The organism is Kitasatospora humi, from assembly GCF_020907985.1.
Classification (GTDB): Bacteria; Actinomycetota; Actinomycetes; order Streptomycetales; family Streptomycetaceae; genus Kitasatospora; species Kitasatospora humi.
Genome location: NZ_JAJJPA010000011.1, coordinates 1 through 57,671, shown reverse-complemented (window position 1 = coordinate 57,671; position 57,671 = coordinate 1). Strand labels below are relative to the sequence as shown.

Annotated in this window: 38 protein-coding genes (1 of these 38 running past the window's edge); 15 read left to right on the top strand and 23 right to left on the bottom strand. The window is 73.3% G+C overall.

Translation table 11 applies throughout. The annotated features are described in order from the left end of the window. A protein-coding gene (locus tag LN042_RS13715) for a glycine C-acetyltransferase (RefSeq protein WP_230051455.1) crosses the window boundary here: on the bottom strand, positions 1-586 show its beginning. Its footprint begins 608 nt before the window's first position; 586 of the gene's 1,194 nt are visible here — the first part of the coding sequence; the start codon lies at positions 584-586; its stop codon lies off the left edge, out of view. A gap of 57 nt (positions 587-643) precedes the next feature. Then, a complete protein-coding gene (gene tdh / locus LN042_RS13710) occupies positions 644-1,675 on the bottom strand; it encodes an L-threonine 3-dehydrogenase (protein ID WP_230051454.1) in 1,032 nt (343 codons plus the stop codon). A gap of 392 nt (positions 1,676-2,067) precedes the next feature. Between tdh and LN042_RS13705 the strand changes: the two genes are divergently transcribed. Continuing rightward, a complete protein-coding gene (locus LN042_RS13705) occupies positions 2,068-2,679 on the top strand; it encodes a hypothetical protein (protein ID WP_230051453.1) in 612 nt (203 codons plus the stop codon). 225 nt (positions 2,680-2,904) lie between these two features. Then, the gene (locus LN042_RS13700; protein WP_230051452.1) at positions 2,905-3,558 is read left to right on the top strand and encodes a GNAT family N-acetyltransferase; all 654 of its coding nucleotides are present in this window, start codon (positions 2,905-2,907) and stop codon (positions 3,556-3,558) included. Between the two features lie 172 nt (positions 3,559-3,730). Here LN042_RS13700 and LN042_RS13695 read toward each other — a convergent pair whose 3' ends face one another. Beyond that, the gene (locus tag LN042_RS13695) at positions 3,731-4,504 is read right to left on the bottom strand and encodes an enoyl-CoA hydratase/isomerase family protein (RefSeq protein ID WP_230051451.1); all 774 of its coding nucleotides are present in this window, start codon (positions 4,502-4,504) and stop codon (positions 3,731-3,733) included. A 160-nt stretch (positions 4,505-4,664) separates the two neighbouring features. Next, on the bottom strand, positions 4,665-5,843 hold the full coding sequence (locus LN042_RS13690; RefSeq protein WP_230051450.1) for an 8-amino-7-oxononanoate synthase: 1,179 nt from the start codon (positions 5,841-5,843) through the stop codon (positions 4,665-4,667). Between the two features lie 108 nt (positions 5,844-5,951). On the opposite strand from LN042_RS13690, the gene LN042_RS13685 reads away from it, so the two are divergent. Next, complete coding sequence (locus tag LN042_RS13685; protein ID WP_249801016.1) at positions 5,952-8,453, top strand: DEAD/DEAH box helicase; 2,502 nt, start codon at positions 5,952-5,954, stop codon at positions 8,451-8,453. A 108-nt stretch (positions 8,454-8,561) separates the two neighbouring features. On the opposite strand, the gene LN042_RS13680 is transcribed toward LN042_RS13685, so the two are convergent. Then, positions 8,562-9,326, bottom strand: coding sequence for a hypothetical protein (locus tag LN042_RS13680; RefSeq protein ID WP_230051448.1), 765 nt, complete (start codon positions 9,324-9,326; stop codon positions 8,562-8,564). 182 nt (positions 9,327-9,508) lie between these two features. Here LN042_RS13680 and bioB point away from each other — a divergent pair, with 182 nt between their 5' ends. Genes bioB through bioD form a run of 3 tightly spaced genes read left to right on the top strand, consistent with a single transcriptional unit; the run spans position 9,509 to position 12,800 of the window. Continuing rightward, complete coding sequence (gene bioB, locus LN042_RS13675; RefSeq protein WP_230051447.1) at positions 9,509-10,753, top strand: biotin synthase BioB; 1,245 nt, start codon at positions 9,509-9,511, stop codon at positions 10,751-10,753. Beyond that, positions 10,753-12,057 carry an adenosylmethionine--8-amino-7-oxononanoate transaminase gene (locus LN042_RS13670; protein ID WP_230051446.1) on the top strand — a complete coding sequence of 435 codons (1,305 nt, stop codon included), beginning with the start codon at positions 10,753-10,755 and terminating at the stop codon, positions 12,055-12,057. The genes bioB and LN042_RS13670 overlap by 1 nt, the downstream gene beginning before the upstream one ends. A 5-nt stretch (positions 12,058-12,062) precedes the next feature. Beyond that, the gene (bioD, locus tag LN042_RS13665; protein WP_230051445.1) at positions 12,063-12,800 is read left to right on the top strand and encodes a dethiobiotin synthase; all 738 of its coding nucleotides are present in this window, start codon (positions 12,063-12,065) and stop codon (positions 12,798-12,800) included. Positions 12,801-13,057: 257 nt separating this feature from the next. On the opposite strand, the gene LN042_RS13660 is transcribed toward bioD, so the two are convergent. Continuing rightward, positions 13,058-13,765, bottom strand: a complete 708-nt coding sequence (locus LN042_RS13660) for a class I SAM-dependent methyltransferase (RefSeq protein WP_230051444.1) — start codon at positions 13,763-13,765, stop codon at positions 13,058-13,060. Between the two features lie 297 nt (positions 13,766-14,062). On the opposite strand from LN042_RS13660, the gene LN042_RS13655 reads away from it, so the two are divergent. Continuing rightward, entirely contained in the window at positions 14,063-15,241 is a 1,179-nt protein-coding gene (locus LN042_RS13655; RefSeq protein ID WP_230051443.1) for an ROK family protein, read from the top strand. Between the two features lie 79 nt (positions 15,242-15,320). Here the strand turns inward: LN042_RS13655 and LN042_RS13650 are convergent, their stop codons facing one another. After that, on the bottom strand, positions 15,321-16,127 hold the full coding sequence (locus LN042_RS13650) for a GntR family transcriptional regulator (RefSeq protein WP_230051442.1): 807 nt from the start codon (positions 16,125-16,127) through the stop codon (positions 15,321-15,323). Positions 16,128-16,417: 290 nt separating this feature from the next. Here LN042_RS13650 and LN042_RS13645 point away from each other — a divergent pair, with 290 nt between their 5' ends. The 4 genes from LN042_RS13645 to LN042_RS13630 all read left to right on the top strand — a co-directional run bounded on the left by LN042_RS13645 (position 16,418) and on the right by LN042_RS13630 (position 19,404). Beyond that, a complete protein-coding gene (locus LN042_RS13645; protein WP_230051441.1) occupies positions 16,418-17,221 on the top strand; it encodes an exodeoxyribonuclease III in 804 nt (267 codons plus the stop codon). 468 nt (positions 17,222-17,689) lie between these two features. Beyond that, positions 17,690-18,226: a hypothetical protein gene (locus tag LN042_RS13640; protein ID WP_230051440.1), complete on the top strand. Its 537-nt coding sequence runs from the start codon at positions 17,690-17,692 to the stop codon at positions 18,224-18,226. Between the two features lie 468 nt (positions 18,227-18,694). Further along, positions 18,695-19,099, top strand: a complete 405-nt coding sequence (locus LN042_RS13635; protein WP_230051439.1) for a hypothetical protein — start codon at positions 18,695-18,697, stop codon at positions 19,097-19,099. Between the two features lie 131 nt (positions 19,100-19,230). Continuing rightward, on the top strand, positions 19,231-19,404 hold the full coding sequence (locus LN042_RS13630; protein WP_230051438.1) for a hypothetical protein: 174 nt from the start codon (positions 19,231-19,233) through the stop codon (positions 19,402-19,404). 46 nt (positions 19,405-19,450) lie between these two features. On the opposite strand, the gene LN042_RS13625 is transcribed toward LN042_RS13630, so the two are convergent. Further along, positions 19,451-22,516, bottom strand: a complete 3,066-nt coding sequence (locus tag LN042_RS13625) for an AfsR/SARP family transcriptional regulator (protein WP_230051437.1) — start codon at positions 22,514-22,516, stop codon at positions 19,451-19,453. A 405-nt stretch (positions 22,517-22,921) separates the two neighbouring features. On the opposite strand from LN042_RS13625, the gene LN042_RS13620 reads away from it, so the two are divergent. Then, positions 22,922-24,334 carry a helix-turn-helix domain-containing protein gene (locus LN042_RS13620; RefSeq protein WP_230051436.1) on the top strand — a complete coding sequence of 471 codons (1,413 nt, stop codon included), beginning with the start codon at positions 22,922-22,924 and terminating at the stop codon, positions 24,332-24,334. Between the two features lie 222 nt (positions 24,335-24,556). Here LN042_RS13620 and LN042_RS13610 read toward each other — a convergent pair whose 3' ends face one another. The 15 genes from LN042_RS13610 to LN042_RS13545 form a co-directional block, all read right to left on the bottom strand. Further along, on the bottom strand, positions 24,557-25,918 hold the full coding sequence (locus LN042_RS13610; RefSeq protein WP_230051435.1) for an MFS transporter: 1,362 nt from the start codon (positions 25,916-25,918) through the stop codon (positions 24,557-24,559). Continuing rightward, a complete protein-coding gene (locus LN042_RS13605; RefSeq protein ID WP_230051434.1) occupies positions 25,915-27,546 on the bottom strand; it encodes an amino acid adenylation domain-containing protein in 1,632 nt (543 codons plus the stop codon). Before LN042_RS13605 ends, LN042_RS13610 begins: the two co-directional genes overlap by 4 nt. Then, entirely contained in the window at positions 27,539-28,279 is a 741-nt protein-coding gene (locus LN042_RS13600; protein WP_230051433.1) for a thioesterase II family protein, read from the bottom strand. Before LN042_RS13600 ends, LN042_RS13605 begins: the two co-directional genes overlap by 8 nt. After that, entirely contained in the window at positions 28,276-29,733 is a 1,458-nt protein-coding gene (locus tag LN042_RS13595; protein WP_230051432.1) for a condensation domain-containing protein, read from the bottom strand. Before LN042_RS13595 ends, LN042_RS13600 begins: the two co-directional genes overlap by 4 nt. A gap of 18 nt (positions 29,734-29,751) precedes the next feature. Further along, on the bottom strand, positions 29,752-31,815 hold the full coding sequence (locus tag LN042_RS13590; RefSeq protein WP_230051431.1) for a cytochrome P450: 2,064 nt from the start codon (positions 31,813-31,815) through the stop codon (positions 29,752-29,754). 5 nt (positions 31,816-31,820) lie between these two features. Beyond that, the gene (locus LN042_RS13585; protein ID WP_230051430.1) at positions 31,821-33,308 is read right to left on the bottom strand and encodes a condensation domain-containing protein; all 1,488 of its coding nucleotides are present in this window, start codon (positions 33,306-33,308) and stop codon (positions 31,821-31,823) included. Further along, positions 33,305-35,158, bottom strand: a complete 1,854-nt coding sequence (locus LN042_RS13580) for a non-ribosomal peptide synthetase (RefSeq protein ID WP_230051429.1) — start codon at positions 35,156-35,158, stop codon at positions 33,305-33,307. The genes LN042_RS13585 and LN042_RS13580 overlap by 4 nt, the downstream gene beginning before the upstream one ends. After that, complete coding sequence (locus LN042_RS13575) at positions 35,155-35,373, bottom strand: MbtH family protein (protein WP_230051428.1); 219 nt, start codon at positions 35,371-35,373, stop codon at positions 35,155-35,157. Before LN042_RS13575 ends, LN042_RS13580 begins: the two co-directional genes overlap by 4 nt. Positions 35,374-35,442: 69 nt before the next feature. Beyond that, the gene (locus LN042_RS13570) at positions 35,443-39,990 is read right to left on the bottom strand and encodes a non-ribosomal peptide synthetase (RefSeq protein WP_230051427.1); all 4,548 of its coding nucleotides are present in this window, start codon (positions 39,988-39,990) and stop codon (positions 35,443-35,445) included. Between the two features lie 26 nt (positions 39,991-40,016). Then, complete coding sequence (locus LN042_RS13565) at positions 40,017-44,957, bottom strand: non-ribosomal peptide synthetase (protein ID WP_230051426.1); 4,941 nt, start codon at positions 44,955-44,957, stop codon at positions 40,017-40,019. A 210-nt stretch (positions 44,958-45,167) separates the two neighbouring features. Further along, on the bottom strand, positions 45,168-45,299 hold the full coding sequence (locus LN042_RS37260) for a hypothetical protein (protein ID WP_283843716.1): 132 nt from the start codon (positions 45,297-45,299) through the stop codon (positions 45,168-45,170). Between the two features lie 402 nt (positions 45,300-45,701). Continuing rightward, positions 45,702-46,220, bottom strand: a complete 519-nt coding sequence (locus tag LN042_RS13560) for a flavin reductase family protein (RefSeq protein WP_230051425.1) — start codon at positions 46,218-46,220, stop codon at positions 45,702-45,704. 518 nt (positions 46,221-46,738) lie between these two features. Beyond that, complete coding sequence (locus LN042_RS13555) at positions 46,739-49,186, bottom strand: SpoIIE family protein phosphatase (RefSeq protein WP_230051424.1); 2,448 nt, start codon at positions 49,184-49,186, stop codon at positions 46,739-46,741. A 76-nt stretch (positions 49,187-49,262) separates the two neighbouring features. Next, positions 49,263-53,528 (bottom strand): HAMP domain-containing protein, encoded by a 4,266-nt coding sequence (locus LN042_RS13550; RefSeq protein ID WP_230051423.1) that lies wholly within the window; start codon positions 53,526-53,528, stop codon positions 49,263-49,265. A 351-nt stretch (positions 53,529-53,879) separates the two neighbouring features. Continuing rightward, positions 53,880-54,761, bottom strand: coding sequence for an RNA polymerase sigma factor SigF (locus tag LN042_RS13545; RefSeq protein ID WP_230051422.1), 882 nt, complete (start codon positions 54,759-54,761; stop codon positions 53,880-53,882). A gap of 249 nt (positions 54,762-55,010) precedes the next feature. Between LN042_RS13545 and LN042_RS13540 the strand changes: the two genes are divergently transcribed. The 3 genes from LN042_RS13540 (at position 55,011) to LN042_RS13530 (ending at position 57,076) form a co-directional block, all read left to right on the top strand. Continuing rightward, positions 55,011-55,388 carry an STAS domain-containing protein gene (locus LN042_RS13540; protein ID WP_230051421.1) on the top strand — a complete coding sequence of 126 codons (378 nt, stop codon included), beginning with the start codon at positions 55,011-55,013 and terminating at the stop codon, positions 55,386-55,388. Positions 55,389-55,479: 91 nt separating this feature from the next. Further along, a complete protein-coding gene (locus LN042_RS13535) occupies positions 55,480-55,995 on the top strand; it encodes an ATP-binding protein (protein ID WP_230051420.1) in 516 nt (171 codons plus the stop codon). Positions 55,996-56,776: 781 nt separating this feature from the next. After that, positions 56,777-57,076: a WhiB family transcriptional regulator gene (locus LN042_RS13530; RefSeq protein WP_230051419.1), complete on the top strand. Its 300-nt coding sequence runs from the start codon at positions 56,777-56,779 to the stop codon at positions 57,074-57,076. The last annotated feature ends 595 nt before the right edge of the window (positions 57,077-57,671 follow it).

Genomic DNA, 57,671 nt, shown 5'->3' with positions numbered 1-57,671 from the left:
CGGCCAGCGGCGCCAGGTAGCCGTCCATCGAGAAGACACCGTCGGTGACGATCAGGCGGCGGCGGGCGTCCTGGGTCTCCTTGAGGCACTGTTCCAGCTCCGCCAGGTCGCGGTTGGCGTAGCGCTTGCGCTTGGCCTTGCTGAGCCGGATGCCGTCGATGATGCTGGCGTGGTTGAGCGCGTCGGAGATCACCGCGTCGCGCTCGTCCAGCAGGGTCTCGAAGACACCGCCGTTGGCGTCGAAGCAGGACGAGTAGAGGATGGTGTCCTCCTGGCCGAGGAAGGCCGACAGCCGCCGCTCCAGCTCCTTGTGCACGTCCTGGGTGCCGCAGATGAAGCGGACCGACGCCATGCCGTAGCCCCAGCGGTCCAACGCCTCCTTGGCGGCCGCGATCACGTCCGGGTGGTCGGCCAGGCCCAGGTAGTTGTTGGCGCAGAAGTTCAGCACCTCGCCGGGGCGGCCGCCGGAGGTGACGGTGACCTCGGCGCTCTGCGGGGTGCCGATCACGCGCTCGGGCTTGAACAGTCCGGCCTCGGTGATCTCGTCGAGGGTGACCTGGATGTCGTCGCGCACAGAGTTGAACACAGCTCTCCTAAAGCGGTACCTGGAGCGGCAGTTGGGGCAGCAGTCGGGGCAGGCGGGTCAGACGTTCGACCAGTCGAGGATGATCTTGCCGCAGTGGCCACCGGCCGCCTCGTCGAACGCGGCCTCGAACTCCCCGGCCGGGTAGCGGCCGGTGATCACCGGGGACAGGTCGAGGCCGCCCTCCAGCAGCACCGACATCGCGTACCAGGTCTCGAACATCTCGCGGCCGTAGATGCCCTTGATGGTGATCATCGAGGTGACCACCTTGGCCCAATCGATCGCGAACTCCTCGGCAGGCAGGCCGAGCATCGCGATCTTGCCGCCGTGCGTGAGGTTGTCGATCATCGAGCGCAGCGCCTCGGGGCGGCCGGACATCTCCAGGCCGACGTCGAACCCCTCGCGCAGGCCGAGCTTCTGCTGGCCCTCTTCGATGGAGTGCTCGGAGACGTCCAGGGCCAGCGAGACGCCGACCTTGCGGGCCAGGTCCAGGCGGTACTGGCTGACGTCGGTGATCATGACGTGCCGGGCACCGGCGTGCTTGGCGACCGCCGCCGCCATGATGCCGATCGGGCCGGCGCCGGTGACCAGCACGTCCTCGCCGACCAGCGGGAAGGAGAGCGCGGTGTGCACGGCGTTGCCGAACGGGTCGAAGATCGCGGCCACGTCCAGGTCGACCGGCACCCGGTGCACCCAGACGTTGGAGGCCGGCAGCGAGACGTACTCGGCGAACGCACCGTCCCGGTTGACGCCCAGACCGACGGTGTTGCGGCACAGGTGGCGGCGGCCGGCCAAGCAGTTGCGGCACTTGCCGCAGACCAGGTGACCCTCGCCGCTGACCAGGTCGCCCACGGTGACCTCGGCGACCGCCGAGCCGGTCCGGACGACCTCACCGACGAACTCGTGGCCGATCGTCATCGGCGTTCTGATGGTCTGCTGCGCCCAGCCGTCCCACTTGCGGATGTGCAGGTCGGTCCCGCAGATGCCGGTCCGCAGCACCTTGATCAGCACCTCATCGGGGCCGATCGTCGGCTCGGGGACCTCGGTCAGCCACAGTCCGGGCTCGGCGTGCTTCTTGACGAGTGCCTTCACAGCTGCGGCTCCTGACTGGGCGGCGGAACGGGAGAGGGTCAGGGGCCCGGTCGCGGCGCCATTCCGCGCCGGGCCCGACAGCAATCTGCCTGGTGGGAGGGGGTGCGGTCCATCGAGGAATTCTTAACGGCCGCCACAGCTCGGCTTCACGATGGTGCCCGAGCGGCTCCGGCCGACCATGGCGCCATACCGGTCCTCACCCGCACGGGCGACATTTGACGACTACGGCGAGTCGCCCCTGGAGCACGCTCCGTGCTTGGTTCGCCGGCATTCCACGCCCTGCCCCGAGCACCGCCGACTGGCGGAAGATCCCGATCGCTCCGCATGCGCACCGCGCTGGCCCGATGCCCTACTGGAGTCACGTTTCCCCCACCAGATTGGAGAAAACACTCATGCACCAGCGGATCAAGTGGGCACTGGTTCTGGCCGCCGCCGCAGGCATCGCCTCCGTGCCTACCGTCGCCTCAGCCCAGTCGTTCTCCGGCGGCAACCACGGCACCGTGATCGTCGGTGACGACAACCAGGTCGCCGGCCACGACATCATCAACGCGGGCTGCGACGTCAACCTCGGCACCTTCGACGGTTTCCTCGACGAGGGCCGAGGCCGGGACCGCGACCGGGACCGCGACCGGGACCGTGACCGGGACCGGGACCGTGACCGGTGCGGCCGGCACGAGCACGAGCGCGAGCGCGAGCACAGCCGGGACGAGGACAAGTGCGACCGGCACCACGGCCGCCACCACGGCCACCACGGTCACCACGGCCACCACCACGGCCAGGAGGGCCAGGAGGACGAGAACGGGCGCACCGAGGACTTCGGCCGGGGCGACCGCGACCGTGACCGTGACCGCGACCGTGACCGTGACCGCGGCGGCAACGCGGGCACCGTCATCGTCGGTGACCGCAACCAGGTCGCCGGCAACGACATCATCAACGCCGGCCGCGACGCCAACCTCGGCTCCTTCGGCATGGGCTCGATGTTCGAGCACCTGTTCAACATGTGATGAGCCGTTTCACCATGTGATGAGCCGTTGACACGGTGAGACGCCGCCCGGCGCCTCCGTCCGCCTGATGGGCGGGTGGAGGCGCCGGCCGCGTTCGCGGGGGCCGGTCCCTGACGACCACCGGGCGCAGGGGAGCGCGCCGGGCACGCCGGCAGCGCACCGGAAGGGGGGCGACGCACCGGGCTCGCCGACAGCCCACCGGGACGGGCCCATAGGGTGCCGATCATGACCGAACGGACCCTGGCCCTGATCCTGGATGCCGCCGCACGCGGCGAGTTCCCACCCTCCGACGGCGGCATCACCGTGGTGCCGCAGCCCGGCGAACGGGAGACCGGCGTGCTGGCGCTGTGCGCGCACGCCGTGGTGTTCACCGACGAGGACCCGGCATGGGTCCGCAAGGCCATCGAGGGTGCGTCGGACGACCGGCTGGCCGCGCCGCTGTCGCCGCACTTCCTGGTGGCGCTCGCGGAGCGGACCGGACGGCGGATCGGCAACACGGACCTGCTGACCGTGGCTCGGCGACTGCCCGGCGAGCCCCCGTTGCCGCTGGTGGAGATCGCGGACCGGGAGCACCCCCGGGTGGTTCGGGCGCTGCGGTTCCGCGATGGAGTGCGGGCCTGGGAGGCGCCGGGCAGTGGGCTGCTGGTGCTCGGGCGCGGGGTGGCCGGGAGGTGGGAGGCGGCCATCGAGGTGGACCCGGCTGCGCAGGGGCGCGGGATCGGGCGGGCGCTGGCGGTGAGTGCGCGGCACCTGGTGCCGGCGGGCGACGTGGTGTGGGCGCAGCAGGCACCGGGCAACGCGAAGAGCGTCCGGGCGTTCCAGGCGGCGGGGTACCAGCCGGTGGGCGCCGAGGTGCTGCTCACGGCGGGCGGATCCTGACGCGCGCTTGGCGGGCCGGCCGTCGGCCGACAGCCGCCAAGCGCGTCACCGTCCGGTGGGTGCCAAGGCGAAGCTCGTCACCGGCCGGTGGGTGTCAAGGCGAAGCGCGTCACCGGCCGGGCGCGCCAAAGGCCTGGCGTGGAAGGCGAGTTCGGGCGCTCGGGCTCGGCCCTCAGGCGAACTTGGCCTTGCCCGGGCCGTCCTCGACGAAGCTGCGCATGCCGGTGGTCCGGTCCTCGGTGGCGAACAGGCCCGCGAAGTGCGCCTTCTCGATGGCGAGGCCGGTGTCCAGGTCGCTCTCCAGGCCGCGGTCGATCGACTCCTTGGCGGCGCGCAGCGCCCAGGCCGGGCCGGCGGCCAGCTTGCCGGCCCAGTCCAGCGCCGCCTTGTAGACCTCCTCGGCCGGGACCACCTGGTCGACCAGGCCGATCCGCAGCGCCTCCTCGGCGTCCACCATGCGGCCGGTGAAGATCAGCTCCTTGGCCTTGCTCGGGCCGACCAGGCGGGGCAGGCGCTGGGTGCCGCCGGCGCCGGGGATCAGGCCGAGCAGGATCTCCGGCTGGCCCAACTTGGCGTTGTCCCCGGCGATCCGGATGTCGGCGCACAGCGCCAGCTCGCAGCCGCCGCCCAGGGCGTAGCCGGTGATGGCCGCGACCACCGGCTTCGGGATCCGGGCCACCGCGGTGAAGGCGTCCTGGAGCGCGCCACCGCGGGCCACCATGTCGGTGTACGACATGGCCTGCATCTCCTTGATGTCGGCGCCGGCGGCGAAGACCCGCTCGCCTCCGTAGATCACCACGGCGCGGACGTCAGCGCGGGCGGCTGCCTCGCCGGCGACCTCGCGCAGCTGGTCCTGCATCGCGATGTCCAGTGCGTTCATCTTGGGGCGGTCCAGCCGGATGGTGCCGACACCGTCGGTGACCTCCAGGGTGACGAACCGGGTCATGAGGGTCCTCCAGGGTGGTTAACGTTGGTGAACCCAGACAGTAGCGGCTGACAGCGCGGCGCAGTACTGCGCGTCGGCGGCGCCGACGGCAATGGCGCCGGGCCGGGCGCGGCCCGCCGATGACCGTCCGGGCCGCGCCGGACCCGGCCCCTGTGATGCGTCAGCCCCGAGGCGCCGTGCGGACCAGCGTGGTCACCGCATCCGAGATCTGGGCGTCCGTCAGGTCCGCGCGGGCGGTCAGCCGCAGCCGGGAGTAGCCGTCCGGCACGGACGGCGGACGGAAACAGCCCACCGCCAGCCCGGCCGCGCGGCAGTCGGCGGCCCAGGCGACCGCCTGCTCGGGGCCGGGTGCGCGCACCGAGACCACCGCCGCGTCCGGGGTGCTGGCCCGCAGCCCGGCCGCCGTGAGCCGTTCGGACAGCAGGACGGCCACCTCACGGGCCCGGGCGGCCCGCTCCGGCTCGGACCGCAGCAGGCGCAGCGCCCCCAGTGCCGCGCCCACCGAGGCCGGCGCCAGCCCGGTGTCGAAGATGAAGGTGCGGGCGCTCTCCACCAGGTGCCCGATCACCCGCCGCGGGCCCAGCACCACCCCGCCCTGGGCGCCCAGCGACTTGGAGAGGGTGGCGGTGGCGACGGTGTCCGGCTCGCCCGCCAGCCCCGCGCCGCAGAGCGCGCCGCGCCCGCCGGGACCGAGCACGCCCAGCCCGTGCGCGTCGTCCACCAGCAGCGCCGCTCCCCCGCTGCGGGCCGCCGCCGACAGCCCGGCCAGCGGCGCCGCGTTCCCGTCCACCGAGAAGACGGTGTCGCTGACCACCAGCGCCCGCGGCTCGACCCGCCCGGCCAGCGCCTCGGTCACGGCGGCGGGGTCGGCGTGCGGCGCCCGGTGCACCTGGGCCCGGGCCAGCCGGCACCCGTCGATCAGCGAGGCGTGGTTGTAGGCGTCCGAGACGATCAGCGTGTCCGGATCGGTGAGCGCGGTCAGCGCGGCCAGGTTGGCCGCATAGCCGGAGGAGAACACCAGGGCCGCCTCCACGCCGCAGAAGTCGGCCAGCTCGACCTCCAGCTCGGTGTGCAGTGCGGTGGTGCCGGTGACCAGCCGGGAGCCGGTGGCGCCGCCGCCCCAGCGCCGTGCCGCAGCGGCGGCGGCCTCGGTCACCGCCGGGTGGTGGGTGAGACCGAGGTAGTCGTTGGAGGCCAGGTCCAGCACCGGGTCGTCGGCCGGGCGGCTGCGCAGGACGCGGGTGAGGCCGGCGCGGGCTCGCAGTTCGGCCGCCTGGTCCAGCCAGTCGAAGACGGCGGCCGGGGCCTGCGGGCGGGCGGTGGTGGTCGGCTCGATCATGGTCCGCACCCTGGCACGCCCGGCGGCCCGCGGGCAACGTGCTCCCGGGCACACTCCGGGCCCGTGGTGGGCGAACGGTAGGGTGGGCCGGTGACCCTCCTTGATCTGATGCCCAGGCCCGCCGACCCAGACGCGCTGTACACCACCTTCGCCGGATGGGCCGAGGAGCGGGGCATCACCCTCTATCCGGCTCAGGAGGAGGCGCTGATCGAGCTGTTCACCGGCGCCAACGTGATCCTCGCGACGCCGACCGGCTCGGGCAAGTCGCTGGTCGCCGCGGGCGCGCACTTCGCCGCGCTGGCCGAGGGCAAGCGCACCTTCTACACCGCGCCGATCAAGGCCCTGGTCTCGGAGAAGTTCTTCGACCTCTGCAAGATCTTCGGCACCGAGCAGGTCGGCATGATGACCGGCGACGCCAGCGTCAACCCGACCGCGCCGATCATCTGCTGCACCGCCGAGGTGCTGGCCAACATCGCGCTGCGGGACGGCGAGCGGGCCGACATCGGCCAGGTCGTGATGGACGAGTTCCACTTCTACGCCGAGCCGGACCGCGGCTGGGCCTGGCAGATCCCGCTGCTGGAGCTGCCGCAGGCGCAGTTCCTGCTGATGTCGGCGACGCTGGGCGACGTGCGCCGGTTCGAGGCCGACCTGACCCGGCGCACCGGCCGCGCCACCACCGTGGTCCGCTCCGCCACCCGCCCGGTGCCGCTGTTCTACGAGTACCGCCGCACCACCCTGCACGACACCCTGGAAGAGCTCCTGAAGACCAATCAGGCCCCGGTCTACGTGGTGCACTTCACGCAGAAGGAGGCGGTGGAGCGCGCCCAGTCGCTGATGAGCATCAACATGTGCTCCAAGGCGGAGAAGGACGCCATCGCCGACCTGATCGGCAACTTCCGGTTCACCACCAAGTTCGGCCGCAACCTCTCCCGTTACGTCCGGCACGGCATCGGCGTGCACCACGCGGGCATGCTGCCCAAGTACCGCCGCCTGGTCGAACGCCTCGCCCAGGCAGGCTTGTTGAAGGTGATCTGCGGCACCGACACGCTCGGCGTGGGGGTCAACGTGCCGATCCGCACCGTGCTGTTCACCGCCCTCTCCAAGTACGACGGGGTGCGGGTGCGGGTGCTGCGGGCCCGGGAGTTCCACCAGATCGCCGGCCGCGCCGGGCGAGCCGGCTTCGACACCGTGGGCCAGGTGGTCGCCCAGGCGCCCGAGCACGTGGTGGAGAACGAGAAGGCGCTCGCCAAGGCCGGTGACGATCCCAAGAAGAAGCGCAAGGTGGTGCGCAAGAAGGCGCCGGAGGGCTTCGTCGGCTGGACCGAGGAGACCTTCGAGCGGCTGATCGCCGCCGAACCGGAGCCGCTGGTCTCCCGGTTCAAGGTCACCCACGCGATGCTGCTCGCGGTGATCGGTCGGCCCGGCAACGCCTTCGAGGCGATGCGCAAGCTGCTCACCGACAACCACGAGGACCGCGCGGCCCAGCGCCGTCACATCCGCTCGGCGATCGCCATCTACCGCTCCCTGCTGGCCGGCGGGGTGGTGGAGCGGCTGCCCGAGCCGGACGCGGAGGGCCGGATCGTCCGGCTCACCGTCGACCTGCAGGAGAACTTCGCGCTCAACCAGCCGCTCTCCACCTTCGCGCTGGCCGCCTTCGAGCTGCTCGACCAGGAGTCCCCCGGCTATGCGTTGGACGTGGTCTCGGTGGTCGAGGCGACCCTCGACGACCCGCGCCAGATCCTGGCCGCCCAGCAGAACAAGGCGCGCGGCGAGGCGATCGGCCAGATGAAGGCCGATGGCATCGAGTACGAGGAGCGGATGGAGCGGCTCCAGGAGATCACCTGGCCCAAGCCGCTGGAGGAGCTGCTGGAGCACGCCTACGAGGTCTACCGGCGCGCCCACCCGTGGATCGGCGACCACCAGTTGCAGCCCAAGTCGGTGGTGCGCGACCTCTACGAGCGCGCCATGACCTTCACCGACTACGTCGGCCACTACGACCTGGCCCGCACCGAGGGCATCGTGCTGCGCTACCTGGCCGGTGCCTACAAGGCGTTGGAGCAGACGGTGCCGGAGGAGCTGAAGACCGAGGCGCTCAAGGACGTGATCGCCTGGCTGGGCGAGCTGGTCCGCCAGGTCGACTCCAGCCTGCTGGACGAGTGGGAGCAGCTCGCCAACCCCACCGAACCCGCCGAGGAAGAGACCGAGTTGGAGGCCAAGCCGCAGCCGGTCACGGCCAACGCCCGGGCCTTCCGCGTCCTGGTGCGCAACGAGATGTTCCGCCGGGTCGAGCTGGCCGCCCTCGAACACTACGACGAGCTGGGCGAGTTGGACGGCGAGGACGGCTGGGACGCGGACCGCTGGGCGGACGCGATGGACGCCTACTACGAGGAGCACGACGACCTGGGCACCGGTCCGGACGCCCGCGGCCCGAAGATGCTCCTGATCGAGGAGGACGACGACGCCGGTCTGTGGCGGGTCCGGCAGATCTTCGACGATCCGGCCGGCGACCACGACTGGGGCATCAGCGCCGAGGTCGACCTCTTCGGCTCGGACGCCGAGGGCCGGGCCGTGCTGCGGGTGATGGCAGTGGACCGGCTCGGCGGGTTCTGACGGACGAGTCCCCCTGGTCGGCCGTCAACTGACGGTCGTCCCGGGGGACTTCAGGACCGCTCCGCCGTGCCGCCGCACGAACTCGGGAGCCGGGCGAAGCGCCCGGCTTCACGACCAGACGAAGGCCGTCCCGGCGGTGTAGGAGCAGACCCGGGTGGCCTCGTCCAGGTCCTGGTTGTCCTGCGGGGTTGCCGGGGTGTGGCCGTCGGCGAACCGCGAGCTGGTCAACGTGACGTAGTGCCGCACCGCCTGCACCTTCGGTGCCGGGTCGCCCTTGGCGGCGGCGCCGGGGGCCGGGCTCGGGGTGGCCGCGACGGTGGCGTCCGGCAGTACGAAGCGCGCCACGGCGCCCTGCCCGGTGAGCAGTTCGGCGGCCTTGGCGGCGGCGCCGTCGTTGGCGAACCGCAGCACGGTGACGCTGGTGAGCACCTTGCCGTCCGACCGGCTGATGCTGACGGCCATGTAACCCTGGCAGCCGGCGTCCTTGAGCAGCTTCTTCGCCGCGTCCTCGAGGATCTCGGCGCAGTCGCCGCTCTGCCGGGCTCCGGACCGCTTGCCCTTGTAGGTGTTGACCTCGACCGGCTTGCCCTGCGGGAAGTACCGGTTGACGTCGAACGGGTTGGGGTCGGTCGCCGAGGTCGGCGCCGGACTGCCCACCACCACCGAGACGTCCTGGCTGGTGCTGCCGAGCCCGGGCAGCAAGTCGCCCGGATGCGGACGGGAGACCACCCAGCCGCCGGCGCCCAGCACGGCGATCGCGCCGCACCACGCGACGACACGCCGCTTGGACCCACCGCGCGCACCGTTCCTGACGGCGCCCGGGGTGGCGGGTGCGCGGTCGGATATGGAGCTCTGATCCCCCTGCGTGGTCATGGGGTGATTGTATGCAACACGATCGAGGCGCAGGTCACAGGGCTGGCGGCAGACCGACCGGCCAAGGGCTCGTGAGCGAACCATCCCTCAAATTCGCTATGTGACAACTCGCACACCGTCAGGGCGATCTTCTGGTCGGTTCGCTATGGCGCCGCGCGCCGTCGGCCAGGCAGGATCAGCGCATGGATCTGCTCGACACCCTCGTTGCCAAAGGCCTCAACCGCGAACTCCCCACACGGGAGGAGGCCCTCGCGGTGCTGGCCACCGCGGACGACGACCTGCTGGACGTCGTCGCCGCCGCCGGCAAGGTTCGCCGCAAGTGGTTCGGCCGCCGGGTCAAACTCAACTACCTGGTCAACCTGAAGAGCGGACTCTGCCCCGAGGACTGCAACTACTGCTCCCAGCGGCTCGGGTCCAAGGCCGAGATCCTCAAGTACACCTGGCTGAAGCCCGAGGAGGCCGCTCAGGCGGCGACCGCGGGCGTGGCCGGCGGCGCCAAGCGGGTCTGCCTGGTGGCCAGCGGGCGCGGGCCCACGGACCGTGACATCGACCGCGTCACCGACACCATCGCGGCGATCAAGGACGCCGACCCGGGCGTGGAGATCTGCGCCTGCCTCGGCCTGCTCTCCGACAACCAGGCCGAGCGGCTGGCCGCCGCCGGCGTCGACGCCTACAACCACAACCTGAACACCTCCGAGGCCACCTACGGCGACATCACCACCACCCACACCTACGCGGACCGGGTGGACACCGTGCAGAAGGCGCACGGCGCCGGCCTGTCGGCCTGCTCCGGCCTGATCGCCGGCATGGGCGAGACCGCCGAGGACCTGGTGGACGTGGTGTTCGCGCTGCGCGAGCTCGGTTCCGACTCGGTGCCGGTGAACTTCCTGATCCCGTTCGAGGGCACCCCCCTGGCCAAGGAGTGGAACCTCACCCCGCAGCACTGCCTGCGGATCCTGGCGATGGTCCGGTTCGTCCACCCGGACACCGAGGTGCGGATCGCCGGCGGCCGCGAGGTGCACCTGCGCAGCCTGCAGCCGCTGGGCCTGCACATCGCCAACTCGATCTTCCTGGGCGACTACCTGACCAGCGAGGGCCAGGCTGGCCAGGCGGACCTGGACATGATCAAGGACGCCGGCTTCGAGGTCGAGGGCCAGGGCGAGGCGACCATGCCGCGGCACCGCTCGGAGTACGCCGAGCAGTTCGCCGGCGGCTGCGGTACCTCCGGCGGCTGCGGGTCCCCCGCCGACACCTCCGGGGCGGCCCCGGCGGACGGCTGCGGTGGGCACGCGGGTGGCGCTTGCGGCCCGTGCGGTGAGCCCGCGCAGGCCACCGCGCAGGCCTCGCCCGACGCCGACGACCTGCGTGAGGACCTGGTCCGGGTCCGCCGCCGGGGCGCCGGCACCGAGCTGGCCCCGAACGCCTGATGTCCGAACCGACCAACGTCTCGGAACTGGTCGCGCTCGACCGGGCGCACGTCTGGCACCCGTACGGGCCGATGCCCGGCACGGTGCCCTCCCACCTGGTCGAGTCGGCCGCCGGCGTGCGCCTGCGGCTGGCCGAACCACTGGGCGGCAACCGCGAATTGATCGACGGGATGTCGTCCTGGTGGGCGGCCCTGCACGGCTACAACCACCCGGTGCTGAACCAGGCGGTCCAGGACCAGCTGGGCCGGATGAGCCATGTGATGTTCGGCGGCCTCACCCATGAGCCCGCCGTGCGGCTGGCCGCCAAGCTGGTGGAGTTGACGCCCGATCCGCTCCAGCACGTCTTCCTGGCCGACTCCGGCTCGGTCGCGGTCGAGGTCGCGATGAAGATGTGCCTGCAGTACTGGCAGTCGGTGGGCCGTCCCGCCAAGCAGCGTCTGCTCACCTGGCGCGGCGGCTACCACGGCGACACCTTCCACCCGATGTCGGTCTGCGACCCGGTCGGCGGCATGCACCAGCTGTGGGGCGGGGTGCTGCCCCGTCAGCTGTTCGTCGGCGAGCCACCGGCCGGCTTCGAGGCCGAGGTCGACCCGGCCTACGCCGCCGAGCTTTCCGACGTCATCGAGCGCAACGCCGACGAACTGGCGGCGGTGATCGTGGAACCCGTGGTGCAGGGCGCGGGCGGGATGCGGTTCCACTCCCCCGGCTACCTGCGGCTGCTGCGCGAGCTCTGCGACCGGCACGGCGTGCTGCTGGTCTTCGACGAGATCGCCACCGGCTTCGGCCGGTCAGGGGCGCTGTTCGCGGCCGACCATGCGCAGGTGTCACCCGATGTGATGTGCCTGGGCAAGGCGCTCACCGGCGGCTACCTGACCATGGCGGCCACGCTGTGCACCGCCGAGGTGGCGGACGGGATCAGCCGGGGCTCGGTGCCGGTGCTGGCGCACGGGCCGACCTTCATGGGCAACCCGCTGGCCGCCGCGGTCGCCAACGCCTCGATCGGGCTGCTGCTCGAACAGGACTGGCGGACCGAGGTCAGCCGGATCGAGACCGGGCTGCGGGCCGCGCTTGACCCGCTGGCCGGGGCTCCCGGGGTCGCGGACGTCCGGGTGCTCGGCGCGATCGGCGTGGTGCAGCTGGACCACCCCGTCGACGTGGTGGCCGCCACCGAGGCGGCGGCCCGCGAAGGGGTGTGGCTGCGCCCGTTCCGCGACCTGGTCTACACCATGCCGCCGTACGTGACCGACGACGAGGACCTGGCCCGGATCGGCGCGGGCGTCGCGGCGGCGGCGCTGAAGGGATGAGCACGATGAACGCAGTGAACGGCCCGGGGCAGTTGCTCTTCGTCAGCGGCGTCGGCACCGAGGTCGGCAAGACCGCCGTGACGGCCGCGATCGCGGCCCTCGCGGTGCGGGCCGGCCGCTCGGTGGCGGTGCTCAAGCCCGGCCAGACCGGCATGGCGCCGGGCGAGGCCGGCGACTGCGCGGAGGTGGCACGGCTGGCCGGATCCACGGTGACGTTGCGCGAGTTGGCACGCTACCCGGAGCCGCTGGCTCCCGACACCGCTGCCCGGCGCTCCGGGCTGCCGACTCTGACTTTGGATCAGGTGACTGCGGAAATCAAGGAGTTGACGGTCAGCCACGACCTCGTGCTGGTCGAAGGGGCGGGCGGTTTGCTGGTCCGGTACAACGAGGACGGGCTGACCCTGGCGGACATGGCGCAGGCCGCCGGTGGCGAGGTGCTCACCGTGGTGACCGCGGGCCTGGGCAGCCTCAACAGCACCGGCCTCAACGCCGAAGCGCTGCGAGCCCGCGGCCTGCGCACCCCCGGCATCGTGATCGGCAGCTGGCCGGCCGAGCCCGACCTCGCGATGCGGTGCAACCTCGCCGACCTGCCCAAGGACGCCGGCGCACCGCTGCTGGGGGCGCTGCCCGCCGGAGCCGTCGCGACCGCCGAGGGCTTCGCCGACCGCGCGGCCGCGGCGCTGGCGCCCGCGCTGGGCGGCCACTGGGACGCGGCGGCGTTCGCCCGGGCCTTCCCGGCCTGACCGCCCGGCTGAGCGCACGGCCTGGACGTCCAGCCTGACCGTTCGTCCGGGCCTTCCCGGCGGCCGTCCCGCCGCTGTCCTCCCGGCCGGGTCCGCAGCCGGCCACCGGCTCGGGCCGTCCGCCGGGCCCCTGGGCCTGGGCCTGGGCCTGGTCGACCCGCAGGCTCTGGGCCTGGGTCCACCCGCGGGCTCTCGGCCCGGGCGGACCCACAGGCCCCCGGCCTGGGCCCACCGGCAGGCCCGGGCTTGCGCCCGGCTCAGTCGCCCGACGGGCACGCCGAGTCGAGCCGCCACACGGTGGTGGCCTTGTGCTCGGCGTCCTCCAAGTCGGCCACCACCGGCACCCGGTAGCTCGCCAGGCTGGTGAACCGCTCACGCGGCAGGTACGCCCGGCCCGGGTCGCCGACGATCACCTGCGCCCCCCGGGCCTGCGCCCGCTCCAGGAAGGGCAGGAAGCGCGCGGCCATGGCCCGCTCGTAGAACACGTCGCCCGCCAGGACCACCTGAGCCGTCCCGCCGTCGCCGTCCAGGATGTCCTCGGCCACCGGCTCGATCTCGACCCGGTTCGCCCCGGCGTTGACCTCCATCGCCACCACGGCGTAGGGGTCGATGTCCACGGCCCGCACCGCCGCCGCGCCGCCGAGCGCGGCCGCGATGGCGACCAGCCCCGAGCCCGCCGCCAGGTCGAGCACCCGTCGCCCGGCCACCAGCTCCGGATGGTCCAGCACGTACCGGGCCACCGCCACGCCACCGGCCCACGGGAACGCCCAGAACGGCGGCGGCAGGCCGATCTCACCGCGGGCCTGCTCCAGCGCCTCCCAGAGCGCGATGACGTCGTCCGCCATGTGGAGGCTGATCTCGGGCACGAAGGGAACGGGGGCGAGGCTGGTCCGCTGCGACAGGAAGGCGGCCGCGTCCGGCGCCAGGGTTCCGCTCGGTTCGAGCACGGGGATGTCGTTCGGCATGCGCCGCAGCATAAGGCCCCGGGACGCCGTGCCGTTTCCACCGACCGGGTCAGCCCCACGCATGCGCCGTGAGCCCGCCAACAGACCACCGCCAACCACCGGACGTTTGGTCAACTTTCGGTCTCGAACGGGCCATGAGCTGCGCGAATTCTCGCGGGCTCGGCGGGGCGAGGGCTAGGATCCGGCTGACGCCCACCGAGATGCGGCACCTCGCGCGCGGCACCGGCGAAGCGTCCGCTCGCGGTGCACCGATGGCACCGCGCACTCTCGTCACCGCGCGCCAGGGACGCCGCGCGCATGCGGAAAGGCAGCGACTTGGCGGATCGACTCGTCGGAGGAGACTCCTCGCTGCTGCGGCGGATCAACGCCGCGGTCACCCTGCGGGCGCTGCGCGACGGGCAGGCCGTCACCCTCACCCGACTGGTCGGCGACACCGGCCTGTCCCGGCCGACCGTCGAGGGCGTGATCGAGGGGCTGATGGAGTCCGGTCTGGTCGCCGAGGTCGAGCAGAGCCAGGACGTCGGCCGCCAGCGGGGACGACCGGCCCGCTGGTTCCGGTTCCGGGCCGAGGCCGGGCACAGTCTCGGCATCGAGATCGGCGCGCGCACGATCCGCGTGGTGCTGGCCGACCTGGCCGGTGCGCAGATCGGCAGCCACGCCCGCGCGGTCGCCGAGACCGCGGACGCCGAGGAACGGCTCGGCGCGGCGCGCGGCGCGGTGGCCGAGCTGCTGCGCAAGGCCGGGGTCTCCCGGGACAGCCTCTGGGCGGTCGGCGTGGGCACGCCGGGGATCATCGACCGGGACGGCGCGGTCCGGCTCGGCACCGCGATGCCCGGCTGGACCGGCCTGGACCTGGGTGCCAGGTTGCGCCGCTCGTTCCGCTGCCCGGTGCTGATCGAGAACGACGCCAACCTGGCCGCGATCGCCGAGCACTGGCGGGGCGCGGCGGTCGGCATGGGCGATGTGGTGTTCGTGCTGGCCGGGCTGAGCCCCGGCGCCGGCTCACTGATCAACGGCCGGCTGCACCGCGGTTTCGGCGGCGCGGCGGGCGAGATCGGCGCGCTGCACCTACTGGGCCAGCAGGCCACCCCGGAGCGCCTGCTCTCCACCACCGGCGAACCGCTGGACCCGCTGGACGAGGCGGCGGTGGCCCGGGTGCTCACGCTGGCCCGCGAGGGCGACGAGGTGGCCCGGGTGGCGATGGACCGGTTCCTGCGCCGACTGGTGCACGATGTCGCGGCGCTGGTGCTGGCGATCGATCCGCAGTTGGTGGTGATCGGCGGCTGGGCGGCCGGCCTGGACGACGTGCTGGAGCCGCTGCGCGAACGACTCGCGCGCTACTGCCTGCGGGCGCCCGAGGTGGCGCTCTCCGCGCTGGGCGAGGACGTGGTGGCGCTGGGCGCGCTGCGGCTGGCCCTGGACCAGGTGGAGGAGCAGCTGTTCGCCGTGGACCAGCCGGTTTCCACACGGAGTTGACACACCGTCAGCGGCCGCCCACGCACGCCACGGGCGGACGGGGAGCCGATCGCGCCGCCCCTACTGCTCTGACATGCCGTCAGCTGGCGCTGCGGACCGTCGCCTGGACTGGGGTGACCTCGACCAGACCGGTCTCGCCGAACGTGAGGCGGCAGGTGTCGGCACGGTAGGTGGAGACCGCCAGGGCGGCCAGCCGGCCGGCGGCGGCGTACTGCGTGGTGACCACCAGCACCGGGGTGCCCGGGGGCCGCTGCAGCAGCACGGCCTCGTCGGCCTCGGCCACACCGAGTTCGACCGCGCGGGACTCGCCGTCCACCGCCAGCCGCTCCAGGCGCCGCAGCACCGCGCGCCCCTGCTCCTCGCCCTCGGTTCCGCCGTCAGCCGCCGTGCCGTCCGCCGTGCCGGAGAGGCGGATCTCGGGGAGGGCGGGCAGCGCGGACTCCGGAACGTGCAGTGCCTCGGTGGCCACGATCTGGCCCTGGACCGTCCGGATCCGGCGCACGGTGTGCACGGTCTCGCCGACCGGCACACCAAGCGCCCCGGCCAACTGCTCGCCGGCCGGGGCAACGGCGCAGCCCACGGTCTGCCAAACCTGCTCCCGGTTGCCGCCGGGCCAGCCCTCGTCACGGCGGCTGACCGGCACACCGACCCGGGGGGCGGCGACCAGGGTGCCGATGCCGCGGCGGCGGACCAGTCGGCCCTCCAGCTCCAGCTGGTCGAGGGCCTGCCGCAGGGTGGCCCGGGCCACGCCGAACCGGGCGGCCAACTCACGCTCGTTCGGGATCACCTCGCCGGTGCCGAATTCCGAGGTGATGGCGCGCAGCAGCACCGTGCGCAGGTACCAGTACTTCGGCTCCGGTACCGCCGCCAGCTGAGCTGTCCCCACCGTGTCCTCCACCCTGGCCGGCCCGGGTCCCTGTGGTACGGCCGCGTCCGGCATCCCGAAGGTCCGGCTGGCTCCGGCCGCCGAGGCACCTGCTGCGGGGCAAGTTCCTCCTGGTGACAGGCCGGTGCTTTATCCGTCCTTCTTTATTAAAGGTCTTTGCAGTAAAGGACCCTAGGTTGTTCGCGAGGAGATGGTCAAGACCAATGCCGAGGCTTCGGCGGCCGCGCGGCAGACATTCATCGGGCCTTCACGATGACCGGCCGGCCGAATCCGGGAGGTAGGCTGCGCGGGTGACTGTGGTGACGACTGCGAATGTGAACGGGATCCGGGCCGCGGCGAAGAAGGGCTTCGTCGAGTGGCTCGCGGCGACCTCGGCGGACGTGGTCTGCCTGCAGGAGGTGCGCGCGGAGATCGCACAGCTGCCGCCCGAGGTGCGGGACGCCGAGGGTTGGCACACCGTCTGGGCGCCGGCCGCCGCCAAGGGCCGCGCCGGCGTGGCCGTACTCTCCCGTACCGCCCCGCAGCGCACTCGAATCGGCTTCGGCTCAACGGAGTTCGATGGCTCCGGCCGCTACGCGGAGATCGACCTGCCCGGCCTGACCATCGCCAGCCTCTACCTCCCCTCGGGCGAGGTGGGCACCGAGCGGCAGACCGAGAAGGAACGCTTCATGGCCGAATTCCTGCTCTACCTCGGCGAGTTGCGCACCCGCGCGGCCGCCGAGGGCCGCGAGGTGCTGGTCTGCGGCGACTGGAACATCGCCCACCAGCAGGCCGACCTGAAGAACTGGAAGGCGAACCAGAAGGCCTCCGGTTTCCTCCCCGAGGAACGCGCCTGGCTCACCCGCGTCATCGACGAGGCCGGCTACGTCGACGTGGTCCGCCGCCACCACCCCGACCAGGACGGCCCCTACAGCTGGTGGTCGTACCGCGGCCGGGCCTTCGACAACGACTCCGGCTGGCGGATCGACATGATCCTCACAACGGAGGGCATCGCACGCCGCGCCACGAAGGCGTACGTGGAGCGGGCCGCCTCCCACGCCGAGCGCTGGTCGGACCACGCGCCGGTCACGGTGCACTTCGATCACCAGGCCTGAACCCGCGCAGTGGGCCCGGGCCCTGCCGGCCCATGTTGTTGAGCACCGCACGGGCCGCCGGATCGACGTTCGTCCCCGGTGGGTCGCGGCGATGGCGGGACGGCCAGTGCCCGAGCCGATCACCGGGCCCCACTGGCACCATCGGACCTGGCTGCGTTGTTCGAACCGGTCAGGTTGCGGTGCGACAGCGGCGGGAGCGCCGGTTGGTGGCCAGGGCCGTGGCGGCGCCGGCCAGCGATGCGAGGGCTGTGGTGCGGGCGCCGGTGGTGCCGGGGGGCGAGGTGGGCGATGGTGACGGCGGCGACGCCGATGGCGGTGCCCAGGCTGGCGGGGCGCGGCCGGGCCGGCCGCGCGTGCACCGCCGCCGACACATGGGGTAGGAAGGCAGCATCGGACGAGTGGCGGGCGGGGGCAGGCATGACGGGGTCGGAGAATTCGGGAAGCTCGGGCGTCGGCGAGGTGGGGGACGTGCCCTATCAGAAGGCCACAGTCGGCCGGGCGGGCGCACACGAAGTGGCGCAGCTCGCCGGCCGGCTCGGCTTCGGGCCCGCACGCGGCAGCCGCGCCCTGGGCGGCGACGGCCTTGGCTGCCTGGCCCTGGGGGTGGCGATCGTGCTGCTGGCTCCGGGCGTCGGCCTGACTGCGGGCCCGTACGGGCCCGCAGTCACTGCGTTGGGGGCGATTTTCCTCGCCGCGGCCGTGTCACTGGTCCCTCTGGCGCTGGCCCTCCGGAGAAGGCGTGCCGACCGGACCCCGCGGCTGCACCTCTTCGAGGGAGGCATGATCCTCACCCGGTCCGGCGAGGTCACCGCCCACCGTTGGAGCGATGTCCGCCTCGTCGAGTACACCTACACGTCCGTAGCGGGCGGCCAGGGCTCCACCCGGCGCGCCACAGGCACTCGGCTGGAGCACGTCGACGGTCGGACGCTCTGCTCGCTGGGCAGCGGCCGTCTGTCGGATGAGGTCACCCGGATCGCGGTCGAGGGCGGAGCGCGGACCCCGTAACGCCAGGTATCGCCTGGTGGCGTCAGGATCGAAGACCAGTTCGTCCGTGACGTCGAAGCCTTCCCAGACCGGGCCCCCGCGTTCTCACCACCTGCATCAACGAAGCCGGCGGCTGACGTGGGTACGCGACGCTCAGTCCCCCGGGGATCAGGGCCTCCGCACCAACTTGCGGTACTCGCGCTTTGCTTGGTCCGCCTCGTCGCGGAATTCCCAGCCGCTGTCGCCGACCGCGTTGAACAGGTCGACTGCGGTCGCCGGGTGCGAGGCAGCGGAGCGCCGCGCGGGCGCCGGGGAACACCCGGCGGTCACGGGGTGGGTGTCCCGCGCGTGCTACTGGACTGCTCCGGACCGTGAAGCCCTGGCGGAGGGCGTGCGGGGGTTCGGGGCCGGTGGGAACGGTTGGGGAGGGAATCGGGACCGGGCAGTGGGACCGTCAGACTGACCGGTTCCCTGCCGTAGGAGGCTCCCGTGACACGTCCATCCGACCCGCCCGGTGCGGCCCAGCTGCGCGCCGTGCTCCAGGAGCTGACCGTCTTGGAGGACTGGGCCGAGCGGGTCCGGGACGGGGGCGGTGGGGGCGGTGGGAGTGGTGGGGTCGGTGACACGGGCGGGTGCGGCGCATCCGAGGAGCTGGTGGGGCCGGTCCTGCGGGTCGAGACGATGACCCGCAACGGGATGCACCGGATGGTGGCGGTCAGGCCCGCGGCCGATCACGACGAGGCGCAGCTCGCGGCGGTGCGCTCGGTGGTCAGGGCACTGCTCGACCTGACCGGCCATCAGGAAGGGTTCGCCTGGACCGAGGTGGTGCTCACCGCGCGCGGTCCGCGGATCACGGCGGGCGGACTGGGGCTCTCCGCCGCACCGCCGGGGTAGCGGGTGCTCGGGCGGTACCACGGCGGGAACCGTACGGGAAGTGTGGCGGCCACCATCGGTGGAGTCAGGAGCGGGCACCGCTCGAACTCCACGTGGGACGTCAAGCCGAACACCACTCAAGGGACGTGATCATGGGACGCAGGCTGGCCGGACTGGTCGGGATCGTCATCGCTTCATTGACCCTGGCCCTGGGAACGGGCGCTGGCACTGGCGCGGGGGCAGCGCACCCGCACCAGCCGACCGGGTACCGGGTGCTGGCCGAGGACAAGGGTCCGACGGGCGCCACTCCCGGCGCGCTGGGATGACCCCGACACCCTGGCCACCCCGGCCCCGGCCCCAGCCCCGGCCGTCTCAGTCGCGCCGACGATCCGCCGGCACTCCCAGTACCGTGAACAGCTGTTCGGCCACCGCGCGGTGGCCTGCCGCGCCGGCATCCCCCAGGGCCTCGGCCGCCTGGGCCAGGCCGGCCAGCGCGTAGGCCTCCTCGGTGCGGTAGGCGATCGCCGCGGCGCGCCGGTGCGCCCGGGTGTGCAGGGCCAGCGCCGCGGCGTGCTCGCCGCGGCGGTGCAGCAGCCGGCCGGCCGTGTTCTCCACCTTGGCCCTGCGCAGCGGTGAGGAGCTCCACTCCACCAGCGCCAGCGTCCGCGCCAGGTGGTCGGCGGCCTGATCGGGCTGCCCGAGCCGCTGCGCGGCGTCGGCCGACAGGACCAGCGCCAGCGCGACCTGGCCGGGCTCCTTGGTCTCGTCGCACAACTCCCGTGCCTGGCCGAGGTACTGCTCGGCCTCGGCGTACGAACCCAGGCCCAGCAGGGCCGCGGCCAGGTCGGTCAGCGCCGCCAGTTCGTTCTCGTGCCGACCCAGTCGCCGGCCCAGCTCGACCGCGCGCCGGGCCGCCTCGGCCGCCTCGTCGTAGCGGCCCCACTGCTCGTACAGGGCACTGAGCAGGGTCAGGCTCTCCGCCTCGTCGCGCACCGAGCCCAACTCCTGTTGGTGGGCGATCGCCCGGGTCAGGTGGGCGAGTGCCTCGGGGAAGCGGCCCAGCAAGCTCTTGTACAGGCCCATGGTGCTCTCGCTGTGCGCCTCGGTCTGCCGGTCGCCGAGCCGGGCGGCGACGTCGCGGGCCTCCTGTGCGAGCTTGACGCCCTCCGCGAAGTGGCCCAGCTTCCAGCAGCCGACGCCGAGATTGGCCAGGCTCACCCCGAGCAGGGCCAGGTCACCGAGCCGACGCGCGGCGGCGACCGAGATCCGGCCCAGCGCCTGGAACTCGTCCAGCTGGCCGCGCGCGTGCAGCTGGAACATCACGTTGCGGGCCAGGCACACGGCGTGCCGGTCGTGGCCGTGCCGTTCGGCCAGCGCGACGGCCGAGCGCAGCGCGGTGTGCTCCCGGCTGAACCAGGCCTGGGCCCGGGTGCCGTCCGGGAGGGCCGGTAACTCGGCCGTGGCCTGCGGCATCCCGGCCAGGCTTCGGCGCCGCCCGGGGAACAGTTGCTCGCAGGCCGCCTCGGTGGCCGCCAGGTAGTAGTCGAGCAGCCGCTCGACCGCGGCGGCATCGGCCGCCTCGGTCGGCCCGCCGCGCAGGCTCTGGGCGAAGCTGCGCACCAGGTCGTGGAAGGTGTAGAGGCCGATCTCCGGCTGCTGGAGCAGATGCACGTCGAGGAGCAGTTCCAGCACCGACTCGGCCGCCCGTGCCCGGCTGCCCAGCAGCGCGGCGGCCGAGTAGACGTCGAGCTCCCCGCCGGGGTGCAGGGCGAGCAGCCGGAACGCCGAGCGGCTCTGCTCGTCCAGGATCTGGTAGGACAGGCGCAGCGTCGCGGCCACGCTGCGTTCGCCGGAGCTGAGTTCGTCCAACCGCCGGGTTTCGTCGCGCAGCCGGTCGGCCAGGTAACGCAGGGTCCAGCGCGGGCGGTTGCGCAGCCGGGCGGTGGCGATCCGCAGGGCGAGCGGGAGGTGGCCGCAGAGGCGGGCCAGTTCGGCGGCCGCCTCGGGCTCGCCGGCGATCCGGGTCGCGCCGAGGATCTCCGTGACCAGGCTCGCGCTCTCCTCGGGCGCCAGTACGTCGATCGAGATCCACTGGGCGCAGTCCAGGTCCACCAGGCGGGCCCGGCTGGTGACCAGGACCAGGCAGCCGGGCGAGGTGGGCAACAGTGGGCGCACCGCGGCGGCGTCGGCGGCGTTGTCGAGCAGGAGCAGCAGCCGCCGGCCGACCAGGGTGGCCCGCCACAGCGCGGTGCGGCCGGCCACGTCGTCCGGGATGCGGTCAGCGGGCAGGCCGAGTGCCCGCAGCAGGGTGTGCAGCGCGGTGCCGGCACCGACCGGCGGTTCGCCGGGGGCGTGGCCGCGCAGGTCGATGTGGAGCTGGCCGTCCGGGTAGGCGGCGGCCAGCCGGTGCGCGGCCCGCACCGCCAGCGAGGTCTTGCCGCTGCCGCCCATGCCGTCGATGGCCACGATGACGGTCCGCTGCCCGCCCTCCCGCTGTGCGCAGGCGAGCAGTTCGGCGAGCTCGCGGTCGCGTCCGGTGAAGTCGGCGAGGTCGTACGGCAGGGTGCTGGGCGCCCCGGCTCCTGGCACCAGTACCTGATCGGAGGCCGTAGCAGGCAATCTTGACGAAGGGTCAGAAATGGATGTAGCTGACGGTATGTCAGCCGACGGCCGGGGCGGTGCGGGTTCGTCCCGCAGGATGCCCTGATGGATCCGGGCCAGGCCCGGGCCGGGATCGACGCCGAGCTCCTCGACCAGCAACCTGCGGACCCGGCCGTACTCCTCCAGTGCCTCAGCCTGCCGGCCCGAGCGGTAGAGCGCGAGCATCAGCTGGCCGCACAGGGTCTCGCGCAGCGGGTGTTGGTGGACGAGCTGGCGCAGGTCGGCCACCAGCTCGGCGCTCTCGCCCAGGCCCAACCGCAGCTCGAAGAGCTGCTCGACGGCGGCCAGCCGGCGCTCCTCCAGCACGGTGGCCGCGGCCTGGATCACCGGGCCGCCCGTGCCCGAGAGGATCGGGCCGCGCCACAGTGCGAGGGCGCCGCGCAACGCTTCGACGGCCGCCTCGGGCCGCCCCGCCCCGGCGGCCTGCCGGGCGGTGCGGATCAGAGTGCCGAACTCGGTCAGGTCCAACTGCGCGTCAGTGATCGCCGCCCGGTAGCCGGGGCCGTCGGTCACCAGGATCCGGAGGCCGTCCGGCATGCTCCGGCGCAGCTCCGCGACGGCCTTGCGCACCTGGTGGGACGCGGTGGCGGGCGGGTCCTCGGACCAGACCGCGGCCACCAGCCGGGCGACCGGCAGCACCTTGCCGGACTCCAGCAGCAGGGTGACCAGCACCCGTTCCCGGACCGTCCCACCGAGCCGGAGCCGGTGGCCGTCTTGCCAGCCCTCAAGCGGGCCAAGGACGTTGAAGCGTAGCCCGCTCCGCGCGCCGGCAGGCATCGTTCCCCCCTACCCCTCTCCCCGTAGAGTTCGCCGCGATGGAACGTCGCCACGGCCGAACATCGGATCACGGACAGAACCAGCCCCCTCGGATCATAAGCCGAGCACTGATCTTGCGGTACTGCGCAGCCTCGCCGAAGGTTTCCGGAAGGGCCCGGTGATGCCGGGGGATGCTGGAGGGAAGCCGACGGGAAGCCGCCCCCGGACAGCGGTACCGCGCGGGGAAAGGATCGGGAAGCGCCGCCGGAATGCTGCCTGCCATCGGACGCCCCGCCCGGACCGGCCCAGGACCTCACCGTCCAGCGGCCACCGGCCCGCGGCGGGGCACGGCGGCTGATCGGGCCGGCGCCGGGTACCTGGTCGGGCCCGGGGTGCGGCCACCCTCGGATAGCGGAGGATCATCTGATGAACGTTCAGGCTCCCTCGGCCGGACTCGGCACCCTGCTGCGCAGCGCACGCCTGCGGGCCGGCCTCACGCAGCAGCAGCTGGCCGGTCTTTCGACGATCAGTGTCCGGGCCATCCGGGATCTCGAACAGGGCCGGGTCCAACACCCGCGCAAGGACACCATCAGGCTGCTGGCCGACACCATGAGGCTCAGCGGCACCCGCCGGGCCACCCTCCAACTCGCGGTCGAGAACGCCTCGGTGGCCGGCACCCTGGGCGACCTCTACGGTGTCGAGTTGGCCCCGCCGCCGGCCCCGCTGCGACCGCTGACCGGGCGTGTGGCGGAGCTGCGGGCGCTGACCGGCCTGCTCGGCGCGGAGCACGAGCGGCTGCTCACCGTGGTGGGCCTGCCCGGTGTCGGCAAGTCACGGCTGGCGCAGGAGGCGGCGCTGTGCTTTCACGCCCGGGCCAAGGCACCGGTGCTGTGGGTGGCCATGGACCGCGGCGCCGAGGAGCCGTCGGGGATGCCGCAGCGACCGCAGTCGGCCCTGGTCGGCTGGGTCAGGTCGCTGCTCGCCCAGGGCGGGAACGGCGGAGCCATGGACGAACTGGCGGGCCTGGTCCGGGACAAGCCGACGCTGCTGGTGCTCGACGGCTATGACGCGGCCCCGGGCGGCCTCGGCCCCGGGCTGCTGGCGCTGCTGCACTCCTGCGAGCGGCTGAAGGTGCTGATCACCAGCCGCCGGCCGGAACGGACGCTGGACGGACGGCTGATGCCGCTGGCCCCCCTGCCGCTGCCGGGCGGGCCGTGCCACCCCGTTCGGCGGCCGGCGGCGCCGGCCGCCGAACAGGCCGGGTCCGCCGTGGAACTGATGCTGTCGTACGTCAGCCACCTGCGCCCCGACCTGCTGCCGACCGAGTCGGTGGTCACCACCGTGGCCCGGATCTGCCACGCGCTGGACGGGCTGCCGCAGGCATTGGAGGCGGCCGGGTCCTGGCTCCTGCTGTACTCCCCGGAACAGTTGCTGGAGATCGTCCGCAGCACGCCGCTGGCGCTGATCGACGGCGCCGCCCCTCCGCTGCCCGGCGACAGCCCCCAGTTGAGCGGGCTGCTGGCCGACACCGTGCGCGAGCTGGGCCCGCGGCTGGCGGCGCTGCTCCGCGCGGTGGCACCGCTGACCGGTCCCTGGACGGTGGAGGCCGCCGCCCGGGCGCTCGGCATCCCGCCCGCGGTGGCGGCCAGGGACGTCCACGCGCTGGTGCTGCACGGCCTGTTGCGCCAGCTGCCGGCCGCAGCGGGCGGGCCCGCCCGGTTCGGCGTGCTCAACCTGGTCCGGCGGCTGAGCCTGGCGCAGCCGCCGGCACCCTGCGCGCCGGCAACACCACCGGGCGCGGCCGGGCAGGCACCGGTGCCGGCCGCCGCGGTCGCCTGACCGGGTTGCACCGCCCGGCCGACTCACACCGACCGGCCGCAGCTCCAGCGTGCAGCCGCGGAGCACGGCCCGGCGGTGCGGCGCGAACGCCTCAGGGTGATACGTGATCTCGTCGCCGTCCAGCGCCGCGAGCACCGTGTCGAGACGGTAGAAGCGGGGGTCCACCAGTGCCAGGCCGATCACCGGCCGGCCGGACGCCTGCTCGACCTCGTGTTCGGTGCGTCACGGGGGCGCGGTCGACCAGCTGGGACACGGAGTTCCTTCCGCGGCGGAGGATTGCTGGGAAGTGACGGCGGGTTCGTGCTCGGGCCGGTGGCGCAGCGGCGAGCAGCCGAGGAGCAGGGCGGGCAGCAGTGCGGCGGTCACCACGCACCACAGGGCGCCGCGCGGCCCGAGCAGCGAGCCGAGCACGCCCCCGGTGAGGGCGCCCAGGGGGATCGCGCCGAACATCAGGAAGCGGGTGGTCGCCGAGATCCGGCCGAGCAGCGGCCGAGGGGTGGCCCGCTGGCGGAAGCTGCCGACCACCACGTTGAAGACGATCAGTCCGGCGATCGGGACGGCGCTGCCGAGCACGAAGAACACGGTGGCCGCGCCGGTGCCGGTGAGCGGCAGAAGCAGGCCGAACGGAGCGGTCGCGCCCAGGCTGAGCCGGATGGTGCGCGGCTCGCCGAGCCGGCGGGTCAGCGGGGCCGCGGCGAACGCGCCGGCCAGGCCGCCGGCTCCGGTCGCGGCCATCAGCAACCCCACGGCCACGGGCGGCAGCTGGACGGTGCGGACCAGAAAGACCACCACGACGGCCTCCCAGGCGGTCAGGGTGAGGTTCGCAAGCGCGGCCACCACGGTGAACAACCGCAGCAGGCGGTGCCGCCGGACGAAGCGCAGGCCCTCCCCGATCTCCCGCCGGATCGACCCGGCCCTCGGCTCCGGGGGCCCGTCCGGCTCGCGGCCGGTCACCGGGGCGGGTTCCCCGACGGGTTCCCGGGCGAGCAGCAGGCACAGGGTCGAGGCGGCGAAGGTCCCGGCGTTCACCAGCAGCCCGACCGCCGCGCCGCACACCTGCGCGAGCACCCCGGCCAGGCTGGGACCCGCGATCTGCGCCGAGGAGTCGCTGCCCTGCAACCGGCTGTTGGCGGCGACCAGGTCGTCCGGGGCGACGATGAGCGCCACGTACACCGGGTACGCGGTGCTGAAGAACACGTTCGCCAGGCCGAGCACCGCGGCGGCGGCCATCACCTGAGCCACCGTCAGCACGTGCGCCGCGGCCGCGAGGGGAACGCTCAGCAGGCTGACGGCCGAGACCACGTTGCACGAGATCATCAGCCGTCGCGGGCTGTGCCGGTCGACCCAGGCACCGGCGGGCAGGCCGACCAGCAGCCAGGGCACCCACTGGGCAGCGATGATCAGCCCGATCCGGAAGGAGTCCGCGTGCAGCGTGACGGTGGCCAGCAGGGGGAGGGTGACCCCGGTGACCGCGGTGCCGACCTTGCCGGCGCTCTCGCCGCACCAGAGCAGCCGGAACGCGCGGTTCGTCCGCAGACCGGAGCCGGCCGCGGCCCCCGGCGACTCCCGCAGGGCCTTGGTCATCGGGGACCGACCAGCTCGGGCCCGCCGTGCAGACCGCGCAGCAGCGCGGGTCGGTCGATCTTGCCGTTGGGGTTCAGCGGCAGCCGGTCGAGGTGCACGAAGCGGCGCGGCACCATGTGGCCGGGTATCCGCTGCCGCAGCCAGGCCTTGGTGTCGGCGCGGGGCAGCGGCTCGCCGGAGTGGCAGGCCACCAGTTCGGTGCCGCCCGCTCCGGGAACGGCGACCACCACCGCCTCGACCACGCCGGGGTAGCGCCGCAGGGCCGTCTCGATCTCGCCCAGCTCGACCCGGTGGCCACGGATCTTGACCTGGTTGTCCATCCGCCCGAGGTGCACCAGCGTGCCGTGCTCCCAGCGCACCCGGTCACCCGTGCGGTAGTAGTGCTCCGGGGTCAGCGCGCTCTCGTCGCGGTGGACCTCGACCGTGTCGTCGGCCGGCCGCAGGAACCGTCCCTGGTCGTTGGCCGGGTCGAGGTAGCCGTCGAACCGCTGGACCCCGCGGACGCACAGCTCGCCCTCGGCCGCCTCGCGTCCCCGCTCGTCCAGGACCGCGGATTCGAGGTGGTCATGGACCAGGCCGATCGGGACCGAGTCGGTGGAGGTCCGCGGCCATCGCGCCCGGTCGGCGGGGAGCTGGTACGCCGTGCAGGCGACGGTCAGCTCGGTCGGCCCGTAGACGTTGGTGATGGCGCTGTTCGGCGCGACCGCGCGCCACGCCTCGACGTGCCGGTAGGTCAGCTGTTCGCCGCCGAACACGCTGTGGCGCAGCGAGGTCGCCAGTCCGGTCGGCAGGTGGCCGAGCGCCGCGCTGACCGAGATGAGCGAGGGGACCGACAGCCAGTGGGTGAGGCCGCGCTCGACCACCCAGGCCACCGGGTTGAGCAGCTCACCGCGCTGCGGGACGACCAGGGTGGCGCCCCCGCCCCAGGTGACGAACAGGTCCCACACCGACGGGTCGAAGGTGAGGTCGAAGATCTGCGTGGTCCGGGCGCCAGGGACGACCTCGAAGCGGTCGATCTGGTGCGCGATGAACGGGGAGACGTTGCGGTGCCGGATCGGCACGCCCTTGGGCCGGCCGGTCGAGCCGGAGGTGAACAGCACGTACGCGAGGTCGTCCGCGCGCGTCCGGTACGGCGGCAAGGGGACGACGGGCTCGGCGCCGGCCGGTTCCGCGGTGAGCTCCCGGTCGGTGAGCGCGACCCCGGTGGGCCGGGGCCCGCCGTCCGGGGCCGGGTGGCGCTCGGGCGCGTCACTGACTAGGACGTCCACCCGGGCCAGCGAACAGACCGCCTGGTTCCGGGCCTCGGGATGGTCGGGGTTGAGCGGGGTCACCGCGGCTCCCAGGCGCTGCGCCGCGAGGTACCCGGCGTAGGCGACCAGGCTGCGGGAAGCGCGCAGGGCGACCCGTTCGGGCCGGGTGCCGTGGGCGGCCAGGATCCGCCCGGCCAGCCGGTCGGCGTGACGGCTCAGCTCCTGGTAGCTGTAGCGGGCGTCCCCGATCTCCAGCGCCGCGGCGTCCGGACGGGCCGCCACGGAACGGGCGAACCACTCGTACAGGGTCTCGGGGGGCCGCGGCGGCAGCCGGTCGGACGACGGGAACCGGAACGACGATGACGGCCGGTCAGTCATGGAGCACCTCGGCTCGGGGCGTGGCCAGTCGCCTCAGCTGAGCGGCCACGGGTTCGACATCGGTGAACAGGAAGTCATGGCCGCCCTCGAACGTCGCGAACGCCGTGGGCGCGGTGGTGTACTCGAGCCAGTCGTCGAGTGCCGTTCCGCTCGGCGCGGAGGGGTCGGCGACCGAGTTCCAGACCCGCAGCGGGGTCGCGATCGGCCTCACCGGCCGGGACCGGTAGGCGTCGACGGCCCAGTAGTCGGCACGCCAGGAGTCGACCAGGAAGCGCAGCAACTCGGGCTCGCCGGCCAGCTCCTGGGGCAGCCCACCGCCGGTGACCCGGCGCAGCACCGCCGCGTCGTCGAGCTGATCGTCGGCGATGGGCGGGAGGCGGTGCGGCGGAAGCTGGCCGGCCACCACCAGCTCGCGCACCACGCCGGGGAGCGAATCCTGCAGGCTGCGCACGAGTTCGAGGGCGATGTACGCGCCCAGGCTGTGCCCGACGACCACCAACGAGTCCGGGCGGGGGCCGTCGACCAGCTGCCGCGCCAGCTCCGCGGCCCAGCCGGGGATCGCGTCCGCGGCGCCGGCAGTGCCGGCGCCGCCGGGCCGCCGGAGCGCGACGGCGGTCGGCACCTCGGTGAGGGCCGTGATCAGCGGCCTGACCGTACGGGCGGTGCCGCCGACGCCGGGAACCAGCACGATGGCGCTCCCCAGGGGCGGCAGGGGCGGATGCAGTCGGATCACCGGTCGTCTCCCCCCAGCACGGCGGCCGTCTCCTCCAGCACCTCGCGGTAGGCAGCGGCCAGCGCCTCGGCGCCGGCCCCGGCGGGCGCTCCCCGGTCGCAGGTGAGGACGGTGACCAGCCGCGCGCCGTCGACCACGGCGTGGACCTCGACCGGGTGGGACAGGAAGTTGTCCGGGTACCGGTCCGAGACGATCGCCTCGGTGGCGTCGGTGAACAGGTCCTCCGGCCGCTCGGTGAACCGGCCCAGGTAGTTGACCAGCACGGTGGGCACCACCGCGGAGGCGGCGCCGGCCCAGGCGTCGCCGAGCTGCCGGCCCGCCGCGGTGATCAGCGCGCGGGACTCCAGGCGGTCAGGAGTGAGCAGGACGGTCCGCAGGCGGGTGAACCAGCCGGTCGTCCGGCTGATGTCCATCCCGGCGGGGGCGGTGTCCCGGCCGTGCTGCTCGACCTCGACGCCGACCTGCTCCGGTCCGCGGACCCGGGCGACGGCGCGGGCGACCGCGGCGACCAGCAGCGCGTCCATTCCCACGCCCAGCTCGGACCGGACCCGGCCCAGCAGGGTTGCGGTCACCCGCTCGGACGCGCGCACGGTGACCGAGGCCGCGTCCGCGACCCTCGCGCTCCGGGCCACCGGCGAGGCGGGCGTCGCGCCGGGCCCGGTGGCGAGGTGTCGGGCCCACAGGCCGTACGGGCTGGTCGGCGCCGGGAGGTCGACCGGCTGCCCGAGTCGCAGCCGCCGGTAGCTCCTGGTGAGGTCGGCGCGCAGGATCCGCCAGGAAGCGCCGTCCACCGCCAGGTGGTGCGCGGTGACGAACAACCGCCGGCCGGCGTCGCCGAGTTCGAAGAGCGCGGCTCGCGCAAGCGGTCCGTCCACGGGATCGACCGAGCGCTGCAGGCGGGTGGTGTGCGCCAGCAGCTCCCGCTCCCGATCGGCGGTGGGGCGGCCGGACAGGTCCAGGTGTTCGAGCCTGACGCCGGTCTGCGCGGAGTAGCGCAGCCGGGGCTCGCCCGGGGCGCCGGCCAGGCGCAGCCGGAAGGAGTCGTGGTGGTCCAGGACGGCGGTCAGGGCCGCCTCCAGAAATGCGCCGTCCAGGCCGTCCGCGTGCCACAGCACGGACTGGGTGACGTGGCGCGGGTGCGGCTGCCCGAAGCACAGCCGGTGCTGGGCGGCGGTCAGCGGGAACTCCTCCGGCGCGGCATCAGCGGGCCGCGCGAGTGGGGCGCGGGTGATCCGGGCCGCGAGTTCGGCCACCGTCTGGTGCTCGATCAGGTCGAGCGGAGTGAACTCCAGCCCCTCCTCACGGGCCAGCGCGACCGTCTCGATGACCAGCATCGAGTCGCCGCCGAGTTCGAAGAAGTTGTCCGACCTGGTGACGGGCACCACGTCCAGGACCTCCGACCAGACCGCGGCCAACCGTTCCTCGACGGCGCCTGCGTCCAGGGTCACAGCCATGTCATCCCTCCCGAGGACTCACCGGCCGACGAGCCGCACCGGCAGCTCGTCCAGACCGAAGTTGATGATCGACTTGTTGTGCCGTGGCGTCCCGGTCAGTTCCACCGCTCGCACCCGCTCCCGCAGGGCCGAGAAGATCGCCGAGAGCTCCGCCCTGGCCAGCGCGGCACCCAGGCAGAAGTGCGCGCCCCAGCCCAGGCCCAGGTGGCGGTTGGGCGACCGGTCCAGCAGCAGTTCCTCGGGGCGGTCGAACCGGGCCGGATCGTGGTTGGCGGCCCAGGTCCACACCACGACCTTCTCCTCCGCCCGGATCGCGGCCGGCCCGAGCGTGACGTCCCGGGACGCGGTGCGGAGCACGTGCAGGCCCGAGGAGGTCCAGCGCAGCAGTTCGTCGATGGCGCCGGCCATCTCCACCTCGCCCCGCCACAGCGCGTCGAACTGACGGGGGTTGCGCAGCAGCGCGAGCATCCCCATCGCGGCGGTGTGGCGGACCGTCTGCACGCCGCCGACCAGGATGTTGTCGAGGTTCAGCACGACCTCCTCCAGCGGGAGCAGCGTGCCGTCCACCCGGTGGGTGGCCATCACGCTGACCAGGTCGTCGGCCGGCCGCGCGCGGTGCTTGATGGTGTGGGTGAACAGGTAGCGGATGAGCTCCTGGTGCCCGGTGCGGCGGGACTGCGCCGTGGTGCCGAGGAAGGCGTCGTCGCACAGCGCGACCACCGTGGCCCGGTCGGCGGCCGGGATGTCGAGCAGGTCGCACATCACCGAGAGCGGCACCGGGGCGATCACGTCGACGAAGTTGACCTCGCCCCGCGCCAGTCCGGACCGGACGGCCTCCTGCGCGAGTCGCGCCAGCCTCGGGGCGTACCCGGCGGTGTTGCGGGCGCCGAAGAACGGCGTCAGCGGGTTGCGGATGGTCCGGTGGTGCGGGGGGTCGCACAGCGCCATCATCTTTCCGGAGCCCGCCGGCACCGAGCCGTCCGGGCTGGTGCCGAGCAGCGAGCCGCCGGTCGAGCTGAAGGCCCTCGCGTCGCCCAGCACCTGGGCGGCGAGCTGGTAGGAGAGCACCGACCAGACCGGCCCGTCGCCCGCGACCGTGGTGCGGTGCACCGGGGCGGCGGCGCGCAGCGCGTCGATGCGCGCCGCGACGTCCGGGCCCTCCCAGAAGGTGGTGTCGGACAGGTCGACGTCCCGGTCCGCCGCGATGGCAGCGGGCCGGCGGGCGGGCGCGCTCGGCCGCACCGGCTGGGCCGCATCGACGGGCTGCAACGGCTGACCGGCGCCGGCGACGACGGTTCGCAGCGGCTCGACCGGTTGGACGGCGGCGGCCGCGACGGCGCGCAGCAGCTCGGCCGGGCCCGGATCGGTGGGGACCGCGAGCAGGTGCCCGCCCTCGACCACCGTGGTGTCCAGGCCATGTTCGGCGACCTCCGCCCAAGCCGCCAGGTCCTGGCCGGCCACCATTGGATCGCCGGCGCCGACGACCGCGTGCAGCCGCGTGCCGGACAGCGGGCCGGGACGGTACCGGTAGGTGCGGCACAACGCGAGGTCCGCGCCGGTGGTGGCCAGCGCCAGTGCCTCGAACTCGGCGTTCTCCGCGACGACTCGGTCGAATCCGGTGGCCGCCAGCAGCCCTGCCGCGTCGAGCTGCTCCGGCAGCTCGCGCACCCAGTGCTGGGGCGCGTGCGCGGAGGCGGGGACCAGGAAGCGGGGGCGGTGACCCGGCGGAAGGGCGCGGGCCGCCTCGAAGCCGAGCAGTGCGCCGAAGCTCTGCCCGTAGAGCCCGAAGGTGACGCCCGGGTGGGTGTGCGGCAGCAGTGCCCTGACCACCCGGTCCACCAACGCGTCGAAGTCCGTGGGCATCGGCTCGCGCAGCCGGGCGCCACGACCCGGCAGGCGCAGTGCCCACACCTCGGTCTCGGGCGCCAGGGCGCGGGCCAGTGGCGCGAACGCTGAAGCGTCGCCACCGGCGTGCGGGAAGCAGAAGAGCCTGACGCGCGCCGCGGGTTGCGGGGCCGGCAGCAGGAACCAGTCGTCCACCACCTGGGGCCGGCCCGGCCGGCGCTCCACCGTCGTCGTCATTCAGATCAGTCCTCGTGAGCCGTGGTCAGGGGCCGGCCGCCGTCGAGCAGCGGGCCCACCGGGGTGTCCGGGTGGTCGCAGAGCGCGGCCAGCAGGTCGAGGTAGTCGTCGCGGAACTGTTCGGCGGTGCTGTCCCGGTAGCGCCGGGTGTCATAGGTGAGGCAGCCCTCGATCGCCTCGGGCCCGTGCCGGCGCAGGCTGAGTTCGAGGTCGCAGCGGGCACCGTCGTCGTGCAGGATGCGGCACTCCTCGACGGCCAGGCCGTACCAGTCGTCGGCCTCGCCGCCCACCGTGGCGTCGTCAACCAGTTGGAACGCCACCTGGGCGAGTGGGGGGCGACCCGCGCTGCGGCGGATGCCGAGGATCTTGACGATCCGGTCGAACGGCAGCAGGTCGTGGTCGAGTGCGCCCGCGACACCGGCATGCGCGGCCTGGACGGTCTCGGCGAAGGTCGCTTCCGGGCGCACCGTGCTGCGCACCGGGAGCAGGTTGACGAAGTAGCCGACCACACCGTCGAGTTCCGGGAACGGACGACCGCTGCTGGGCACCCCGACCACGAGGTCGGTGCGCCGCGCGGCCCGGGCGAGCCAGAGCGTGAACGCCGCGAAGGTGACGGCGAACGGGGTGCAGGCTTGCTGCGCGGCCAGCACCGTGACCTGGCGCACGATGGCGGCCGGCAGGTCGAAGTGCACGGTCCGCCCTGGCTGTTCGATGTCTCCCGGGCCTCGGGGGTCCGGGGGTGCGGTGGACTCCTCGGGAGCGTCGGCCAGCGTTCGCCGCCAGTAGTCCAGGGCTCGCTGGTAGCGCGCCGTGCCGGACATCGCAGTGCTCTGCCAGTGCGCGAAGTCGGCGTATTGATGAGTGAGTTCGGGCAGTTCCGCAGGCGCCCCGGTCACCCGCGCCGAGTACCGCGCGGCCAGGTCGCGCAGCAGGATCCGCAGCGACCAGCCGTCCACCACGACATGGTGCAGGACCAGGACCAGCCCGTGGTCGTCCGGGGCGAACCGCAGCAGCCGGGCCCGGATCAGCGGGTCGCGGCCGAGGTCGAACGGGACGGCCAGCAACTCCCGTGCGGCGTGCTGGATCTCCGCGTCCCGCCGCTCCGGCGGCCGGCCGGTCAGCTCGGTGAGCTCCGGCGGGCTGGTCCGGCCCGGCGGATGGGTGAACCCCTGGGGGCGGCCGCGCAGGGCGGTCAGGATGTTCGTCCGCAGAGCCGGGTGCCGGGCCGCCAGGTCGGCGAACGCGCCGTCGAGGGCGTCGGGCCGCAGCGGTCCGTGCAACCGCAGCGCGGCGCAGACGTGGTAGGTGGTGGCGTCCGGCTGGAGCTGTTGGAGGAACCAGAGCTGCCGCTGGCCCTCGGTGAGCGGGATCTCGCCGGTCCGTGCGGTGTCCCGCGGCAGCGCGTCGCCGTGGCCGCTCGCCGGGTCGACCAGTGCGGCGAGCAGCTCGCGCATCGCGTCGTCCGGGCCTGGCCGGCGCTGGGAGGCAGTCATGGCGCCAGCCTTCGCACCAGCTCCGGCAGATCGGGTTCGACCCCGGCGCGGTCGAGCTCCGCCCGGATCGTCGTGGTGAACTCCGCGAGGTCCCGGGCCCCAAGCAGGCTGCTGAGCGTGATGTCCACGCCCAGTGCGGCGCGCAGCACGTACAGCAGCCGCACGGCAAGCAGCGAATGGCCGCCCAGTGTCAGGAAGTTGTCGGCTCCGGTGATTCCCTCGACGCCCAGCAGCCGACCCCAGGCCAGGGCGATGAGCTCCTGGAGCGGGTCGGTGGCCGGGGCCTGCCGGCGCGGCTCGCTCGCCACGGGGGCGGAGCCCGGCGCGGGCAGCGCCCTGCGGTCGATCTTGCCGTTGGAGGTGAGCGGGAGGGCCGGCAGCACGGTGAGGACGGCCGGGACCAGATACTCGGGCAGTTTCGCCCGCAGGTGCGCCCGAAGTTCCGCCACGTCCACCGCGCCGCCGGGGGCCGCGGTGACGTAGCCGGCCAACCGCTTGTCGCCGGGCGCGGGTTCGTCGACCACCACCGCGCAGGTGGCCACCGAGGGATGGGCGGCCAGCACGGCCTCGATCTCCCCCAGCTCGATCCGGAAGCCGCGCAGCTTCACCTGGTTGTCCCGGCGTCCAACGAACTCCAGTGAGCCGTCCGGCAGTCGGCGCACCAGGTCGCCGGTGCGGTACATCCGCGCGCCGGGTTCGGCGCTGAACGGGTCGGGCAGGAACTTCTGTGCCGTCAGGCTGGCCCGGTCGAGGTAGCCGTGGCCGAGAGCCGGACCGGCGACGTACAGCTCACCGGTCTCGCCGTCCGCGGTCGGCCGCAGTCGGTCGTCCAGCAGGTGGACGATCCGGTCGCCGACCGCCCGCCCGATCGGCAGGACGTCCCCGGCCAGGTCGGCCGGCCGCAGCGGTTGCACGGTGGTGAACACGGTCGCCTCGGACGGGCCGTAGCAGTGCACCAGTCGGGTGTCCGGGTAGCGCAGGGCGATCCGCCGGGTGTACTCGGTGTTGGCACTCTCTCCGCCGAAGAGCAGGTGCCGCGGAGCCGTGGCGGGACCGCCTTCGGTGAGGGCCAGCAGGTTGAACGCGGCCGTGGTGAGGAAGAGCACGCTGGCGCCGTACTCGGCCGCGGTGCGGGCGGTGGCGACCGGGTCTGCGTTGTCGTGGCCGGGGATCAGCACCCGGCCGCCGGACAGCAGCGCCGGGTACAGGTCCAGGATGTGCCCGTCCCAGCTCAGTGCCGCGTGCAACACCGAAGTGGCCCCGGGGCCCCAGTAGGCGTACCGCTCCCCGGTGAAGAAGCCGGGCACCGCGCGGTGCGGCACCAGCGTGCCCTTCGGCAGCCCCGTCGAGCCCGAGGTGTACGGCACGTACACCACGTCCTCGGGGGTCAGCTCCAGCCCCGGATCGCGGGTCTGCTGCCCGGCCTGCTCCAGGTCCGCCAGGTCCAGCACCGGCACCCCCGACCGGGGCGCCGCTGCCGGATCGGAGCTCACCACGACCACCGGCGCCGCGTCGCGGACGAAGTGCGCCAACCGCTCGGACGGCACCCCGGGCTCCAGCGGCAGGTACGCCGCCCCCGCCTTCAGCACCCCCAGCATCGCCGCCACGCACTCCAGCGACCGCGTCAGGTGCAGCCCCACCCGGTCACCCACACCCACCCCGTGGCCCCGCAACCACCAGGCCACCTGGTTCGCCCGCCGGTTCAGCTCCCGGTAGGACCACTCCCCCGCCCCCACCTGGACCAGCGCCACGGCCTCCGGGCTGGTCCGCACCTGCTCCTCGAAGAGGTCGACCACGGTCGCCGTACCGCCCGCGATCGTCCTGGGCTCGATCTCCAGCCCGATGGTCATCGCGCGGACTCCTCGGCCCGGCGCCGCGCGATCGAGTCCCGCAGGCTCTTCGGGCGGATGTCCGACCAGACCTGCTCGACCCGGGCCAGGCAGTCCGCCTCACTGCCGCTGGTCCCCTCCGACCGCCAGCCGAGCGGGAGTTCCAGGCCGACCGGCCAGAGCGAGTACTGCTCCTCGTCGTTGACCACGACGGTGAACTCGGTGAAGGCATCCATGATGGCTACTCCGTTCTGATGTTCTTGATGCGAAGTCAGTTGGATTGCACGATCGGGTGTTTCGAACTGTCAGTGACCGGACGCGAGGGCGTCGAGGGCCGCCAGGAAGGCGGTCGCGTACTCGGCCACCGCCCGCTGGGGTAGCCGGGCCCGGTCGTGGTCGACCAGCAGCAGACCGTCATCGGAGGTCGGGTCCAGCACCACGGCCGCACTGAGCGCGAAGTTGGTCGGCTCGTGCCGCATGGTGGGCTCGAAGCGCAGGCTGTCGCTGACGATCCGGGTCTCACCCTCGGCGAGCCGGCCCAGGGCGTGGAAGCGCAGGAAGCCGAAGTTGCTGTCCAGCGCGGTTGCGGCCATCATCCGGGCCAGGGTGGCGAACGGCATCCGGCGGTGGGGCAGCATCGCCGTCTCCTGCTCGTGCAGCAGCCTGGCCAGCGCCCCGGGGGCGCCGTCCACCGCGGCGCAGACCGGCACGGTGTTCAGGAAGAGGCCGAGCGCCTCGGTGCCGCCGTCCCGGTCCAGTCGGCCGTTGACCGACAGCCCGGTGGTCACCCGGGGCGCGCCGGTGATCCGGCCGAGCGCCAGCAGATGGGCGGCGAACGCCGCGCTTTTGGGCGTGCCGCCACTGTTGGCCGCGGCCAGCCGGAGCGTGGCGTTGACACCTCGCAGCAGCCGCTCGGTGCTGCGCATGCCCGACTCGCCTGCCAGTGGGGCGAGATCGGCCCGCGGGCGCAGACTGCCGTCCACGCCCGCCAATCGGTCGCGCCAGAAGTCCAGCGCCGCCCGGTCGACCGCGACGGCGCGCTCGGTGGCGACGAACTCGCCGAAGCCGGACTTCGGTGCGGCCAGCGGCGGGATGCCCGGGTTCGCCAGCAACTCCGCGTGTCGGCTGAGCAGTTCCGACAGTAGCGAGGTGAAGCTCCAGCCGTCCAGGATCGCGTGGTGCTCGGCGAGGGTCAGCTGGAAGGCGTCCTCGGCGAGCAGCTGCACGCTGACCGCGAAGAGCGGGGCCTCGCCGAGCGGGAAACCGGTGCGCCGGAGCCGCTCGAACTCCTGCCGGATCGCCGACCGTCGCGCCGGCTCCGGCAGTCCGCGCAGGTCGGCGACCCTGACCGGAGGCGCGAGCGTGCCGTGCACCAACTGGAGCGGCTCGCCGAAGGAGACCAGGTCGATCGAGGTCCGCAGCACCGGGTGGCGCTCCATCGCCTCGGCGACGGCCTGCTCGAAGAGCGCCGGGTCGAAGGCGCCGCTGACCCGGTAGCTGTTGACGTTGTGATAGCTGTCGGTGCCCCCGGAGAGCTCCATGTGGTAGGCCATGGCCAACTGCATGCTCACGGTCGGATAGGCGTCCACCACGCCGTCCGGCAGGGCCGCCCGGTCGGCTGCCTGGAGCAGCGCGAACGGCCGTTGCTCCACCGGCTCCTCGCCCGCCAGGTCCGCCGTGGCGGCCTTGGCCAGTGCCGCCACCGTCGGCTCGGCGAAGAAGTCCTGCAGCGGCACGACCCAGCCCGCCGCCCGCAGCGCACTCGCCACCCGCACCGCGCGCAGCGAGTCGCCGCCCAGGTGGAAGAAGTTGTCGCGGGCCCCGATGTCCCCGGTGCCCAGCACCTCGGACCAGATCTTGGCGACCAGGACCTCCAGGTCACCGCTCGGCGCCACCCGCTCGCCCGCGGCGCGGATCGCCGGCGCCGCGGACGGCTCCGGCAGCGCGGCCCGGTCGATCTTGCCGTTGGTGGTCAGCGGCAGCGCGGGCAGCACGGTGAAGCTGGCCGGAACCATGTACTCCGGCAGCGTCGTGCGCAGGTGGCGGCGCAGCTCGGCCGGGTCCGGCGCACCCTGCGGCGCGGTCGTGAGGTAGGCGGCCAGCCTCCCCTCCCCCGGCGCGGCTCCGTGCACGGTGACCACACAGGTGGCCACGGACGGATGGGCGGCCAGCGCGCTCTCGACCTCGCCCAGCTCGATCCGGTAGCCGCGGACCTTCACCTGCCCGTCCCGCCGGCCCAGGTACTCCAGCCCGCCGCCCGGCAGCCGGCGCACCAGGTCGCCGGTGCGGTACATCCGCGCCCCCGGCACCGGGCTGAACGGGTCGGCCAGGAAACGCTGCGCCGTCAGGCCGGACCGGTTCACATAACCGTGCGCCAACGCCTGGCCGCCGATGAAGAGTTCGCCCGGTACGCCATCCGGCACCGGCCGCAGCCGGTCGTCGAGCACCACCTGGGTCAGGTGCCCCAGCACCGCGCCGACCCGGCTGCGGTCGAAGTCCCGCGCGGTGTCCGCGGCGATGTCGTGGGCGGTCGCGTGCACGGTGGTCTCCGTGGTGCCGTACAGGTTGCACAGCACGGCGGGCGGCGACTGCGGCAGCTCGAACCAGCGCCGCACCGCGGGGGGATCGAGCGCCTCGCCGGCCAGCAGGACCCGGCGCAGCCGTGGCAGCGGGCGCGGGCGCTCGCCCAGTTCGGTGGTCAACTGCCGGAAGGCGGAGGGGGTCTGGGAGAGCAGGGTGACCTGTTCGCGAGCCAGCAGCGCGGCGAAGTCCTCGGGCGAGCGGCAGGTCAGGTAGGGGACCACGACCAGCCTGCCGCCGTGCAGCAGCGCGCTCCAGATCTCCCACACGGAGACGTCGAAGGCGTAGGAGTGGAAGAGCGTGGCCACGTCGCCGCTGCCGATCCCGAGCCGTGCGGCGGTGCCGGCCATGAGCTCGCCGACGCTGCGGTGGGTGATCTGCACCCCCTTGGGCCGGCCGGTCGAGCCCGAGGTGAAGATGAGGTAGGCGACGTCGTCGGCGGTGGCCGCCGTTCGGGGCCGGTGCGCGGGGCGGCGCGCGATCGCGTCCGCCTCCCGGTGCAGGTGCACGGTCCGCCAAGAGCCGACGGACGTGCCGTCCGGCTGGTCGCTCACCACCACCCGCACCTGGGCGTCGGTGAAGGCGAAGGCCAGCCGCTCGCTCGGCGCCGTGAGGTCGACCGGCACGTAGGCCGCGCCGGTCTTGAGGACGGCGAGGATCGCGACCACGGCGTCCACCGTGCGGTCCAGGTGGAGCCCGACCCGGTCGCCGCACCGCACCCCGGCCGCGTACAGGTGGTGGGCGAGCCGGTTGGCCGCCGTGTCCAACTCGGCGTAGTCGAGCGAGCGGGTGCCGTCGGTGACCGCGACGGCGGTGGGCGCCTGGTCGACCCGGCGCTCGAAGCCACGGTGCAGCGGGAGCCGGTCACCGGCCGTTTCGGCGGGCCGGGGCAGCAGGGTCGGCCGCCCGGCCTCCGGCACCAGCGGAAGCACGCCAAGCGGCGTGTCCGGCGCGCTGAGCGCCTGGTCGAGCAACTCCCGCCACGCGGTGGCCAGTCGGGCGATGGTGGTCCGGTCGAACAGGTCGGTGCTGAACTCCACCTCGCCGCGCAGTTCGCCATCGTCGTAAGTCGACCAGATCAGGTCGTACTTGGTGGTTCCGTTGGGCTGCGACCGGCCGCGACCGGTGGCGTCACCAAGCCGCAGTCCCGCCGGGTCCTCGGTGTGCGCGCCGAACAGCAGCTGCACCAGCGGCTGGTGGTTGGCCGCACGATCGACCGTCAGCTCGTTGACGATGCTGTCGAACGGGGTGTCCGCGTGGCCGTAGGCGTCGAAGGAGGTGTCACGGGCCTGCTCGACCAGCTCACGGAAGGTGGCCGCCGGCTCCGTGCGCAGGCGCAGCGGCAGCACGTTGATGAAGTAGCCCATCAGGTGGTCGAGTTCGGGTCTGCTGCGGGTGGACATCGGGGTGCCGATCACCAGGTCCCGTTCCAGGGTGTACCGGTGGACCAGCGTGGCGAAGGCGGCCAGCTGCACGGTGAACGGGGTGGCCCCGAGCTCGCGGGCCAGCTCTGCCACCCGGGCCGCGGTGCCGGGCGCCAACGCGTAGCGGTAGGTGTCCCCGTGGGATCCGGCCCGGTCCGGGCGGGGCCGGTCGGCGGGCAGCGTGGTGACTGCCGGCGCTCCGCTCAGCTGCTGCCGCCAGTAGGCCAGGTCACGCTCGCGCGGGGTGGACCGCTCCCAGGCGCTGTAGTCGGCGTACTGCACCCGCAGTTCGGGCAGGTCCGGGGTGCGGCCGGTCAGCGCCGCGTCGTACAGCTCGGTGAGCTCGCGCTCGAACAGGCCCATCGACCGCTCGTCCGCGACGATGTGGTGGAAGACGGCGACGAGGGTGCTCCGGTCGCCACCGTCTCCAGCGTCCTGTGCCGCGTGCCGGATCAGCCGGACGCGCAGCAGCGGACCGTCGGCGAGGCTGAACGCCTCCCGGGCGTCCTGCGCCACGGCGGCCGCGGTGGCCGCCGCGCGCCGGTCGGCCGGCAGGGCGCTCAGGTCGGTCAGCGCGATCGGGACCGGCAGATGGGCGTGGACCTGCTGGTAGGGCTTGCCCCGGTCGACGGCGAACGTGGTGCGCAGCACCTCGTGCCGGGCCAGGATCGCGTCCAGCGCCTGCTGGAGCGGCGCCGGGTCGACCGGCCCGTCGAGATCGAGTACCCAGGTGATGTTGTACGCCGCGCTGCCCGGGCTGAGTTGGTCGAGGAACCACAACCCGCGCTGCAGGCCGGACACCGGCGCCCGGTCGGCACGCAGCCGGGTCAAGGCATGGTAGTTGCCCATGATCACTCCAGTTCTGTGGCCCGGCATCAGGCCAGGTGGGCGGCGAGGGCCGAGACGGTCTTGCAGTTGAAGACCAGTCGGGGCGGTACCTCCCGGTCCAGCGTCTCGGCCAGCAGAACCGCGACCCGGACCGCGCGCAGCGAATCCCCGCCGAGCTGGAAGAAGTTGTCGTCGACGCTGATGCCCGGTACGCCCAGCACCTCGGACCAGATGTCGGCGATCCGCCGCTCCAGGTCGCCGGCGGGCGACTGGTTGCCGGTGTCCGGCTCCTGCACCCGCCCGGCGGCGAGGTCGGGGGCGGGCAGCGCCCGGCGGTCGACCTTCCCGTGGGGGGTCAACGGGAGTTCGGCCACCGGAGTGAAGCTGGCGGGCACCATGTACTCGGGCAGCGTCGCCAGCAGGTGGTGGCGCAGCTCCGCGGCCTGTGGCAGGACGCCGGGCTCGGCCGTGAGGTAGGCGGCCAACTGCTTCTGCCCCGGCGCCGGTTCGTGGACGATCACCGCGCAGGTGGCGACCTGCGGGTGGGCGGCGAGGGCGTTCTCGATCTCACCCAGCTCGATCCGGTACCCGCGCACCTTCACCTGGCCGTCCCTGCGGCCAATGAACTCCAGGACGCCGTCCGGCAGTCGGCGCACCAGGTCACCGGTCCGGTAGAGCCGCGCACCGGGTTCGGCGCTGAACGGGTCGGGCAGGAACTTCTGTGCCGTCAGGGCGACCCGGTTGAGGTAGCCGTGCCCCAGTGCCGGTCCGGCGATGTACAGTTCGCCTACTTCGCCCTCCGCGCTCGGTCGCAGCCGCTCATCCAGCACATGGACGGCCCGGTCACCCAGCGCGCGGCCGATCGGCACCACCTCGCGGTCCAGGTCCGCCGGCCGCACCTGGTGCACGGTGGCGGCCACCGTCGCCTCGGACGGGCCGTAGATGTGCACCACGTTGGTGCCGGGCAGCTCGGTCAGCATCCGGCGGAAGTGGTCGGAGGGAATCCGGTCGCCGCCGAGGATCAGGTCCCGCAGGTTCTTCAGCAGCCCCGGATCGGCCGTGACGACGGCGCCGAAGGCGGCGGCGCTGAGCAGCAGGACGGTCGCGCCGTGGTCGGCCGCGAACTGCGCGACGCTGATCGGGTCGCGGTCGCCCGGGTCCGGGATCAGCACCCGGCCGCCGGACAGCAGCGCCGGGTACAGGTCGAGCAGGTGCCCGTCCCAGCTGAGTGCCGAGTGCAGCACCGCTGCCGCTCCGGGCCCCCAGCAGGCGTACCCCTGCCCCGCGAAGAACCCCGGCACGGCCCGGTGCGGCACCAGTGTGCCCTTCGGCACCCCTGTGGAACCCGAGGTGTACGGGACATAGAACGCGTCCTCCGGTGACAGCCGAACGGCGGGTGCGCTGGTTTGACGGCTGTGCAACTCGGGGTCGGCCAGGTCGAGCACCCGCACCCCGAGACCTGCCGCCGTGGCCGGATCCGCGCTCACCACCACGCCCGGCGCCGCGTCCCGCGCGAAGTGCGCCAACCGCTCGAACGGCACCCCGGGCTCCAGCGGCAGGTACGCCGCCCCCGCCTTCAGCACCCCCAGCATCGCCGCCACGCACTCCAGCGACCGCGCCAGGTGCAGCCCCACCCGGTCACCCACACCCACCCCGTGGCCCCGCAACCACCAGGCCACCTGGTTCGCCCGCTCGTCCAGCTCCCGGTAGGACCACTCCCCCGCCCCCACCTGGACCAGCGCCACGGCCTCCGGGCTGATCCGCACCTGCTCCTCGAAGAGGTCGACCACCGTCCCGGCGGCCGCCACCGGCTCACCGACCGCAGCCGCTGGGTCCGTGGTGTAGTGGGCTAGCGAGTCGATCCACTCCCGGCAGAACGCGGCGACCGTCGCCCGGTCGTACAGCCGCGCGTCGAACTCGATCCAGCCGCGCAGCGCGGTGCCGGGGTCCTCGATCATCCAGACCTGCTCGAACTTGGCCACCTGGTGCGCGTGCAGCCGCCTGGTTCCGGTCAACTCGCCCAGCCGGACCGGCGATCCGCTGGCCGGGTGCAGCTCGAAGGCGGTCTGGAAGAGCGGGCTGACGTCGAGCCGCCGATCGTCGAGCACCGCGTTGACGATGCCGTCCAACGGGATGTCGCGGTGCGCGTGGGCGTCGAAGGAGGTGTCGCGGACGTGCCGGACCAGGTCGCGGAAGCCCTGCCGAGCGCCGACGGTCAGACGCAGCGGCAGCATGGTGAGGAAGCAGCCGATCAAGCCGTCGAGTTCGGCTCTGCTCCGGGTGGTGACCGGTGTGCCGATCACCAGGTCCTCGCCCTGGGAGTGCCGGTGGACCAGCGCGGCGAACGCGGCCAGCAGGACAGTGAACGGCGTTGCGCCCTCGGCGCGGGCCAGCTCGCGCACCCGCGTCACGGTCCCGGCCGGGATCTCGAAGCGGTGGCTGTCGCCGCGCGATGAGCCCTGCTCGGTGCGCGGCCGGTCGGCGGGCAGCCCGGTGACCTCCGGTGCACCGCGCAACTGGCCGACCCAGTAGTCGAGATGAAGCCGCTCTGGCTTCTCCTGCTGCCATCTTGCGTAGTCGGCGTACTGCACCGGGAGTTGGGCCAGTTCCGGCTCGCCCCGGGTCAGCGAGGCAGTGTACAGCCCGCCCAGCTCGCGTTCGAAGACGGCCAGCGAGGACTCGTCCCAGACGATGTGGTGGAAGACCGCGACCAGGGTGCTGTGTTCGTCGCCGTGCTGGATCAGCCGCACCCGGAAGAGCGGCCCGGCGGCCAGGTCGAAGGGCGCCCGCGCGTCCTCCTCGATCGCCGCCGTCTGCGCCGCCGCCCGCTCCCCGTCCGTCAGCGCGGTCAGGTCGGTGACGGCGAGCGGGGCCGGCCGAGGGGCGTGGATCAGCTGGCGCGGTTCGCCCCGCTCGGTGCCGAAGGTGGTGCGCAGCACCTCGTGCCGTGCGACCAGTCCGTCCAGTGCCGCCTGGAGGGCGGCCGGATCGACCGGACCGTCGAACTCCAGGACCCAGGGGATGTTGTAGGCAGTCGAGTCCGGGTCGAACTGGGCGTGCGTCCACAGGCCGCGCTGCAGTCCGGACAGCGGCGCGCTCGTGGCCGGCCGCCGGGTCAGCTCCGGCCCCGCCGCCGAGGCGCTCGCGGCGGTCATCGCCGCCGCGAGTTCCCTGACGGTCGGTGCCTCGAAGACGGTCACGTGGGAGACGTCCGCGTACGGGGTCTCCAGCATCCGGCCCGCGACCCGCAGGGCGGTGAGCGAGTCCCCGCCGAGGTTGAAGAAGTTCTCGTCCAGGCCGATGCCGTCCACGCCGAGGGTCTCGGACCAGATGCCGGCGATCAGGCGCTCCAGCTCGCTGCTCGGCACGTCGTCCTGCGCTTGGCCCGCTGCCTGCGGCAGGGCCTGCGCCGGGGCCGGCAGTGCGCGGCGGTCGATCTTACCGTTGGCCGTCAGCGGCAGCGCGGGCAGCACCGTGAAGGCGGCCGGCACCATGTACGCGGGCAGCAGCGCGCGCAGGTGGCGCTGGAGTTCGTCGGTCCGCGGAAGGCCGTTCCGCTCGGCCGTGACGTACGCCGCCAACCTCCTGTCCCCCGGGGTCGGCTCGTACACGGTCACCGCACAGGTCGCCACCTGCGGGTGCGCGGCCAGTGCGTTCTCGATCTCCCCGAGCTCGATCCGGTAGCCGCGCACCTTCACCTGGTCGTCCCGGCGGCCGCCGAACTCCACGGTGCCGTCCGCCAGTCGGCGCACCAAGTCACCGGTGCGGTACATCCGCGCCCCCGGCACCGGGCTGAACGGGTCGGGTACGAAGCGCTGTGCCGTCAGGCCGGGCCGGTTGAGGTAACCGAGCGCCAGTGTCGCCCCGCCGATGCACAGCTCGCCCGTCACCCCGTCGGCGACCTCGTTCAACTCCTCATCCAGCACGTGGAGTTCCCGGGCCCCGAGGCTCCGGCCGATCGGCACCGGGCGGGCCGCCTGGGCGGTGCGCACCTCGTGCACCAGGCTGGTGATCACCGCCTCGGTCGGCCCGTAGGCGTTCAGCAGCCCGATCCCGGTCACCCGCAGCCAGCGCGCGGCCGAGGCGGCGGGCATCGTGTCGCTGCCGCAGACCATCAGCCGAAGGCTCGCCAACTCGCCCGCGTAGTGGTCGAGCGAGGCCGTGAACTCCTGCCAGTACCCGGCCGGCAGGTTCGCCACCGTGACGCCCTCGCGCCGGATCAGCGCGGCCAGCTCCGCCGGCGCGGTCACCCGCGCCTCGGTGACGGCCAGGCGCGCCCCGGCGGTGAGCGCGGTGAGCACCTGCTCCACCCACACGTCGACGTAGGGCGCGCTGAACTGGAGCACCACGTCGTCAGGCGTGATCCCGAACCGCTCCCGCGCGGTGGCGAGGTGTCCGTCCAGGACCCCGCGGCCGACGGCAACACCCTTGGGGATCCCGGTCGTGCCCGAGGTGTAGATGACGTAGGCGACCTCGCCCGGGTGCGCGATCCGCCGCACGGCGGTACCGGCGTGGGCTGCGCCGTCGGACAGCAGCACCGCGCCGCTGTCCGCGAGGATCGCCGCCTGGCGTGCCTGCGGCGCCTCGGGGTCGAGCGGCAGGAAGGCGACGCCGGCCTTCAGCGCGGCCAGCAGCGCGACGACGTACTCCACCCGGTCCGTTGCCCGCACCCCCACCACCCCGCCGGGGCCGGGCGCCAGCTCCGCCAACCGGTCGGCCAGCGCATCACTTCTCCGCGCCAGCTCGGCGTAGTCGACGGTGCGGCCGGCCAGTTGAATCGCCGGCCGCGACGGGGTGCGCCGGACGGTGGCGGCGATCAGCTCCAGACAGGCGGGCGCCCCGGGGGCGGGTACCGAGCACGCGGCGGTATCCGGCGGCAGTGCGGGATGCGCCGGCGATCCGGGTTCGGCTCGCGGGTCGGGATCCGAACGCGGTGCGGGTACCGACGGCGGTTGCGGACTCAGCGGCGAACTCTTCGACTCGGCCATGTCCGAAAGCCAACCGCGCCGGGCCACCCGGCAAGGGCAGAGCATCCGGCAGGAGAGCGGCAGTTCGCTCGGGAGAGCGGCAGTTCGCTTGGGAGAGCGGCAGTTCGGCCCGTCGCCGATCTGCCGCTGGACAGCGCAGCCACCGCGGTACGCCGGGCGAGTCCGGCGGCCTGGCGAGCCTTGGGACTGCGCTCCCGTCCGACCTCGGGCTCAGACCCGAATCCGCAGGTACTGGTCGATGGTCGGCGTGTTGATCTCTGCGCTGGCCATTGGCTCGGATTCGGGGTGTTCGGGCAGGCCGGTGGCCTGGCTGTCGTACCAGGGGACGGCTTCGGCATCCACAAGGAGGCCCTGCCGTCCTGGGTGCGCCTGCCGAGGCCGACCACCGGTGAAGCGGCGACGCGGCCCGAGTCGGTGCCGCGTCGAAGGCCACGCCGGCCGACAGGAAACGGGCGTACGAACCGGCTGCGGCGCGGCCGGCCGGTCGGCCGCGGTCTCCGCGTCGCGGCCGTCCGCGAGGCGCACAGCGTCAGCTCGGTTGGGGCGGTGGATCCCGTTCCACTGCCTGTTCTGTTGGGCGTTTCTGTGGCTTCTTCCAAGCAGACGGACTTCAAGGCATGGAAGACGCGCGAGACGGACAGCAGAGCCTGCGGTCCGTGAAGGGGAGCTGCTGGTCTTTACGGGAGCTGCCGATCTTTCGGGAGCTCGGCGCCTGAGCGGGCCGACCGGGGCCCGGGCCAGTCCTCAGGCCGGGTGACCCGCCTGGATGTCCTGCACCTGACGGTACGACAGCGGCCGGATCTGCTGCCGTCGGCCGCCGGCCACCGGGGTGAGCAGGAAGCCGACGTGGTCGCCGCCCTCCACCCGGTCGACCACCCGGCCGACGAACCAGGCGGGCGCGTCGTGGAGCAGCGGGGCGCCACCGGGGCCGGGAACCCAGTCCACCCCGGCGAACTTGTCGACCTCGTCGCCGGTGTGGCCGCCGAACAGTTCGGCCAACCCGTGGCCGGGTGGCAGCAGGTGGACGGCCAGGTGATCGGTGCCCAGGGCGACCTGGTAGGTGCGGTTGGCCATGGAGATCCACACCATGAAGCGCGGCGGCCGGATCGAGCACTGGCTCGCGAAACCGACCAGGCAGCCGGCCCGCTCCGCCGCGGTCGCGGCCGTCACGATGTAGACCGGGTAGTCCAGCAGGTCGGTGAAGGCCGCGAAACCCCGTTCCGCCGAACGGTCTCCGGCCGCACGCGCGGACGGCCCGCTCATGCGGCTGCCCCGGCGGCGGAGCAGGGTCGTTGAGCGTGGGGCGGGGCTCCCTGCCGTCGGGGCGCCGGGACCCTGGCCGCGGCGGGTTCCCCGGCCGTCCACGGGCTGCCGGAGTGCGTCGCGGCCGCGTGGGGCGGCCGGCCGGACCGGTCGTGCCGCGGGCCGGCGGTGGGGGCCTGAGCTGTGGTCATTTCGCCTCCTCGGCGGGGCCACGGACGTACGGCGGTGCAGTACGGAGTTTCCGGGCGTTCCGCGCGGCGGGGCACCCGGGGCCGGACGTTCGGCGATGCGTATCCCCAGCGGCCCGCGCGCCAAACGGGGCCGCGCTCCGCCCCTGCGCCGGGACGGCCCGGACCACGGGGCACCGCACGGCCGGTGCCGCGTCGGGCAGCGGCGCCTCCGCCGGCCTGTACCCGGGGGCCGGCACCGGTGGCGGCCCGGCCCCGCCGACAGGGAAGCCCGGCCACTGGCAACGGGCTCCCCCCGGGGGCCGCCGTCCCCCCTGGGGGGCGGTGGGCTCAGCTCCGGGCGGCGTCCGGGGCGGCCGGAGCCTCGCACACCGACACCCCGACCAGGCAGGTGTCGTCATCGGTGTCCGCCGCGCTGTAGCGCAGCAGGTGGTCCAGCCTGGCCTCGAGGTCGGACCGGTCACTGGCGGAGTCGGTGCCGGCCTTCTCGGTCAGCGCCAGCAGGCCGGCCATGGACGCCTGCAGCGACTCGTCCCGCCGCTCGATGAGGCCGTCGGTGAACATCACCAGGGTGTCGCCCGCTTCCAGCTGGACTTCGTGCTCCTCGTACTCGGCCTGGTCGAGCACGCCGAGCAGCAGACCGCCGAGCTGGGGCAGCGCCTCGGCCCGGCCCATGCGCAGCAGGACCGGCGGCAGGTGTCCGGCCCGGGCCCAGCGCAGTCGGCGCGTCCCCGGGGTGTACAGCCCGCACACCGCGGTGGCGGTGACGTTGTCGGTGAGGTGGTGGGTGACGCTGTTGAGCCAGGACAGCAGCTGCGCGGGCCCGGCGCCGGTGGCGGCCAGGCCACGCAGGGCGTTGCGGAGCGCGACCATGCCGGTGGCGGCTTCGACGCCGTGCCCGGCGACGTCACCGACGCACAGCAGGACCTCCCCGGTGGGCAGGGCGAGGGCGTCGTACCAGTCGCCACCGACCAGGTGGTCCTTCTCCGCCGGCCGGTAGCGAACGGCCACCTGGAGGTCGTGCAGGCGCAGGGGGCCGCTGGCGGGCGGCATGATGGCGTGCTGGAGCTGGAGGGCCAGACGGCTGCGCTCGGCCGCCTGCTGTTCGGACTGCGCGAGCTGGTCCCGGGTGGCCGCGAGGGCCACCTCCGTCCAGTACTGGGCGGAGACGTCCTGGTAGGCCCCGCGGATCAGGGCGAGCCGCTGCTGCGAGTCGTGCACCGGCTCCGCGACGATCCGGATGTGCCGGGCGACGCCGTCGGGCCGCTGCAGCCGGAAGGCGCCGGACGCCGGGCGCTGGTGGTGCAGCAGGGTCCGCAGGAAGCGGCCGATCGCGTCGCGGTCGTCCGGGTGGGCGTGGTCGGCGAGCTGGTCCAGAGCGATCGGTTGGGCTGTCGGCGGCAGCCCGTGCAGCTCGAACAGGGCTTCGCTCCAGGCGATCTGACGGGTTCGCAGGTTCTCCTCGAACCCGCCGATCCGCCCGAGGCGCTGGGCGTGGTGGAGCAACCGGGCCACCCGCGACGTGCCGTCCTCCAGGCGCCATATGACCAGCAGGTGGCTGCCGTGGCGGCTGATGCTGACCTGTGCCTCGGCGTGCAGGGGCACGCCGTCGACGAGGGCGGCCAGGCGCATGGTCCTGGTGCGGAACGGCTCCCCGGTGGCGAACACGTGCTCGACCTTCTCGGCCAGCCCCCCGGCCTCGGCGGCCAGCGGGTACGCCTCCAGGAGCCGCGCGCCGACCACCGCGCTGGTGTGCCTGCCCGCGAAGTCGACGAAGTCCGGGTTGGCGTGCCGGATGACGAACTCCAGCGGCACCTCGCCGCTGCCCGGTGCGAGCGCCAGGACCAGGCAGGGGTCGAGGATCCCGTCGGCCAGCCGGCGCAGCCCGTCCAGCGCGGTGTCCGCCCCGCCCGTCACCGGGTCCCGGTCGCCCCAGGTCTCCAGGGTGACGGCGCACAGTTCGGCGAGCGCCTCGAACTGGCGCTGCAAGGACTGTGTCTGCGTCGGCAGGGGGCCCGCCCAGCAGATTTCCAGCACCCCGATCAGCCGTCCGCCGATCCCCGCCGGTACCGCGAGGCGGCCGCCGGAGAACTCGTGCTGGCCGATGGTCGGCACCGCGGCCTCGGCAAGGGTTCGGTAACCGACCGCGGAACGCTCGTCGAGGGCCCGCCGGGCGGGCGTGACCACCCCCGGCGGTACGTGCCGCCACCGCAGCGCCTCGGCCTCGCCGAAGCCCGCGCTGCCCTCCAGCGACAGCGACTGGTCGGGGTGGGCGCCCCAGACCGCGACCGCGACCGCTCCGAGCGGGCGCAGCGCGTGGTCGAGCATCGCCCGGGCCGCCGACTCGGTGTCGGCGGCGGTCAGGGCGTGGGCTTCGGCGCCGCGCAGTCGCAGCAGGGCGGGATCCGGGCGGTCGGTCCGGGAGGTGCTGACGAACGCCTGGGCGGCGGCGGAGATCCGGTCCGCGGAGACCTGGTTGACCAGGTCGGCGGCGAATTCGAGGACCGGGACCCGGGCCTGGTCGGCCAGGGCGGTCAGCTGGGCGGACGCCGCGGTCGGGCTGCAGCGCAACCGCTCGATCAGCACGCCGACGGCCATCTCGATGAGCGAGCGGCCCGCGGCGTCCGCGTGGGCGTGGGCGAGTTCGCCGCGCAGGCGCTCCACCGTGGCGGCGAGCCTGCTCAGCGCGCCCGGCTCCGGCTCCGGAGCGGGCCGGAGGGCTCGCGCCGGCGGGCCGGTGCCGTCCCGCTGTGCGCCGACCAGGCTGGTACCGGGCACGGCGGGGTTCCGTGCGGGGTGGTCCGTGACAGGGTCAATGGGGTGGTGCACGGCGGTCCTCTTGGGATGGGTGCGGTCAGCTCGCTGCCGGGTCCGGGGTCGGCGTCGTGAGGTGTCCCTTGATCCGGCTGATCAACTCGGCGGCGTCGACCGGTTTGGTCACGTAGTCGCTGGCGCCCGAGGCCAGGCTCTTCTCCCGGTCGCCGATCATGGCCTTGGCGGTGACGGCGATGATCGGCAGATCCCGGTGCTCGGGCATGGCCCGGATCGCGGCCGTCGCGGTGTAGCCGTCCATCTCCGGCATCATCACGTCCATCAGGATCACGTCGATCGCGGGGTGTGCCGTGAGGGCGTCGAGCGCGGCCCGTCCGGTGTCGGCCTGCAGGACGTGCATGCCGTGCATCTCGAGGATGCCGGTGAGCGCGTAGAGGTTGCGGTCGTCGTCGTCCACCACCAGGGCGGTCCGCCCGGCCAGCGAGGAGTCGATGTCCGAGCCCCAGGCGGGTTCGGCGCGGCGCGCCGCCGGCAGGATGCCGCCGGGGCGGTCGGTGCTCATGTGCAGGGCGATGCGTTCGCGCAGCTCGTCAAGGCTCGTGAAGACCTCCAGCGGCCGGGCACCGGTGTGGGTGAGCAACTCGTCGTCGGCCGTGAGGGCACGGCTCCGGTGGGCGAGGACCGGGACCGCGGCCAGGGCCGGGTCGCCCTCCATCTCCTTCAGCAGCGCCGTGGCGGCGCCGTCGGGCAGGTCGAGGTCCAGCACCACGCAGTGGCAGGGGCCGGCGGCCATGGTGGCCGCCACCTCGTGGGCCCCGACGGCCGCGACGATCTCCACGCCGTGCTCCGGCGGCCGGGCCAGCTCCGCCAGGGCGTTCTCGGCGACCAGGGCGAGGAGCCCGTGCGGGCGGGCCTCCACCACGAGCAGCCGGCGCGGCTGGGCCGGGCCCGCCGGTTCCCCGGGCGACCGGTCGTCCGGAGCGGCCGCTCCGGATGCCGGGGCGGCGGACGCTTCGAGCGCGGCGGGGCGGCCGGCGGGGAGGTACAGGGTGAAGGTGCTGCCCACGCCGAGGGTGCTCTGGACGGTGATGGCGCCGCCGAGCAACGAGGCGATCTCGCGGCTGATCGAGAGCCCCAACCCGGTGCCGCCGTACTTGCGGCTGGTGGTGCCGTCGGCCTGCTGGAAGGCACCGAAGACGGTCTCCAGGTGCTGGGGGGCGATCCCGACACCGGTGTCGATGACCCGGAAGGCGAGCACCGGTCCGCCGCGCCGCACGACGTCCGGGGCGTCCGGCCCGGCGCACTCGATGTGCAGCTCGACCCGGCCCTTCTCGGTGAACTTGACGGCGTTGGAGAGCAGGTTGCGCAGCACCTGACGCAACCTGTAGTCGTCGCTGAGGAGTTCGGCCGGCACTCCGTCGGCGGTGTGCACGGTGAAGGTGAGGTTCTTCTGGCTGGTCAGCGGCCGGAAGGTGGCCTCAACGTAGTCGAGCAGCGTGTGCAGCGGCACCGCTTCGATGTTGACGTCCATCTTGCCGGCCTCGACCTTGGACAGGTCGAGGATGTCGTTGATCAGCTGCAGCAGGTCCGAGCCCGCCGAGTGGATGATGCCCGCGTACTCGACCTGCTTGGCCGTCAGGTTCCGGCTGGGGTTCTGGGCGAGCAACTGGGCGAGGATGAGCAGGCTGTTGAGCGGGGTGCGCAGTTCGTGGCTCATGTTGGCCAGGAACTCCGACTTGTACTTCGAGGCCACGGAGAGCTCGTGGGCGCGCTCCTCGAGCTCCTGGCGGGCCTGTTCGATCTCCAGGTTCTTGGCCTCGATGTCGCGGTTCTGCTCCGCGAGCAGCTCGGCCTTCTGCTCCAGTTCCGCGTTGGAGACCTGCAGTTCCTCCTGACGGGCCTGCAACTCCTGTGACCTGGCCTGGAGTTCGGCGGTCAGACGCTGGGACTCGCCGAGCAGCTCGTCGGTGCGGGCATTGGCGATGATGGTGTTGACGTTGACGCCGATGGTCTCCATCAGCTGGTCGAGGAAGTCCCGGTGGACCTGGGCGAACGGCCGGACCGAGGCGAGTTCGATGACGCCGAGCACCTGGTCCTCGACCACGATCGGCAGCACCCTCAACGACAGCGACTCGGTGCTGCCCAGACCGGAGGAGGCAGCCAGGTAGCCGGGCGGCAGGGCGTCGACCTCGATGGTGCGCCGACTGCGGGCGGCCTGGCCGACGAACGACTCGCCCAGGCGGAAGGTGGTGGGGCGCTTGCCGTCCGGGTAGGCGTAGGACCCGACGAGCTTCAGCACGGTGCCGTCCTCGCCGTCCTCGGCGAGGTAGAACGCCCCGCACTGGGCGGCGACCAGGGGCGTCAGCTCGTCCATGACGGATTCGGCGACCATCGCGAGGTCGCGCTGTCCCTGCAGGAGGGCGGCGATGCGGGCGAGGTTGGTCTTCAGCCAGTCCTGCTCCTCGTTGGCCCGGGTCGTCTCGCGCAGCGACTCGACCATCGCGTTGATGTTGTCCTTGAGGTCGGCGACCTCACCGGAGGCGTCGACGCTGATGGAGCGGGTCAGGTCGCCGGCCGCGACGGCGCTGGTGACCTCGGCGATCGCACGGACCTGCCGGGTGAGGTTGCCGGCGAGCTCGTTGACGTTCTCGGTCAGCCGCTTCCAGGTGCCGGAGACGCCCTCCACCTCGGCCTGGCCGCCCAGGCGCCCTTCGCTGCCCACCTCGCGGGCCACCCGGGTCACCTCGGCCGCGAACGCCGACAGTTGGTCGACCATCGTGTTGATGGTGGTCTTCAGCTCCAGGATCTCCCCGCGCGCGTCGACGTCGATCTTGCGGGTCAGATCGCCCTCGGCGACCGCCGTGGTGACCTGGGCGATGTTGCGCACCTGGCTGGTGAGGTTGTGCGCCATGAAGTTGACGTTGTCGGTGAGGTCCTTCCACGTCCCGGCCACGTTGGGCACCCGGGCCTGGCCGCCCAGGATGCCCTCGGTGCCGACCTCGCGGGCCACCCGGGTCACCTCGTCGGCGAACGCCGACAGGGTGTCCACCATGGTGTTGATCACCCCCGCGAGCGCGGCGACCTCGCCCTTGGCCTCCACGGTGATCTTCTGTGACAGGTCGCCGCGGGCCACCGCCGTCGCGACCTGGGCGATCGAACGGACCTGCCCGGTCAGGTTGGAGGCCATCACGTTGACGTTGTCGGTGAGGTCCTTCCACGTCCCCGAGACCCCTCGGACGGTGGCCTGTCCCCCCAGGTTGCCCTCGGTGCCGACCTCGCGGGCCACCCGGGTGACCTCGTCGGCGAACGCCGACAGCTGGTCGACCATCGTGTTGATGGTCTCCTTGAGCTCCAGGATCTCGCCGCGCGCGTCCACCCGAATCTTCTGCGACAGGTCGCCCTCGGCGACCGCCGTGGTCACCGAGGCGATGGCCCGCACCTGGGCGGTGAGGTTGTCGGCCATCACGTTCACCGACTCGGTCAAGGCCCGCCAGGTCCCCGACACGCCCTTCACGTCGGCCTGGCCGCCCAGTCTTCCCTCGGTACCGACCTCACGGGCGACCCGGGTCACCTCACCCGCGAAGGAGGAGAGCTGGTCGACCATCGTGTTGATGGTGTTCTTCAGCTCCAGGATCTCGCCGCGCGCGTCGACGGTGATCTTCTGCGACAGGTCGCCTTCCGCGACGGCGGTGGCGACCTGGGCGATCGCCCGCACCTGGCCGGTGAGGTTGCCGGCCATGAAGTTCACCGAGTCCGTCAGGTCCCGCCAGGTCCCCGACACGCCCTTCACGTCGGCCTGGCCACCCAGTCTTCCCTCGGTACCGACCTCACGCGCGACCCGGGTCACCTCACCCGCGAAGGAGGAGAGCTGGTCGACCATCGTGTTGACGGTGTTCTTCAACTCCAGGATCTCGCCGCGCGCGTCGACGGTGATCTTCTGCGACAGGTCTCCCCTGGCCACCGCGGTGGCGACCTGGGCGATGTCCCGCACCTGGGTGGTGAGATTGCCGGCCATCGCGTTGACGGAGTCGGTCAGGTCCGCCCACGTGCCCGACACTCCGGGCACCTGCGCCTGACCGCCCAGCCGGCCCTCGGCGCCGACCTCGCGGGCCACCCGCGTCACCTCCGAGGTGAAACGCGACAGCTGATCGACCATGCCGTTGAACACGGTCGCGATCTCACCGAGCAGCCCGTCCGCCTCACCGGGCAGGCGGGTGCCGAAATCCCCGTCGCGCACCGCGGTCAGTCCGGCCAGCAGCTGCCGCAGCTCCGCCTCGCCGACCTGGGTGGGCGCGGAGACCCCGCTGCTGCCTCCGCGAGCGCCGTCGGTCCGTGTCGAGCCAGCCATCGAACGTCGCCTCTTCCTGTGCACAGTCCCGGCCCGACTCGCGGCCGACGGTCGGACAGACGGACGCCGACAGCGCGATCAAAGGCACGCACGTACCGGCACGAGGCTACCTCGGACCTGCCGGAGCCGGGAAAACCGCCGAGCGATCTCACCGCCGTTCCCGATCCCGGAGCAGCGCCGCCGGCAACGGCAGAGCCCAGCTGCGGCATTGGCGAGCCGGAGTGCGGGACCGGAGGTAACCGCTCGTTCTGCTCCGCCTGCCTCGGTCCGGGCCGCCGGCGCCCCGGGTCCGGCGGCGCCGGTCCAAGTGGCGGCTGGTGCCCGCCACTTGGGAGCGGCCCGTCGCCTCCGTCAGGCGAGCAGGGCCTCGCGCAACTTGCCCAGGGTGCGGGCGAGGATGCGGGAGACGTGCATCTGGGATATCCCGAGCTCGCGTCCGATCTCGGCCTGGGTGAGGTCCCCGGAGAACCGCAGCGAGAGGATCCGCCGTTCCCGGTCGGGCAGTTCGGCGATCAGAGGCTTGAGGCTCTCCAGCGCGAGCATCTTCTCGTACTCCGGCTCCTCGAAGGCGAGCCTGCCCACCAGGGCGGAATCCTGGCCGCCGTCGTCGTCACCGGTCGGAGCGTCCAGCGAGTGCGCGGTCTGCGCCCGCGCGGCGACCAGACCCTCCACGACCTCGGCTTCGGGCACTTCCAGGTGGGCGGCCAGCTCCGCGGGGGTGGGTGCCCGGTCGAGCAACTGCTCCATCTTGTCCGACGCCTTGGCGATGCTGAGGTGCAACTCCTGCAACCGCCGCGGCACGTGGACCATCCAGCTGGTGTCGCGGAAGAAGCGCTTGATCTCGCCGGTGATCGTCGGGATCGCGAAGGTGGAGAACTCCACCTCGTAGGACGGGTCGAAGCGGTCGATCGCCTTGATCAGGCCGACGGTGCCGACCTGCACGATGTCCTCGGCCGGCTCGCTGCGGTGCGCGAAGCGACCGGCACAGAAGCGCACCAGGGCCATGTTCAGCTCGATCAGGGTGGCACGCACGTAGGAGTATTCATCGCTCTCCTCGTCCACGGCGCGCAGCCGGACGAAGAGCACCTTCGAGAGTTCGCGCGCATCCGCCGGGCAGACCTTGGCCAGGTCCCCGACGTCGACGCCCAACTGCGTCCCGAGCGATCGGAGTTCGGACGCACCGGCGACGCGGGGGGCGGTCGTGGGCGAACCTATGGACACGGTGACCGGCATGTTCCGCTCCCTCGGAGTTCGGTGTGTGGTTGTTCGTCGGTCCACGGACGGTGGTGACGGGCGATCGGTTGCCCGCGATCACCGGAACCAATCCCGCCATCACGAAATCCCCACAGGGAACACCTATGCCCCACCCATCGGCGACCGACGGGCCACACATCCTGTGTGGATCCGGCCCCTCCCTCGACGCGCCGCCGCTCGGTGGTGGCACACTAGCGAGCGCGCCACATTCCAGTGCAGAGGAGTGTCATGCCCAGCAGTGCCGCCGAAGGAACCGGTCCCACCACCAGCCGTCTGACGGTGGACATCCGACTCCAGGACAGAAGCGTGGTCGTCTCACCCGCCGGTGAGCTGGACCACGACAGCGTCGCACTGCTGCACGAACGCCTCGCCGACGCGCTGGCCAACCCGGACACCGACCGCCTCGTGGTGGACTGCCACGACCTCCGCTTCTGTGACTCCACCGGCCTCAACGCCCTCATCGCCGCCCGTCGCGAGGCCCACGACGCCGGCGGCGCCCTGATCCTGGCCGGGCTGCGACCCGCGGTCGCCCGGATCTTCGAGATCACCGGGGCACACACCGTGTTCGACATCCGCCCCGACCTGGCCTCCGCAGTCACACGGTGAACACGCCCCGCCCGGGTGTCCGCTCCCTCGCAGCGGGCAGACGCCCCCCGGCGACCGAACCCCCGCCGCACAGCCGTCGAAGTGAGGACAGATGAGAGCGAGCGATCCGCGGACCAGCGACCAGCCGGTGCTGCCCTCGCTTGCTCCGCACGGCCAGACCCGCCGACTGACCCTGACCGGCGCCGCCGGCACCGTCGGCTGGTGCCGCGACCACACCCGCCGAGCGCTGCACGACTGGGGATGGCTGCCCACCGACGACCCCGACCAGCAAGCCCGCGCCGACGACGTCCTGATCGTCGTGTCCGAACTGGTCACCAACGCCTCCCGGCACGCCAATGGAGCCGAGCAACTCGTCCTGCACGCCACCCCTGGGCTCCTGCGCATCGAAGTCCTCGACCAGCTCACCGCGCCCCCGCAACCCCGCCACCCCCATTCGCCCGGCCAACTCGGCGGCCACGGCCTCTACACCGTCGCCCTGCTGGCCAGCCGCTGGGGCACCACGCCGCACGACGACCGGCCGGGCAAGTCCGTGTGGGCCGAATTCGACATCCCCAACCCACCGTCTCCTGAGCCGACCGGCAACCCGCCGTCTCCGCAGCCGACCTGACGACAAGTCAGGGCTGGCGAGGAGCTGGCCGTGAGCCTCCGACCGGCCGACCGCCGCGCCCACCCCACTGGCACCGGCTCGGGTGCCGCGGCGGGCATCGGCATCGGCCGCACTGCCGGTCGGCTCCCGCGAGGCGGGCGCCGACCGTGCCTCCACACCTTCCCGGGGGCCAACCCGGCGCCGACCGCCCGTCCCCCGGTCACTGGCGCGGGTCGGCGGGCCTCCCGGCCGCGCGCGCCCACGGGGAGCGGTTCGGCAGGCGCCCCAGCATGCTTTCACCCGTTGCGTCGGCGAACTGCCAGGCGCACAGTGCGCGCCCGGAGTGGATCCGGGGCGGTGCGATCACCTCCGTCGGTGTGACGGCCGCTCGACCCGGCCGCCGTCAACGACGAGCGACTGGTCGGGCTTTCGGGGAACAGACTTCCCCCGGGCGACCCCGCACTGCCCTGGCAGTGGCGGCGGCGCACGCCCTCTGGTGTTGTACGAGTCCCGCCGCAGGACCGCCGAAACCTCCACGCCGCTGGCCGGCACACCGCTGCCCTGGGCTGGAGGCACCGCTCCTGAGCTTTCCCAGCCGGGCGAGGCCGGGGGCGCGGCGGACCGCGAGCCCCGTCCGCCGCGCGGCGGGTACGCGCGACCGGCTCCGACGCGTGCGCCGCCCGCCCGAACCTCGCAGCGCCGACAACCTTCTGACATCACGCCAGGACGGCGTGAATGAGTCGGCGCAACCGGGACAGACGAGCGGTCGACCAGCTTTCCCGAAACGATGAGGATCACCTCCATGGCGCAGATCTCCCGCTTGCCCGGTGCCTACGACCACCATTGGAACTGGCAGCTGCGCGGCTCCTGCCGCAACACCGGGACCAGCCTCTTCTTCCATCCCGCCGGCGAGCGCGGACCTGCTCATGACGAGCGCGAGGAGGCCGCGAAGGCCGTCTGCGGCGGCTGCCCCGTCCGAGTCGAGTGCCGCCGCTACGCCCTCGCCGCCCGCGAGCCGTACGGCGTGTGGGGCGGCCTCACCGAGGACGAACGTCACCGGCTGCTCGCCGGTGGCCTGGTCGAGCGGAGGACAGCCGCCTGACGCGCATCGACCCGCCGCCGCGGCGGGGTGACGCCTGGGCTCCCGGTGATCGGCCTCCAGGGCCGGCCACCGGGAGCCTCCGCGTCCCGAACCGGGCTCCGACGCCGGGGACGTGCAGCAGGCCTGTCAGCACCTACCACCCACGCGGTTGGTCTCGATCGCCGCGGCCGGGTGCCGCCCGAACTCCTGGTGGCCGGCGTCCAGGCCGACCCCTCGGGAACCCTCCCGTCCAGCACTCGGTTACGACGCGGCGGGCGAGCAGCAGGTCCGATCGGCGCGAGCCACTCGCAGCCGGGGCTCAACCACCGCAGCGGGAGGACGGCGAGGCTCCCGGTGGCCGGCCCCCTGGGGCCAATCACCGGGAGCCTCGGCACCCCGTTCCGACGCGGCGGCCAAGCGCCGGCCCCGATCCCGGGAGCGAGCTACCCACGCGGTTGGGGTCAACTGCGCCTCCCCGCACCTGCGGGCAGCGGTGGGTCTGCCTGCGGCGCGCTCGCCGCACGGCAGACGGTAGAACGCGAGGCCCAGCGTGGAACGGGCGGCGACTGCCTGCTGCCAGGCCAGGACGGCCGACAGCGCGACCACCACCGGACCC

Bases quoted from the DNA above. Each gene is read 5' to 3' on its own strand.
- LN042_RS13705 (WP_230051453.1), top strand. From the start codon at position 2,068: ATGCACCAGCGGATCAAGTGGGCACTGGTTCTGGCCGCCGCCGCAGGC.
- LN042_RS13700 (WP_230051452.1), top strand. From the start codon at position 2,905: ATGACCGAACGGACCCTGGCCCTGATCCTGGATGCCGCCGCACGCGGC.
- LN042_RS13695 (WP_230051451.1), bottom strand. From the start codon at position 4,504: ATGACCCGGTTCGTCACCCTGGAGGTCACCGACGGTGTCGGCACCATC.
- LN042_RS13690 (WP_230051450.1), bottom strand. From the start codon at position 5,843: ATGATCGAGCCGACCACCACCGCCCGCCCGCAGGCCCCGGCCGCCGTC.
- LN042_RS13685 (WP_249801016.1), top strand. From the start codon at position 5,952: ATGCCCAGGCCCGCCGACCCAGACGCGCTGTACACCACCTTCGCCGGA.
- LN042_RS13680 (WP_230051448.1), bottom strand. From the start codon at position 9,326: ATGACCACGCAGGGGGATCAGAGCTCCATATCCGACCGCGCACCCGCC.
- bioB (WP_230051447.1), top strand. From the start codon at position 9,509: ATGGATCTGCTCGACACCCTCGTTGCCAAAGGCCTCAACCGCGAACTC.
- LN042_RS13670 (WP_230051446.1), top strand. From the start codon at position 10,753: ATGTCCGAACCGACCAACGTCTCGGAACTGGTCGCGCTCGACCGGGCG.
- bioD (WP_230051445.1), top strand. From the start codon at position 12,063: ATGAACGCAGTGAACGGCCCGGGGCAGTTGCTCTTCGTCAGCGGCGTC.
- LN042_RS13660 (WP_230051444.1), bottom strand. From the start codon at position 13,765: ATGCCGAACGACATCCCCGTGCTCGAACCGAGCGGAACCCTGGCGCCG.
- LN042_RS13655 (WP_230051443.1), top strand. From the start codon at position 14,063: ATGCGGAAAGGCAGCGACTTGGCGGATCGACTCGTCGGAGGAGACTCC.
- LN042_RS13630 (WP_230051438.1), top strand. From the start codon at position 19,231: ATGGGACGCAGGCTGGCCGGACTGGTCGGGATCGTCATCGCTTCATTG.
- LN042_RS13625 (WP_230051437.1), bottom strand. From the start codon at position 22,516: ATGCCTGCCGGCGCGCGGAGCGGGCTACGCTTCAACGTCCTTGGCCCG.
- LN042_RS13620 (WP_230051436.1), top strand. From the start codon at position 22,922: ATGAACGTTCAGGCTCCCTCGGCCGGACTCGGCACCCTGCTGCGCAGC.
- LN042_RS13610 (WP_230051435.1), bottom strand. From the start codon at position 25,918: ATGACCAAGGCCCTGCGGGAGTCGCCGGGGGCCGCGGCCGGCTCCGGT.
- LN042_RS13605 (WP_230051434.1), bottom strand. From the start codon at position 27,546: ATGACTGACCGGCCGTCATCGTCGTTCCGGTTCCCGTCGTCCGACCGG.
- LN042_RS13595 (WP_230051432.1), bottom strand. From the start codon at position 29,733: ATGGCTGTGACCCTGGACGCAGGCGCCGTCGAGGAACGGTTGGCCGCG.
- LN042_RS13590 (WP_230051431.1), bottom strand. From the start codon at position 31,815: ATGACGACGACGGTGGAGCGCCGGCCGGGCCGGCCCCAGGTGGTGGAC.
- LN042_RS13585 (WP_230051430.1), bottom strand. From the start codon at position 33,308: ATGACTGCCTCCCAGCGCCGGCCAGGCCCGGACGACGCGATGCGCGAG.
- LN042_RS13580 (WP_230051429.1), bottom strand. From the start codon at position 35,158: ATGACCATCGGGCTGGAGATCGAGCCCAGGACGATCGCGGGCGGTACG.
- LN042_RS13575 (WP_230051428.1), bottom strand. From the start codon at position 35,373: ATGGATGCCTTCACCGAGTTCACCGTCGTGGTCAACGACGAGGAGCAG.
- LN042_RS13570 (WP_230051427.1), bottom strand. From the start codon at position 39,990: ATGGGCAACTACCATGCCTTGACCCGGCTGCGTGCCGACCGGGCGCCG.
- LN042_RS13565 (WP_230051426.1), bottom strand. From the start codon at position 44,957: ATGGCCGAGTCGAAGAGTTCGCCGCTGAGTCCGCAACCGCCGTCGGTA.
- LN042_RS13560 (WP_230051425.1), bottom strand. From the start codon at position 46,220: ATGAGCGGGCCGTCCGCGCGTGCGGCCGGAGACCGTTCGGCGGAACGG.
- LN042_RS13550 (WP_230051423.1), bottom strand. From the start codon at position 53,528: ATGGCTGGCTCGACACGGACCGACGGCGCTCGCGGAGGCAGCAGCGGG.
- LN042_RS13545 (WP_230051422.1), bottom strand. From the start codon at position 54,761: ATGCCGGTCACCGTGTCCATAGGTTCGCCCACGACCGCCCCCCGCGTC.
- LN042_RS13540 (WP_230051421.1), top strand. From the start codon at position 55,011: ATGCCCAGCAGTGCCGCCGAAGGAACCGGTCCCACCACCAGCCGTCTG.
- LN042_RS13535 (WP_230051420.1), top strand. From the start codon at position 55,480: ATGAGAGCGAGCGATCCGCGGACCAGCGACCAGCCGGTGCTGCCCTCG.
- LN042_RS13530 (WP_230051419.1), top strand. From the start codon at position 56,777: ATGGCGCAGATCTCCCGCTTGCCCGGTGCCTACGACCACCATTGGAAC.